Raw genomic sequence first — 57671 nt, 5'->3', positions numbered from 1 at the left:
GAAGACATGCTGCCAGGTTTCGAAAGGCGGGGTCAGCGGCGGACCGGCGATCGCCAAGGGATCGGCGGGAAACAGCAGCGGCGCAAGCAGCGCCATCGCGGCCATGCCGGCAAGGAGTGCGAAGCCGGCCACGGCCTCCGGCGAGCGCAGGAGCCGCGACAAGGTTTTCATGCGGACGCCTCGCTGGCGCCGACGCGCGGGTCGAGCAGCGCATAGAGGCAGTCGACGACGAGATTGATCAGGATGACCATCACGGCGCTGGTGAGGATGATGCCGAGCAGCAGCGGCGTGTCGCGGGCACTCACCGCTTCCTGCGCCAGCCGGCCGAGGCCGGGCACAGAAAACAGGCTTTCGATGACGACGCTTCCCCCCAGCATGGCGGCCGATTGCAGGCCGAGCATGGTGACCAGCGGCAGCAGGGCGTTGCGCGCGACATGCCGCACCGCGCTGCGCCGACGCGGCACGCCGCGGGCGCGCGCTGCGAGCACAAAATCCATGCGCCAGGCTTCGGCCATGCCGGCGCGCATGACCCTGAGATAAAGCGCCAGGTAGATGAAGCCGAGGCTGGCAACTGGCAGCACCAGATGACGGGCGACGTCCAGCCCGCGCTCAACACCCTGCTTGCCGGAAGCGATCGTCTCGATGCCGCTCACCGGCAGCCAGCGCAACTGCACGGCAAAGATCACCGTCAGCACCAGGCCGAGCCAGAAGCCGGGCACGGCGTAGAGCGCCAGCGAGCCGATGGAGAGAAAGCGGTCGCGAAAATTACCCGGTCGTGAGCCGGCAAAGAGTCCGAGCAGGGAGCCGACGGAGAACGACAGCGCGGTGGCACTGCCCATCAGCAGTAGCGTGTTGGGCAGCCGCTCCAGCACCACGTCGAGCACTGGCCGCGAGAAGGTCACGGACTGGCCGAGATCGAGATGGGCGAGCGACCAGAGATAGAACCCGAGACGCGCCGCCGCCGACCGGTCGAGCCCCCAGGCCTGCCTCAGTTCGTCGATCATCTGGGCATCGCCGCCGATGCCGGCGACATAGGCGTCCACCGCGTCGCCGGGTGCTGCTTCCAGCAGGAAGAACCCGCCGACGCTAACGATCGCCAGCACTGGGATTGCGCCGACGAGGCGCCGCAGGATGAGGGTGCGGATGCGGATCATGAGGGCATGCCTGAATTCCGGATTCGAATTCCGGCGATGCTTGATGCCCTACGTTGCCCCCCTCTGTCCTGCCGGACATCTCCCCCACGAGGGGGGAGATTGGCAGCTTCGGCGAAACCGCTTTCCCTGCGATGCTGGCGATTAGCGAAAGTGAAGATGACAGCCAATCTCCCCCCTTGTGGGGGAGATGTCCGGCAGAACAGAAGGGGGCAACGTAGAGCTCTCACCTCACGAACTGAACATCCGCGTCGATGTTGTGCAAGCCATTCCAGTGTCTCAGCTATCCACCCAAATATCCGCCCAGTTCGACACAACCCAGCGCGGATTATTGGCGATGTTCTTCACCGAGCTGCGCGCCACCGAGATGAATCCCCATTCGGCGACGTTGATCAGCGGCAAATCCTCCGCCACCTTTTTCTGGAACTCCCAATAGAGCTCGGTGCGCGCCGCCGGGTCGAGCGTTTCGGCGGCCTTTGCGATCAGCGCGTCTAGCGCCTCGTTCTTGTAGCCGCCCTGGTTGGAAAACGGCACGCCGTCCGGAATGCCGCTCTGCACCAGGATGGTGGTGGAGATGGCCGGGTCGCCGCGGAACACCGGCGGCGCTATCGCCAGGTCGAAATCATGGTCGGTGTAGACCGCCTTCTGGTGCGCGGCCGCGTCATTGTTGACCAGTTGCGCGTCGATGCCGACCGCGGCAAGTGCCTGCCGCAGGTAGTCGCCGAACTGCCGCGTCTCGTTGAAATAGGGAGCCGGCAAAAGTTTGAGCGAAAACCGGTTGCCGTCGGCGCCGCGCTTGTAGCCGGCCTCGTCGAGCAGGGCGTTGGCCTTGGCGACATCGAAGGCATATTGCGGGACGTCAGCCGTATAGAACTGCTTGTCGTTGACCGGCACCGGGCCGGTCGACGCCGCCGCGTAGCCGAGGAAAATCGTGTCGACCACGAACTTTCTGTCGATGGCGTGGGCGATCGCCTGCCGCACCTTCAGGTCGGCCAGTTCCTTGCGGCGGTGGTTGATCTCCACGACCAACTGATAGGTCAACGCCTCGTAGCCGCGCGTCACCACCTCGATGCCCGGCACTTTTGCGATGCGCGCAAGGTCGGTCAGCGGCACCGCCGAGAAGGCGGCGAGATGGATCTCTTCCGCCTCCAGCGCGCCGGCGGCCGCGGCGCGGTCGGGCAGCACCCGATAGACGATCTCGTCGAGATGGGGCAGATCCTTGCCCCAGTAGGAGGAATTCTTCTCCAGCCGGTAATATTCGCCGGCCTTGTGCTCGGCGAACTTGAACGGGCCGGTACCGACCGGGGCATTGTTAGCCGGATTCTTGTCGATCTCGCCGGTCTCGTAAATATGCTTCGGCAGCACGCTGGTCAGCGGCGGCAGCGCGTTGCGGATCAACTGGAACGGCGTCGGCTTCGAGAAGCGGAAGACGGCGGTATGGTCGTCCGGTGTGTCGACCGCCTCCAGATCCTTGAACACCACGCGGCCGAGATTTTGCAGCGGCTTCCACACCTGCAGCGCCGAGAAGGCGACGTCGGCGGAAGTGAACGGCTTGCCGTCATGCCACATCACCCCTTCGCGCAGCTTGAAGGTGATGGTCAGGCCGTCGTCGGACCCCTCCCAACTGGTCGCCAACCTTGGCTCCAGCCCGTCCTTGCCGTCGAAGAAGGCTTCGGCCAGCGGCTCCACCACCTTGCTGGAGACGAAGAACACGCCGTTGGAGGCGACCATCGCCGGGTTGAGATTGCGCGGTTCTGAATCCGCCGCGACGATCAGCCGGCCACCCTTCGCGGGTGTCTGCGCCCACAGCCTGGCGGGCAGGGCGGTCGATGCCATCAGGGCCGCCGAACCGGAAAGGACCGAACGTCTGGAAAGCGTCAAAATCGACATCGGTGATCCCTGCTGCTCGGCGGCCGATCGCCGCCTCCTCATTAGCGAGCATAGGGCCATCAGTCACAAGGGGCGAGGAAGGAAATGTCACTGGCACAAGCGCGGAAAGAAAATCGGGGGTCGCGCAAACGTCAGACGACGAAAAATCGTGGTCCGTCCGGCATTTTTGGGCCGTCCGTGAAGCGCAAACCGCTCTTTTTGCGCCGCCGTCCACGCAAACCATTGATCCTCAACAAAATTACGGACTTCACGCGCGTAGGATCCGTTCGCCGGCCGCATCGCGCAGGGCCGGGTCACCGAACGCGACGAAGGATGGATTGGCGAAATCGTCGCCGCCGGAAACGTTGTGATTTCCGTAGCTTAGCGGGATTCCGCCGATGGTCGTGGTGATACCGCCCGCTGCCCGCAATATGGCGTCGCCCGCCGCCGTGTCCCATTCCATGGTGCGGCCGAAGCGCGGATAGATGTCGGCTTCGCCGCAGGCGATCTGGCAGAATTTCAGGGACGAGCCGCGCGAGGTAAATTCTTCCACCTCGAAGCGCTTAAGCCATTGAAAAGTCTCGTCGGTGCAGTTCGACCGGCTGCCCGTGGCGGCGATCCGCGCTGGCGCGGGCCGGGTCCGGATCGGCTTCAGTTCCTCCGCCACGCCGTGGTTTACCTGGGCCCGCCACGCCATCCCTCCGGCGGCGACAAAAACCTGTCCCAACGCCGGCGCGAAGATCATGCCCGCCGCCGGAAAACCCTTTTCGATCAAGGCGATATTGACCGTGAACTCGCCGTTGCGGTTGATGAATTCGCGTGTTCCATCGAGCGGGTCGACCAGGAAAAACCGGTCCTCGATCGCGGGCATGCGGCCGGCCGACATTTCTTCCTCTGCGACCACCGGCATGTCGCCCGCTTCCGCCGCAAGAGCTTGAAGAATAACGGCTTCCGCCCGATGGTCGGCCTCCGTCACCGGCGAGCCGTCGCCCTTGTGCCGGTGCCCGAAGGTCACATCCGCATAGACCGCCATGATCTCCCGTCCGGCGGCGAGGCCGATTTCGATCAGGGTCTTTGGCGTTACGGGCACTGGCTTGCTTTACATGAAAATTGTTCAGGCCCGCCTAGCGTACCGATGCGGCAAAATCCAGACCGATCAAGGCATTAGACGAAATTCTCCGGCCGTGAAGATGTATAGACAAGCAGCCGTTTTATATGTTCCGCTGGCGGAGCAGGCAAAAATCCATCCGCTTTTCCGGGTATCGGCATGACCAATCTTTTCGACCTCAGCGGCCGCAAGGCCTTTGTGACCGGCGCCAGCCGCGGCATCGGCCAAGCCATCGCCGAGGCGCTGGCGGCGGCTGGCGCCGATGTCGCGATTTCGGCGCGAAGCCTGGATTCGCTAACGGAAACAAAGGGTAAGATCGAGGCACTTGGCCGCCGATGCGTGGTCCAGGCTCAGGATGTCAGCGACGTTTCTGCCTCCGCCGCGGCGATCGCCGAGGCAGCGAAAGCGCTTGGCGGGCTCGACATCCTGGTCAACAATGCCGGCTACGAAGAAGTCCGCCCGTCGCTCGAGGTCGATGAAGCCTTGTGGGACCGGATTGTCGAAACCAACCTGAAAGGCGCCTTCTTTGCCGCCCAGGCGGCCGCGAAAATCATGGCGGCCGGTGGCAATGGCGGCGCGATCGTCAACCTCTGCTCGCTGACCTCCTATGTCGGCATCCCGACCGCGGTAGCCTACGGCTCCTCGAAAACCGGGCTTTTGGGCATGACCCGGGCGCTCGCCACCGAATGGGCGCCGCTCGGCATCCGCGTCAACGCCATCGCTCCCGGCTATTTCCATACCGCGATGACCGACGTTTTTTACCGGGATGCGGGCTGGCAGCAGGCGATGCTCGAAAAGATCCCGCAAAAGCGCTTCGGGACCATGCAAGACATCGGCGGAACGGTGGTTTTCCTGGCGAGCGATGCGTCGTCCTACGTGACCGGACACTGCATTCCGATCGACGGCGGCTATCTGGCATCCATCTGATCGCCGCGGATCTATTGATCCAGCGTTCGAAGCGGAAAACCCTTGTTTCCCCGGCGGATTCCAGCTTGTATGGGGTTGTATATACGAGTTAACGGCTGCCCGCGCGGCAGATCCTCAAGGGGGTGGGTATGCAGCAGGCGATCCGGGCGACGGCGGCAGACAAAGCCGCGGAACCGGTCGCAGTCGCGGTGCGGAATGTCGGCATGGATTTCGACGGAGTCCATGCGGTGAAGGACGCGTCCTTCGATCTGCCGAAGGGCAAGTTTTTGACCATCCTCGGCCCATCCGGCTCCGGCAAGACAACGCTGCTGCGGATGATCGCCGGCTTCCAGACGCCGACCTCCGGCGAGATCTTCATCAATGGCGAGGCGGTCAGCGCTGTGCCGCCGCATCGGCGCTCGATCGGCATGGTGTTCCAGCGCCTAGCGCTGTTCCCGCACATGACAGCCGCCGAGAACGTCGCATTTCCCTTAAAAATGCGGCGGCGCGACGCCCGCACGATCCCCGAAAAGGTCGAGCGTTATCTCGAACTGGTAAAACTCGGCGGTTATGGCGGCCGGCGCATCCACGAACTCTCCGGCGGCCAGCAGCAGCGGGTGGCAATCGCCCGGGCGCTGGTGTTCGAGCCGGATCTTTTGCTGCTCGACGAACCGCTGGCCGCGCTCGACCGCAAGCTGCGCGAGGAAATGCAGCTCGAATTCCGCCGCATCCAGCGCGAACTCGGCGTCACGACCATCAACGTGACCCATGATCAGCGCGAGGCGCTCGTCGTGTCCGACGAGATCATCGTCATGGACAAGGGCGAAATCCAGCAGATCGCCCGCCCGGCCAAGACCTATCGCCAGCCGCACAACGCCTTTGTCGCCAATTTCATCGGGGTGACGAATTTCCTCACCGGATCGGTAAAGACCATGGCCAACGGCAAGGTGTCCTTTGTCCACGGTGAGATGGAGATCGATGGTACGGCCGGTGATGTCCAGGCTTCGCCAGAAGTCGGCGAGACGGTGTCGGGAGCAATCCGCGCCGAGCAGATCCGCATCGCCGGCGATTCGGCGCGCCTGAGCGAACTGGGCACTGTCCTGACAGGCACCGTCGCAGACGCGATCTTCGAAGGCGAGCGCGTCGTCTACGAGGTTTTGGTGCCTTCGCTTGGCGATGCCGTGATCAGGGTGTTCGACCACGATCCCGAAGGCCATTCCCAGCACGACATCGGTTCGCAGGTGTTTCTCGGCTGGAATGCCCGCGACGTGCTGGTGTTCCGTCAATAGTCAACCAGAGGAGAACGACAATGAAAGAACTGTCCATGCCTTATATCAACCGCCGCCTGCTCCTGCAGGGCGCGGTAGCGCTCGGAGGCGCTTCGGCGCTCGGCCTGCGCGGCGCCTTTGCACAGGAGCCGGCAAAGCCGGCGGAGATCATCGTGCGCGCCTGGGGCGGAAGCTGGGTCGACAGCCTGAAGGCAGGCGTGTCCGACCCGTTCACCAAGGCGACCGGCGTTGCGGTGCGCCACGACCTCACCGAGGACAACGAGATCCAGCCGAAAGTCTGGGCGGCCGTGGCGCAGAAGCGTGTGCCGCCGATCCACATCAACTGGGACACGACCACCAACGCGACGAAATCGGCGCTGCGCGGCGTGACGGAAGACCTTTCCGACCTGCCGAACCTGAAGAACGTCACCGACCTGGCAAAGCCGGTCGGGCTTGACGGTTTTCCGATCGTCAACACCTATGGTTATGTCTACGTGCTCGCCTATCGCCCGGCCGCTTTCCCGGATGGCGCGCCGAAATCGTGGAAGGACCTGCTCGATCCGAAATACAAGGGCCGGGTTGCCTTCTACAATGACGGCATCGGTTTCCACTTCCCGGCGCAGGTGGCCGGCGGGGGCAAGCTCGAGGACATTCCGGCCAACATGCAGCCGGCCTGGGATTTCATCGCCAAGATGAAGGAGCAGAAGCCGCTGCTTGGCGAGGATCCGGACTTCACCACCTGGTTCCAGAACGGCGAAATCGACGCCGCCTGCACCATCTCCACCAATGCCCGCGAAGCCAGGAAGAACGGCATCGACATCAAGTGGGTGGTGCCGGAGGAAGGCTGCAAGTTCGACACCGACGGCTTGTGGATCCCGAAGGGCCTGCCGGAGAACGAGCTCTACTGGGCAAAGCAATACATCAATTTCGCGCTGACCAAGGAGGCGCAGCAGGTCTGGCTCGACGGTCTCGGCCTGCCGGGCGTCGTGCCCGGCCTGACGCCGCCGGCCGATCTCATCGGCGACCCGTCCTATCCGACCACGGAAGAGGATTTCAAACACCTCATCCGCATCTCGTCCAAGGTGCAGGTGGAGAACGAGAGCGAGTGGTTCGGAAAGTTCAAGGCGATCATGCAGGGGTAATGTCAACTTGACCCTCCCCCTTGAGAGGAGGGTCGGCGAGCTAACGGGACGAAGTGGAGTTGAGCGGTTGGGGTCGCTTCAGGTTGGAGCACTTCGTCGGCGACCCCACCCCGCTTCAAAAACCTCGCGTTCCGCTCGGTTTTCTCCGCGACCCTCCCCTCAAGGGGGAGGGTTGGCCGGCCGCTCCGCCGGCACGTCCATGAACTAGGTATGCAACGGTGACATCACGCACAGCCTATCCCCTGACCTGGCGCATCATGGATGTGCTGGAAGGCGTTGCGGCGGCAATCTGGCCGCGCTCGATGGCGCGCGCCACGCCCTATCTGATGCTGGCGCCTGCGATCCTGCTGGTCGGCCTGCTCGTGCTCGGGCTGTTGCAGATGGCCGATTCCAGCCTGCGAACGCTCGACACCAACACCTTCCTGCTTTCGGAAAATTATTCGCTGGCGAACTACCGGCGCGCCGTTACCGAGCCGTTATTCGCGGTCGTCGCCTGGCGCAGCCTGTTGGCCGCCGTGATTGTGACTGCGGTCACGCTGATCTTTGCCTTTCCATACGCCTATCTGATGGTGCGGACGCGCTCGTCGGCGCTGCGCAAAATCCTGCTCATCGCGCTGTTCCTGCCTTTCTTCATCGGCCAGGTTGTGCGTGCCTATGGCTGGCTGATCATTCTGGGCAACCAGGGCATGGTGAACGAGGCGCTCGGCCTGGTCGGCATTCCGCCGATGCGGCTGATCTACAACTATCCCGCCGTGCTGTTCGGCCTGGTGCAGTACATGCTGCCCTTCGCGGTGCTGATGCTGGCGCCGGCGTTGACGGCGATCCCCGAGGAACTGGAAGCGGCCGCCGGCTCGCTCGGCGCCAATTGGGTGCGCAGCTTCCGCCATGTCGTGCTGCCGCTCTGCCGGCCGGGTTTTATTGGCGCCGGCGTCGTGGTGATGACGCTGTCGCTCACCGATTTCGCCGTGCCGGCCATCCTCGGCGGTGGCTCGCAGGACTTCATCGCCAATGCCATCTACGACCAGTTCTTCCGCACCTCCGACCAGGGGTTGGGAGCGACGCTGGCGCTGATGCTGGTGGCGCTGGGGTCGATCGTCGTCGGCCTCGTCTTCTCGCTGTTCGGCGCTGGCACGCTCGCCGTGTCGAGGAAGCGCAAATGAGGGAGCCGCTGTCCAAAAAACTGGTGTTGTGGGCGTTCGTGCTGGTGGCGATCGTCACACTGTCGGCGCCGACGATCGTGGTGCTCGGCGCCTCCTTCACCGCCGGCAATATCATCACTTTCCCGCCCGACGGGTTGTCGCTGAAATGGTATGCGGCGATCTCGCAGGCGAGCGACCTGCGCAACGCTTTCCTACGCACGCTATGGGTGGCGGCCGTCTGCACCGTGGTGGCCATTCCGGCGGGCACGCTGGCCGGCATTGCGCTCGCCAAGTATGCGGTGCGCTTCGAGCGGACGATCCAGACCTATCTGCTCCTGCCCTTCACCATCCCGCTGATCGGCTCCGGCATCGGCCTGATGCTTATCTTCGGTCAGGCTGGCATTCTCGGCCAGCTCTGGCCGGTCGGCGTCGCCGTCTGCGTCATCAATCTGCCCTTCATGATCTGGGCGGTGACGGCAAGTGCCGCCGGCCTCGATCCCGACCTAGAACTCGCGGCGGCGAATTGCGGCGCGCCGCCGCTGCAGGTGTTCTTTTTCGTCACGCTGCCGGCGGTGATGCCCGGCGTCATCACCGGTTCGCTGCTGATGTTCATCTTGGCGCTGAACGAGTTTTTGGTCAGCCTGTTGCTCACCGATGCCCGCATCGTGACCCTGCCGGTGCAGATCTACAATTCGATCCGCTCCATCATCACGCCCGACCTCGCCGCCATCTCGGTGGTGTTCATCGCCTGCTCCGGGCTCGCCATCGTCCTGCTTGACCGGCTGGTCGGGCTCGAGATTTTCCTCAAGTCGAAATGACCAGAAGCCGGCCGCAGGGCCGGGAAGGAACTGCCATGCCGAACGTCTCTTTTCATGAACTCGCCAAGCTCGGCCCCGACCAGCGCGAGGCGCTGCTCAAGCGTTCGGAGACCGATCTCTCCGGCTTCATCGAGAAGGTGAAGCCGATCATCGAGGCGGTGCGCGCGGAAGGCGACGCGGCACTGCTGCGCTTTGCCCGCGATCTCGACAAGGCCGACGTGAAACCCGGGGCGCTGAAGGTCACGGAAGCCGAGTTCGACCGCGCCTTCACGCTGGTCGAGGAGGAGGTTCAGGAGGCGATCCGCTTCGGCATCGACAACATCCGGCATTTCCACGAGGAGCAGAAACCCGAGGCGATGTGGCTGAAGGAGATGCGGCCTGGCGCCTATGCCGGCGACCGCTTTTCGCCCATCCGCTCCGTCGCGCTCTACGTGCCGCGCGGCAAGGGCGCCTTCCCGTCGGTGACGATGATGACCGCGGTTCCGGCCGTGGTGGCCGGCGTGCCCGAGCTTGCCATCGTCACGCCCCCGGCGCCGGACGGCTCGGTCGACGCGGCGACGCTCGTCGCGGCGCGCCTCGCCGGTGTCGAGACCGTCTACAAGGTGGGCGGGGCGCAGGCGGTCGCAGCGGTCGCCTATGGCACCGAGACGGTGAAGAAGGCCCTCAAGATCGTCGGTCCCGGCAGCCCGTGGGTAGTGGCGGCCAAGCGGCTGCTCGCCGGGACCATCGATCCCGGCCTGCCTGCCGGACCGTCCGAGGCGGTCATCTTCGCCGACGACAGCGTGCATGGCGGGTTGGCGGCGCTGGATCTTCTGATCGAGGCCGAGCATGGGCCGGATTCGTCGGCCTATCTCGTCACCCACAGCCGCCGGGTCGCCGAGGAGGCGGTGGCCGCGCTGCCGGAGCATTGGGAACGCATGACCGAGCAGCGCGTCGCCTTCTCCACCGCTGTGCTGAACGGTGCCTATGGCGGCATCGTGCTGACGCCGTCGGTCGAGGAAAGCTACCGTTTCGTCAATGACTATGCGCCGGAACATCTGGAGATACTCTCCACCGATCCTTTCACCCATCTTGGCCACATCACCGAGGCGGCGGAGATCCTGATGGGTCCGCATACGCCGGTGTCGATCGGCAATTTCGGCCTGGGGCCGAACGCCGTTTTGCCGACCAGCCGCTGGGCGCGTACCTGCGGGCCGTTGTCGGTGACCGATTTCGTCAAGCGCTCGTCGATCGGCTACGTCACGGCTGCCGCCTATCCGCAATTCGCAAAAGCGGCGCATACGCTGGCGCGCTACGAGGGCTTTTCCTCGCACGAGCACGCCGTGTCCTCGGTCCGCGAAAAATATCTCCCCAAGGGTGCGTGAGCAATGAAGGCGGCGAGGCTTTACGCGGCCGGCGATCTGCGCGTCGAGGACGTTGCGTCTCCGGCTGAGCCGGAACCCGGCTGGGTGCGCCTGAAGGTCGTCACGGCAGGCATCTGCGGCTCGGACCTGCACAATTTCCGCACCGGTCAGTGGATCTCGCGCAGCCCGAGCACGGCCGGCCACGAACTCGCCGGCGTGGTCACGGTTGTCGGCGAGGGCGTGGCGGAATTTTCACCGGGCGATCATGTCGTCGCCGATTCGCGCTTCTGGTGCGGTGCCTGCGCGAACTGCCGTGCGGGGCGCAAAAATGTCTGCGAGACGCTGGGTTTCGTCGGCGAGGTCTGTGACGGCGGTTTCGCCGAGGAGGCGGCCCTGCCAGCACGGCTGCTCGTCCGCCACGACCCCGCGCTCGATCCGCGAGTGGCGGCGATGGCTGAGCCTGTCGCGGTGGCGCTGCATGCCATTCGCCGGCTAAGCATGCCGAAAGACGAACCTGCACTGATCGCCGGCTGCGGCCCGATCGGCGGGTTTGCCGCGCTGCTTCTGTCGCACCTGCATGACGGACCGGTGCTGGTCGTGGACCGCAACGAGGCGCGGGCGAAACGCGTCGCCGACGTGACCGGGGCGAGCGCCGTCGGCTTGGACAAGGCGTCGGTCGCGGCCGTTCTTGGCGACCGCCCGCCGCGCCATGCGCTGGATGCGACCGGCAGCGTGCCGGCGATTCTTGCGCTCATCGACCTGCTCGCGGGCGGCGGCACGCTCGGGCTAGTCGGCATCGCCCACGGCCGTCTTGACCTCGACCCCAACCTGCTGGTCGAGCGCGAGATTTCGCTGGCCGGCTGCCATGCCTATGCCGATGAACTCCCCGAAGCCGTCGGTCTGCTGCCGACGCTCCAGCCGCAGCTTCTGCGGCTGATCGATGAGGAGATCGGCATCGACGACATCCCCGCCGCCTACCGGCGGCTGCTCGCGGGCCAAAGCACCGGACTGAAGACGATCGTCCGCATGGTCGGTGAAGGGTTTTCGCCATGACCGACCGCGACGAGTCTGACACGCACGAGCCGGCGGTCGGCCTACCGGATACAGCGAGCCCGCTTTACGAAAAGGTCAAGGATTTTGTCCTTGCCAATATCGGCAGCGGCAGATGGGCGAAGGACCGGCGCCTGCCGTCGGAAAACGAGCTGGTGAGCGCGCTCGGCGTGTCGCGCATGACGGTGCATCGGGCGCTGCGCGAGCTGACCTCGGAAGGCCATCTGCTGCGCATCCAGGGGGTCGGCACTTTCGTCGCGCCGCCGAAACCGCAGTCGACGCTGATCGAGATTGCTAACATCGCCAGCGAGATCCGCGCGCGGGGCAGCCGCCACCGCGCCGAAATGATGCTGCTCGAGCTGATCGCCGAGCCCGAGCCGGAACTGATCGCCGCCTTCGAATTCGACCGGCGGCGGCCGGTCGCGCATTCGATCGTCGTGCATTTCGAGAACGACGTGCCGGTGCAACTGGAGGAGCGTTTCGTCAATGCGGCGCTGGCGCCGGACTATCACCGGCAGGATTTTTCCGAGATCACCACCTATGACTACCTGCAGCGGGCGACGCCGCTGACCGAGGTCGAGCATGTGATCTCCGCCGTGCCGGCCGACGCCTTCAGCGCCCGCCACCTGGCGATCAGGCCGGGCGAGCCTTGCCTGCTGCTCCACCGGCGCACCTGGTCGGGGCCGGTGATCGCCACCGTCAACACCTTCACCTACGGAAGCTATTCGCTCGGCAGCCGTTACGCACCCGCCGCGACGGGATGAACGACAGGGGCTACTACTCGACGCCCTCCTCGATCTTTTCCATGTCGTCGTCGGAGAGGCCGAAATGGTGGCCGATCTCGTGGATCAGCACGTGGTTGACGATCGAGCCCAGCGTCTCCTCGTTCTCGGCCCAGTAGTCGAGGATGGCGCGGCGATAGAGGGTGACGCGGTTCGGCCCCTCGCCGGTCGCCGGGTTCCAGCGTTCGGCGATGCCGCGCCCCTCGAACAGGCCGAGCAGGTCGAAGGGCGTCTCCAGCGACAAATCGTCCATGATCTCGTCGGTCGGGAACTCGGCGATCTGGATGACCACCTCGCCGGTCAGCTTGCGGAAATCCTCCGGCAGGTGGGCATAGGCCTCCAGCGCCATCAGCTCGAATTCCTCGATCGACGGCGAAAGCTGGTCGTGCCAGGCGCGGGTCTGATAGATGCGGGCCATTCCTCATCCTTTTTCCCGGCGCATATAGCCTTTTGGACCGCTGGTTTCGAGGGCCTTGCGTGGACAAGCGGGAAATGTACACGCCAGAGGAATAAATTCTTGACCGGATGCGCTTGACTCTTCGGGTGGGCTCTGGAATCTATATGAACATAACAGGAACATTCTCCGATCGGATGACCGTCATGGCGTCTATGGCCGTGGCGCGGGATGTCGTGCGCGACCTGCGTCATAAAATCGCGAAGATAGAAGGCCGGCTGGCCGAGCGTTTCGATGAAACGCAAGAGGTGACCGGTATCGCGCCGCGCCGCGTCTCCGGCCCGGCCGTGCTGCGCACGGGCGTGGAGCGCCTCGACGCCGCACTGAGCGGCGGCCTCCCATCGGCCGGACTGATCGAGGTGCACGCCGGCGCGGTGCGCGAAGCCGGCGCGGCGGCGGGTTTCGTGCTGGCGCTGCTTCGCCTGCTGCCAGCGCCGGAGGCCGCCGCGCCGCTGCTGTGGATCGGCACGTCGGAAATCTTTCGCGAGGCGGGTAGGCCTTATGCGCCGGGGCTTGCGGCGCGTTTCGGCCTTCAACCAGAAAATCTGCTGATCGCCGAGGCGGACAAGCTACTCGATGCCCTGTGGATCGCCGAGGAAGCGGCGCGCCTCGACGCCTTCCTTGCCGTCCTGCTCGAAATTCGCGGCTCTTCGCCCGCCCTCGACCTGACGGCGACCCGCCGCCTGCATCGGCGCGCGCTGCTGGCGGGGCGCCCACTCTTCCTCGTCCGCGCGGCTAGCGAACCGGAACCGACAGCCGCGCCGGTCCGCCTGCTGGTGGCGCCGGCGCCGGCCGCGACGCGCTTAACCCTGGCGGGACCGCTCGCCGGCTCGATCGGTCCGCCGGCCTTTCAGATCACCGTCAGCAAGAGCCGTACCGCCATCCCCGCCGCATTCACACTGGAGTGGAACAATGATGCATTCCAGGAAAGACGCGACCAGCCCGCAAAGGATACTGGCGTTGTGGTTTCCCTATTTGCCGACGGACAGGCTGCGCCGCCAGCGCTTCGGGAGATCGTGGCGTTCCCGGAGCGTCAAGGCGACGCCGCTGGTGCTGAGCCGGCGCGACAGCAACACCCAGCGCGTCGCCGCGCTCGACGCGTTGGCTAGGGCATTGAAGCTCAAACCCGGCATGGGCGTCGGCGAGGCGTGTGCCATGCACCCCAACATCGAGGTGGTCGAGGCCGAGCCGGAGGCCGATCGGCGCCTGCTGGAAGGGCTCTCCGACTGGTGCGACCGCTACACGCCGCTGGTGGCGCTCGACGGAACGGACGGGCTTTTCCTCGACATCACCGGCTGTGCGCATCTGTTCGGCGGTGAGCGCGGCATGATGGACGACCTGCTCTCCCGTTTCTTCCATCAGGGTTTTGAAATCCGCGCCGGCCTCGCCTCGACGCCTGGTGCTGCCTGGGCGGCGGCGCGCTTCGGCGGAGATCTGATCGTCGCTCCGGGCGAAGAGGAGGAATTGCTGGCGCCGCTGCCGCTTGCGGCGCTGCGGTTGCCATCCGAAATCCGCGGCGGTCTTGAAAGCGTCGGGCTCCGGACCTCGGGCGCGATCATGTCCGCGCCCCGCGCCCCGCTTGTGCGTCGGTTCGGCAAGGAGGTCGTGCTGCGGCTCGACCAGGCGCTGGGCCGCGTGCAGGAGGCGATCTCGCCCCGCCTGCCCGTGCCGCCGCTTTCGACGGAACGGCCGCTTTCCGAGCCGATTGTCAGGCTGGACGATATCGAGGCGCTTGTCGCCTTGCTGTCACGCCAGCTGAAGATCGACCTGGAACGGCGTGGGGAAGGGGCCGAAAGACTCCAACTCAGTCTTTTTCGGGTCGATGGCGCGGTGAGCCGGATCACCGTCGGGGCCTCACGGCCGGTGCGTGAGCCGAAACTCATACAGAAACTCTTTCATGAAAGGCTAACTGCGCTCGAAATGGCGATCGACGCGGGTTACGGCTTCGATCTGGTGCGGCTCAGCGTGCTGGTTGTGGCGAGTCTTGACGCGGCGCAGCCTGATTTCGATGGCGGCTTATCGGATCCAGCCGCCGATATCGCCCTGTTTGCCGACCGTGTGCGGGCGCGTCTTGGGGATGGGGCTGTCCGGCAGCCATATCTGGTGGAAAGCCATATTCCTGAACGGGCGGTGGTTTCTGAGCCTTGCACAAGGTTCTCCAAGGGCTCCAAGCCAGTTGAAAAGATAGTTCCTGCGTCCCGGCAGCGTGTCGCGAAGGATCGCCCGATTCGTCTTTTCAGTCCTCCCGAATGGGTGGAGGTTACTTTCGAGGCAGCAGTGGGACAGCCATCCATGCGTTTTGAATGGCGTCGTGCCTCCTATCGCGTCGTCCGCTCGGAAGGACCGGAGCGGATCGCTCCGGAATGGTGGCGTGACCAAACGGATGCCGCCGCGCGCGACTATTTCAGGGTCGAGGACGAAGAAGGCCGCCGTTATTGGATTTATAGACAGAATTCAGAGGATATGCCCGACACATCTCCACGCTGGTTCATGCAGGGCGTCTTTCCATGAACGCGATCGCCTCGCCGGCCTACGCTGAGTTCGCGGTTCAGTCGAACTTCTCTTTCTTGCATGGTGCCTCGAAGCCAGAAGAACTGGTTGTCACGGCCGAACGGCTTGGACTCGCGGCGATCGGCCTTGCCGACCGCAATACGGTGGCCGGTGTTGTACGGGCATGGCAGCAATCGAAAGCTGGCAGGATCGCCTATCATCCCGGCAGCCGACTCGTCTTTTCCGACGGTACGCCTGATATCCTCGCCTATCCACGAAACAGAAGGGGATGGGGACATCTTTGCCGTCTGCTGACGGAAGCCAATCTGCGGCCGGAAAGCGAGAAAGGCGCTTCGGTCCTCTATCGGGGCGACATCCTGGAGTGGGGGCAGGATTTGTCGCTGGCGGTCCTTCCAGATGACGAAAACGATCCCGAAGTCGCACTTTCGTTCCTCAAACTACTGCGTGACCGCTTCGAAGGAGCCATCTGGCTTGGCGCTTCACCGGCCTATTGTGGGGACGACGAATTCAGGCTGGCTCAAGCGGGAGCCATGGCTGCGGCCGCAGCTATCCCGTTGATGGCGGTGAACAATGTCCTCTATCACAAGGCGAACCGCCGGCCCTTGCAGGATGTCCTCACCGCGATCCGGCTCAACGTGCCGGTTTCCGAGGCCGGACTTGAACTGCAGGCGAATGCCGAACGACATCTGAAGTTGCCTTTCGAGATGGCGCGGCTTTTCCGCCGATATCCGCAAGCATTGACGGAGACGCTGCGATTTGGCGAAACGCTCGAATTTTCCCTCAAGGATCTTGAGTACAACTATCCCGACGAAGCAACCGCATCCGGCCTTGCACCGCAAGCCGAGCTCGAAAGGTTGACCTGGGAGGGAGCGAATGACCGTTATCCAAAAGGTGTCCCCGAACACGTCAAGGATTTCATCCGCCATGAACTGAATATCGTGGAAAAGCTGAATTATGCGCGTTATTTTCTGACCGTATACGACATCGTCAAATTTGCACGTTCCGTGAATATCCTCTGTCAAGGGCGTGGCTCCGCGGCCAACTCCGTCATTTGCTACTGTATCGGTATTACGGATGTCGGACCCGACATCATCGACTGTCTTTTCGAGCGTTTCATTTCGGAAAAGCGCGGTGAGCCGCCTGATATCGACGTCGATTTTGAGCATGATCGTCGCGACGAGGTCATTGCTTATATCTACGAAAAATACAGTTCCAAACGGACCGCTCTCGCTGCTTCCGTCGTCACCTATCGTGGACGATCCGCGCTGCGTGAGGTTGCCAAGGCAATGGGTCTGTCGGATGACGTGCGCGGCGCGCTATCGGGATCGATCTGGGGCTGGTCTTCCGCGACGCTAGGCGGACGGGAAGCGAAGGCGGGTGGTCTCGATCAGGCCGATCCGGTGACGCGCCACGTTATCGCCCGGGCCAACGAGATTTTGGGTTTTCCCCGTCACCTCTCTCAGCATGTCGGCGGTTTCGTTATCACGCGCGATCGTCTTGATGAGATCGTGCCGATCATGAAGACGGCGATGCCCGAACGGAAGATGGTCGAGTGGGATAAGGATGATCTCGACGCCGTAAAAATCCTGAAGGTGGATATCCTCGCGCTTGGAATGCTGTCCTGTCTGCGCCGGGCCTTTTCTCTGCTTGAAAGCCAATACCAAGTCAGCGACGATCATGGCCGCCCGCTTCGGCTCGCTACGCTGCCAGCGGAAGATTCGCACGTCTACGACATGATCTGCCGGGCCGACACGCTCGGCGTCTTCCAGATCGAATCGCGCGCGCAGATGTCGATGCTGCCCAGACTGAGGCCGCGCGAATTTTATGATCTGGTCATCGAGGTTGCGATCGTCCGACCCGGCCCGATCCAGGGCGACATGGTCCATCCCTATCTGCGGCGCAGACAAGGCAAGGAGAAGCCGGAGTATCCGAAGCCGGAATTGCGCAAGATTCTGGAAAAGACGCTGGGTGTACCCCTGTTCCAGGAACAGGCGATGAAAATTGCCATCGAGGCGGGAGGGTTCGAGCCTGACGAGGCCGATCAGTTGCGTCGCGCCATGGCGACGTTCAAGCGCACGGGAACCATCGGGAACTATCGCGACAGGATGATCGAAGGCATGGTGTCTCGCGGATATGAACGCGACTTTGCCGAACGCTGCTTCAAGCAGATCGAAGGTTTTGGCGAATACGGCTTTCCGGAAAGCCACGCGGCCTCTTTCGCGCTCTTGGTCTACGCTTCATCCTGGTTCAAGACCTTTTATCCGGATGTCTTTTGTGCCGCGATCCTCAACTCCCAACCGATGGGTTTTTATGCGCCGGCACAGCTCGTTCGGGATGCGCGCGAGCATGGGGTCGAAATATGCCCGGTGGACGTGAACTTTTCCGCTTGGGACTGCCTGCTTGAAGATGCGGTTTTCGATCGGTCAAAAGTCATTGAGCGCCATGAAGAGATGCGGGGGGTGATCCGAAGCCGTTGCGCCGTTCGTCTCGGCTTCCGGCAGATCAGGGGGCTGGCGGAGGAGGATATGGACCTTCTCGTCAAAAGGCGCGGTGATGGGTACGAGTCCGTGCGGGATCTCTGGCTGCGTTCCGGCCTGCCGGCGACCGTGATCGAGCGCCTTGCAGCCGCAGATGCGTTCCGTTCGCTCGGCATCGACCGGCGCGAGGCCTTGTGGGCGGTGCGTGCCTTGGATGCTGGCAGCGCGGCGGAGCGGTTGCCGCTTTTCGAGCGTCCGGTTCTGCCTCTTCGCGAGACCGAACCGCCGACGGCGCTGCCGGTCATGCCTCTTGGCGAGCATGTCATTCACGATTACAGAACTTTGTCGCTTTCCCTGAAGGCGCATCCGGTGTCGTTTCTGCGCGATCGGCTGGACGCGGAACATGTCCTGCACAATGCTGCGCTCAAGCACATCGCATCAGGAACGCATGTCTGCGTCGCTGGTCTCGTTCTGGTGCGACAGCGTCCCGGATCCGCAAAAGGCGTCATCTTCATGACCGTCGAGGATGAGACGGGCATAGCCAACATCATCGTCTGGAGGAAAATTTTTCAACGGTTCCGGCCCATCGTGCTCGGCGCCCGCTTCGTAAGAGTGAAGGGCAGGCTGCAATCCGAATCAGACGTGATTCACGTCGTTGCCGACAGCTTGGAAGATTTAACTCCGTGGCTGGGCACCCTTTCCGAAGAGGCGGCTCAATTTAAAGAAACGGCAAGAATGGATGATGTCGTGCGCCGGATCGGAGAAGGCAAGGTGAGTTCCCATCCGCGTGGGACCCGTCTGATAGGTCCGCAGGACCAAGCCTATGAAGATATGGAAATCCTTTCCCGCAAGGCGGGCTCCGTGATGCCCAAGGGGCGCAATTTTCAATAAAGCGCGCCGGGTGCCGGAGGTCACGACGTATCGGTTCAGACGCAGAAGGTTTTATGTGGAAGCCGTTCCGGGCCTGTCCTGAGGCACACCCTCGCCGGTCAGCGGCCGCGCTTCCGAAGGCAGCATGACCGGAATACCGTCGCGAATCGGGTAAGCCAGCTTCGCCACCCGTGAGACGAGTTCGCAGTTATCCCGGTCGAAGGTCAGCGGACCCTTGGTCAGCGGACAGACCAGCAGCTCAAGGAGTTTGACATCGACCGTCTTGCGGTCGGCTTCGTCACGCATGGGCGCGCACCGGAGTTCTCATTGCAGGCTGGAGCCGAACTCGTCGTTGTCGCGCGCCAGCGTCATCTCGGTGATGGCGATCAGCGTGTCGGCGCGAGTCTTCAGGTCCGGTGCCTCCAGCAGCGCCTGTTTCTCGGCCGCCCCGTATGGCGCCATCATCGACAGGGCGTTGACCAGCATCGTGTTGTCGGCGCGGCTGACGCTTTCCCAGTCCGCCTCCAGGTCGTTCGCCTGAAGATAGGCGCGAAACGCCTTCAGCAAGGCCGGTCGGTTGACCTCGCCAGCCCCGCGATCCTCCTCGAGATCGCCTACGAATGGCGCGATCCGGCACTGCCGGAAGGGCGTCCTGACCGTCAGCTCCTGCAGGATACGATAGCGGCAAATGCCTTGCAGCGAGATCAGATAGCGGCCGTCGCCTGTCTCAGACAGCGAGATGATGCGCCCCATGCAGCCCACTTCACACAGTTCCGGCTCGTCGTCGTGCCGTTTCGAGCCGTCGAGAGCCGGCTGCATCATGCCGACGACACGGTCGCCGCGCATCGCGTCGTCGACCAGTTGCAGGTAGCGCGGTTCGAAGATGTTGAGCGGCATCCGTCCGCCCGGCAGCAGCAGCGCCTCGGGCAGAGGAAAAACCGGAATGATCGAGGGAAGATCCGAGGCAAGCCGGTAATGGGCGTTTCCCGCCTGCATCCATTCCTCCGTTGCGGGTGCTGCTCCGGTATCTGGAGCAGCGGCCCCATTGTGCAAGCCCGACCGTCCTCCCGGTCAGGAAAACAGGATCGACGAGAGCTTGCGGCGGGTGGCCAGCGTCACCTCGTCCATCATACCCCAAGCCTCGAACAACTGGAGCAGTTGCGCGCGGGCGCCGTCATCCTTCCACGTGCGATCGGCCTTGACGATCGCCAAGAGATTGTCGGCGGCCTCTGTACGCTGGCCGAGCGCATTCTGGATCATGGCGAGGTCGAAACGCGCCTGATGGTCCTTCGGATCGGCGGCCAGGCGGCGCTCAAGCTCGGCCTGGTCGCCCAATTCGGCGACCTTGTCGGCAAGCGCGATCCTGGCCCGCACGGCGGCGATGGCCGGCGCGTCCTTCTTGTCCTCCGGCACGCTCGCCAGCAGTTCATCGGCGGCGGCGCGGTCGCCGGCCTCCAGCAGCACGTCGGCCAGCCCGCCGATGGCATCGGCATTGTCGGGCTGCTCGGCGAGCACAGCGTCGAACAGGCCGGCCGCTGCCTGCAGGTCGCCGGCCTCGCGCGCCTGTTTGGCGGCCGCAAGCGCCTCGGCGAGTTGCGGACCCGCACCCTTGCCGGCGACGCGGTCGATGAACTCGCGGATCTGGCTTTCCGGAACGGCGCCCATGAAACCGTCGACCGGCTGTCCGTTCTTGAAGGCTATGACCGCCGGGATCGACTGGATGCCAAGTTGCCCGGCAATCGAGGGATGGTCGTCGATATTCATCTTGACCAGCTTGACCTTGCCGCCGGAGGCCCGGACCACCTTCTCCAGCGCTGGCGCCAACTGTTTGCAGGGGCCGCACCATGGCGCCCAGAAATCGACGAGCACCGGCTGTTTTCGCGATTCCTGGATGACGTCGGCAGCAAAACCTGCCGTGGTGGTATCCTTGTAGGCAGGCGCCGCATCGGATGCCGCCGCGCCGTTGCCGCCTTGCGACGCACCGAACTCGACGCTGGTCGCATACGAACCTGTCGAGCCCGCGTAGGGATTGTCCTGTTTGCTCATGTCCAGCCCTTCATCCGCCGCTAAGTCACCGATCCGGCAGCAACGCGAAGCGGCTTCCCTCGATGCTCTCTTTGTCGCCGCTTGGCCCGCGCCGCCTTTGCGTCCGTTCCATGCCCGGTCCGCCCAGCATGTGGCTATCCTTCCGTCACTTTCAAGATGGCTGGCTCGTGTCCGGTGGCGCGGACGAAGCGCAGCAGGTCGGCACTGGCGATCGAGGTCGTCGCCTCGTTGGTCAGCGGGTGACCGTTGACGGTCGTGTTCCGCATCAGGCTTTCGTCGAGGACCAGCCGGACCTTGTGCTGTGTGTCGTTGATCAGTCCGAACACCGTTACCGCGCCCGGCGCGACGCCGAGGAGTTCCATCAGCGCTTCGGGCTTGCCGAAGGAGACGCGGCCGGCCGCGCCGATCAGATGATGGATCTGTTTCAGATCGACCGTAGCCTCCTCGTCGACCGTCACCAGGAAAAAATTGTCCTTCTTGTCCTTGAGGAACAGGTTCTTGGTGTGCCCACCGGCGATCTCGCCGCGCAGCGCCTGCGAATCCGCGACCGTGTACAGCGGCGGATGCTTTTTCGTGGCGACCGAGATCCCCAGCGAATCCAGGAAGGCAAAAAGCTCGTCAGGGGTCTTGGGCATTGGCGGCTGTCGTTTCCGGAATGTGCTGCGTCTTATGGCCAAAGCGAGGCGGGGACACAAGGCTGCAGCGATGCCCGACCGGACCAGATATTGCTCCAGCCCGGATTGCAGCAACGGGCGCACGTCGACGAGCGGCCGGCCGCGTAAAATGCGAACCTTTCGCCTTCGCGTTTTTTCCCGTTGCAATCGCGCGCCTCTTCGGCCATATAGGCGCGGCTTGCGGCGCCTGCGCCGCGCGAGCGGGTGTAGCTCAGGGGTAGAGCACAACCTTGCCAAGGTTGGGGTCGAGGGTTCGAATCCCTTCGCCCGCTCCAAATTTCCAGGAAATATCAAAGGCTTGGCACGGCGACCTTCGGGTCGCCGCCTTTGCTTTTTGTGGTAGATGCCACCGAAATGCCACGAACTCGACCGGCGCCACTCTTTGCGTGGCCCGATAGGTGACCTGATAGAGAGCTTCTGCGGGTCGTGCATCGCGGCCGCGGAGCATGGTGAATTGGCGACATCCCGCCAGCCGAAACCGAGGCACGCTGCTGCGCGATGCTGGAGGAGCCCGCTATGGCATCGGGCGGGAAAGCCTTTTGCAGGCTCGCTTCTTCCGGCCGCAGGGCGGTCGAATTCGTCGCGGGTCAGATTTCCGGTTTCGCGGCCTCGAACATTGAAGTCGTCTCTCCGAGATGATACGTTCCAAAGTGAGAAAAAAATCGACTATCAGCCGGAGCGGGATAGCCGGCTCCCGCCACGGAACATAGCCCGCCCCATACCCTGTCGGATCAAGGCTACGGGAACCAGCATCACTGCTGCCTTCGTTTCGTGGCGCAGGCTCTATAGACGGCTCCGGCGAAAGCCGGCGTGGTGAGGCATCCGCACCTTTTCTGAATTCTGCACCCAAGGAGATTGGTAATCGTGTCGTACCCCGAGCATGTCTTGCTGCATATCAACGGGCAATGGAAGCCCGCCGCTTCCGGCAAGACGATGGCAATTGTCAACCCGGCGACCGAATCCGTTCTGGGCCGGCTCGCGCAAGCCGAAACCGCTGATCTCGACGAGGCGCTGGCGGCGGCCGAGCAGGGCTTCGCCGTCTGGAGCAAGACGTCGCCCTTCGAGCGCTACAAATTGATGCGCAAGGCGGCCGAACTCGTTCGCGAGCGCGCCGACGCCATCGCCCGCGCGATGACGGCCGAGCAGGGCAAGCCGCTTGCGGAAGCAAAGATGGAAACGCTGGCCGCCGCCGACCTGATCGACTGGTTCGCGGAGGAAGGCCGCCGCACCTATGGCCGCACGATTCCCGCCCGTCTCGGGGGCGTCAGCCAGATCGCGGTGAAGGAGCCGGTCGGTCCGGTCGCGGCCTTCACGCCCTGGAACTTCCCGCTCAACCAGGTTGTCCGCAAGCTGTCGGCGGCTCTCGCCACCGGCTGTTCCATCATCATCAAGGGCCCTGAGGAAACGCCGGCGTCTCCCGCTGAACTCGTCCGGGCCTTTGCCGACGCCGGGATCCCGGCCGGCGTCGTCAATCTTGTCTACGGCGTGCCCGCCGAGATTTCGGCCTATCTGATCCCGCATCCCGTCATCAAGAAGATCTCGTTCACAGGCTCCACCGCAGTGGGCAAGCAACTCGCGGCTCTCGCCGGCCAGCACATGAAGCGGGCGACCATGGAACTCGGCGGCCATGCCCCGGTGATCGTGCTCAAGGATGCCGATGTCCAGCGCGCCGCCAAAATGATGGTCAGTTCGAAGTTCCGCAACGCCGGCCAGGTCTGCGTTGCGCCGACGCGTTTCCTCGTCGACGAGAACGTCTATGGCGACTTCGTCGACAGTTTTGCGGCGTTGACCAAGGCGGTCAAGGTCGGCGACGGCCTCGCCGAAGGCACGATGATGGGGCCGCTGATCAGCGAGCGTCGCGTCGAAGCCGTGGGCGCGCTGGTGCAGGAGGCCGTGCAATCCGGCGCCGAACTCGTCACCGGGGGAAAGCGGATCGGCAATTCCGGATATTTTTATGAACCGACCGTTCTGTCCAACGTTCCGAAAGCCGCGCGCATCATGAACGAGGAGCCGTTTGGTCCGGTGGCGCTGATGGTGCCGGTCAGCGGTTTGGACGAAGCCCTGGAAGAGGCCAACAGGCTGAACTATGGCCTGGCCGCCTACGGCTTCACCCGGTCGGCCGAAAGCGCCGCGAGGATGTCGAACGGCGTCCGTTCGGGCATGGTGTCGATCAATCATCTGGGCCTGGCGCTGCCGGAAGTCCCGTTCGGCGGCATCAACGATTCGGGCTACGGTACGGAGGGCGGTGCGGACGCCCTGGAGCCCTACCTCAACACCAAGTTCGTCACACACCTGCAGGTCGAATAGGCATTCGGCGAAGCTGGTCGGGCGGGAGCCGGCAGCGTCGGCCTCCCGCATGCGCCGGGCAGGCCGGCGGACGGGGAGGGGATCACATGAGCGTCAGATTTGCCGTCATCGCCGACGACTTCACCGGAGGGCTGTTCGTTGCAAGCCAGCTCGAGCGGCGCGGCATACCTGTCGTGTATGTCTCGGATGCGGACGTTCTGCCCGACATCGGCGACCAGGAGGTCGTGGTCGTGGCGACCAGGCTGCGCTTCCTGGCGAGCTCGGACGCGGTGGCGAAGCTGGGCGCTCTGACGACCGCGCTCGATGCCATCGGGACGCGCCGGATCTTCTACAAATATTGCTCCACCTTCGACTCGACGGACGCGGGTAATATCGGCCCCTGCGCCGATTTCCTGATGCAGCGATATGGCTTGGATCGGCTGGTGTTCAGCCCTGGCTATCCGGATTTCCGCACCTACGTGCATGAAGGCTACATGTTCTACAAGGACCGCCTGATCTCCGAGTCGATCAAGCGCTTCGATCCGATCACGCCGATGAACGATCCCGACATGGCGCGGGTGCTGCAACGGCAGACGAGGCAAACCGTCGGCCTCCTGCCGCATCGGGTGCTGCATGGCGGAGTGGAAGCGGCGCGCGGCTATGTCCGCGAGCAGCAGGACAAGGGCGTCCGCTACTTTCTGATGGATTGCGTCGACAATGACGACGTGGCCTGCGGCGCCGCGATCTTCCGTCACGACCGTGTCGCCACCGGCGCGGATGCCCTGGCCGTCGAACTGGCGATGCAGTGGCGGGAGGCGGAGTCGAGCTTCGTGCCCCATGCCCGCACCGAAGCGATTCGCGGCGCCGGCGGCGAGGCCGTGCTGGTCGGCAGTTGCAGCGAGATCACGATCAATCAGCGCAATCACTTCGCCCAGGCGAATCCGATGCTGGACGTGGATATCCGCGAAGCCGACGAGGTCCGGCTGGCCGCCCAGGCGCTCGATTGGGCCAACCTGCACCTTGCCGGTGGCAAGGCGGTGGGGCTGTCCGTGGCGGGCGACCTCGAACAGGTTGCGCAGGCGCAGGCGCTGTTCGGCGTGATGGGCGCGGCCCGCAAGGCCGAGGCGATACTCGCCGCCGTCGCCAAGGGGCTGGCGGAGCGCGGCGTGCGCAAGTTCGTGGTCTCAGGCGGCGAGACCTCCGGCGCGGTCGTGGAAGCGCTCGGCATCCAGCGCATGCAGGTGCTGCCGTTCGACGAGCTCGGCGCGGGGTCCTGCATCTCGCTGGACGACAGGCGCATATCGCTCTTCCTGAAGCCCGGGAAGATCGGCGCGGCGGACGTGTTTTCGGCGGCGCTGGCAAAAATGAGGACGCCGTAGCCGTCCGGTATGCTCAGCGTATTCCCGACGGGTTCTCGGATTTGATCTTGCGCGCGCGTTCGCGCAGCACCGTGAGCAGACCGGCGCCGGCAATGACGACAATGCCCAGTATCGCGAGCAGGTCGGGATACTCGTCGAACAGGAGGATGCCGAACAGCATCGCCCAGCCCAGTTGCGAGTAGGCGACCGGAGCGATCTGATTGGCATTGCCGTTGCGCGCCGCGGTGACGAAGGCAAGCTGGCCGAGGCCCACGCACAGACCCGACAGGGCCATGAAGAGGAGGTCGCGAGGGGAAGGGGGGTTGAAACCCCAGATCGCGGTCCCGATCGCGTTGAGCAGGATGAGATAGGCGAACAGCGTCCCCAGGATGCTCGTTTTCTTGGCGGTGGATCCGAGCTTGCGCATGATGATGATCGACGTGCCGGTCGCAAATCCCGCGATCGCGGCGCCGACATGCCCCGGATGCAATTCCTGGAAACCCGGCTTGACCGCCAGCAACACGCCACAGAAACCGAGAATGACCGCCAGCCATCGCCACGGTCCGACATATTCGTGCAGAACCAGCACCGACATGATGGTGACGAAGAACGGCGCGAGGAAAAGCAGCGAATAGGCATCGACGAGGGGAATGGTGGTGAAGGCGTAGATGGCGCAGACGCTCGTCGTCACCCCGCATACGGCCCGGAAATGAACCAGCCACGGCCGCTTCATCTTCCAGAAGTCGAGCCAGCGCTCGTTTTCGTGGCGGCTTGCCAGCACCACCAGCGCCGCGAAAAGATTCTCGAACAGGCCTATCTCGAAGACGTTCAGCGGACCTTCAATTGCTTTCGTGAAGGCATCCGACATCGAAAAGCAGGCATAGGCCGTGAAGGCGCAAGCGTAGACATTTGTAAGGAGGGACGGCCGGGTTTGCATGCGTGCTGCCTGCGATCGGATAGCCGCCTTTGATGCGGCCGCTCCGGAGCATGAGGGGTAGGGATGGGCAGCACCCGAGGGTCCCTCCCGTGGCGCCCCCGGATCGAAATCGGACCCGGGAAGCGCTTTGCGGCATGTCCCGGGGCCCGCGCACCGGTCCGGAAAACGCGGCGCAGCCTTGGCCGGGTGGCTAGATGCTCTTCTCCCGGATAGCCCTTTCGGTGTCCCGCAGCGCCTTTTCCAGCTTGCCGCCGATCTCCTCGATGTGCTTTTCGTCGATGATGAGGGGCGGGCAGAAACCGATGGTGTCGCGCATGGCGCGAACCACCAGACCGTGCTCATAGGCTCTGGCGGCAAGCTGCGCGCCGATCTGCCGCGCCGGCGCGAAAGGCGCGCCGGTGGACGGATCCTCGACCAGCTCGACGCCGTACATCAACCCGACCCCGCGGACGTTGCCGACGATGGGCGAGCCGTCCGTCGCCTGCTTCAGCCGCTTGCCGAGGAGCGGCCCCATCTTGCGCACGCGACCGACGATGTCCTCCTCCTCGTAGATGGCGACGGTTTCCGAGGCCACCGCCGCGCCCACCGGGTGCGCCGCATTGGTAAAGCCATGGCCGAAGGCTGTGCCGCCTTCATTGTAGCGCTCGACCGCCTCGACGATTTTCGGCGAGACGACCACCGCAGCGAGCGGGAAGTAGGACGAGGTGATGCCTTTGGCGAGCGACATCATGTCCGGGACCATGCCGACCGTCTCGCGGCCGAACCAGTTGCCCGTACGGCCGAAACCGCACACGACCTCGTCGTCGAGGCAAAGGATGTCGTACTTCGCCAGCACCTTCTGGATGGCGGGGAAATAGCCCTGCGGCGGCGGCAGGATGCCGCCGGCAGCCATCACCGGTTCCGCGATGAAGGCGGCGATGCTGTCGGGCCCCTCACGAACGATCATGTTCTCCAGTTCGTTCGCCAACCGGGCCACGAAATCGGCTTCGCTCTCGCCCTTCTGGCGGACACGATAGTTGTTCGGATGCAGCGTATGGAGGAAGCCCGGCAGCGGCAGACCGAACTCCCGGTGCATCATCTCGAGCCCGCACATCGAACTGGCCACGATGGTCGATCCGTGGAAGGAGCGGTCGCGCGCGATGATCTTGCGTTTTGTCGGCTTGCCGCGCCCGGCATGATAGAGCCAGGCGAGCTTCACCATCGTCTCATTGGCTTCCGAACCTGAGGTGACGAAGAACGTCTTGCCGTCCTTCATGCCCGTCAATTCGACAAGTTTCTTGCTAAGCGCCGCGGCCTGCGGGTTCGTTCGCCCATAGAAGCTGTGATAGTAGCCCAATTGTTCGTACTGGGCCGCGGCGGCCCGTCCGAGCCGCGCGTTGTTGAATCCCAGTGACGCGCACCACAGCCCGGCCATCGCGTCGATGTAGCGCTTGCCGCTTTCGTCGATGACGTGGGGGCCGTCGCCCTTGACGACGACGTAGGCGCCATCGCGGGCCAGCGTCTGCGGATTGGTCTGGGAATGCAGGTGGTACGCGAGATCCGTCGCGTTGGTATCGGTCATATTGGACGGCATGGTGAAACCCATCGGCTGGTCGGAAAAGCGATCGCCAAACTCTATTGATAGAAAAATCGATTTTCAACGACAATCTTCGTTGTCCGAACCGTCCGGGTCCGCCAGCACGTCGATAGCCGACAGCGACTGCCGGTCGGCGATCTTCGGCTCGAGATGTCCCGGCAGATAGATGCGCAGATAGGCTATGGAGGCTTCCGTCGAGGCGGCGACCAATTCGGGCGTGATGTAGCCGAAGCGGCCATAGGAGAACGCCCATATGCCGTCCTGCTGGGCCAGCGCCACGGCGATCTTCGTCTGAAAGTCGCGTATGTAAGGGAGATGGAAATAGGCCTGCAGCAGCCTGACACGCGACCGGGCGACGGCCTCGTTGCCGGCCCAGTCCGTGGCGCGGACATCGACGCTCACACCTGCCCCCAGGAACAGGCGGAGCGCCGCCGGGTGCGCATTCAGGAATGCGGCGCCGTTCCGCTGCTTGGTGGCGACCACCTCCTGCCATGAGGTCGGCGGCGGGTCCATCGGCTCAATTGCGAGGCGGTAGAAGTGCTCGTTGAAACGCCTGGCAAGCGCGACGAACGCGGCGTTCCTGTTGGGGAAGAAATGGTAGACCGAAGCAAGCGGAATGCCCGCATGGTCGGCGATCTGCGCGAGGCTGACATCCTCGTTGCTCTTTTCGGCGAGCAGGTGCTCGGTCGCGTCCAGAAGGTCATGGACGCGCCTGATGCCCCGGTTCCTCATTTGCCGCCCGCCCTGCATCCGGGCCTGCCTCCATGCTTGCCGCTGGCACGGTACGGTGAGGAGGCAGTTCTTTGCAAATGATAATTTGTTCGACTTTTTCGGGTTAGGGGTACCGAATCTTCAGCCCGGTCAGGGCCCGGTTTGCCCGCCTTGGGCTGCGGCATGACTGCTTGCGGCGACCGATCCTGTCGGTTCGGGCTTCAGGCCGCCGCCGCTGCTTCCCTGATCATGTTGCGCGCGATCAGGATCTGCTGGATCTGCGTGGTTCCTTCGTAGATGCGGAACAGACGCACGTCGCGATAGGCGCGTTCTATCCCGTATTCCTCCATATATCCTGCACCGCCGTGGATTTGGACCGCACGATCCGCCACGCGTCCGACCATTTCGCTGGCGAACATCTTGCAGCAGGCCGCTTCGGTGGAGACATTCTCCTCGCGGTCCTTCGCCCGCGCGGTCTCCAGCACCATGCAACGCGCGGCATAGGATTCGGCCCGGCTATCCGCCAGCATCGCCTGTATCAGTTGGAACTCCGCGATGGGCTGGCCGAATTGCCTGCGCTGCATGGCGTAGGCCAGGCTGTCGGCGATCAGCCGTTCCGCCACGCCCACGCAGAAGGCGGAAATGTGAAGCCGGCCCCGATCCAGGACCTTCATCGCCGTCTTAAAGCCTTGACCTTCCTTGTCACCGAGAACCGCGGACGCCGGCACGCGGCAGTTCTCAAAGATCACGTCGCAGGTGTGCGAACCGGCCTGTCCCATCTTCTTGTCGATCTTGCCGAGCGACAGGCCCGGCAGGCCGGCCTCCACCAGGAATGCGGTCACGCTCCCCTTTGGCTTGCCCTCGGTCTCGGTGCGGGCAAACACGGTGAACAGACCGGCGTAGGGTGCGTTGGTGATGAAGCGCTTGGTGCCGTTCAGCACATAGCCGTCCCCGTCGCGGCGGGCGGTGGTGCGGATGGAGCTGGCGTCCGAGCCGGCTTCGGGTTCGGTCAGCGCAAACGAACTGATGATCTCGCCGGTCGCCAGGCGCGGCAGATAGGCGGCCTTCTGCGCTTCCGTTCCGTCCATGACAAGGCCCTGCGAGCCGATGCCGTTGTTGGTGCCAATCACGGAGCGGAAAGCCGGGGAGGTCAGCCCAAGTTCGAAGGCCACACGGACCTCCTCCTCCATGTTGAGGCCGAGCCCGCCGAATTCCACGGGGATCGAGAGGCCGAACAGTCCCAGATCCCGCATCTCCCGCCGGATTTCGTCGGGGATCCGGTCGTTGCGCGCGACGTCGCCTTCCATGGGGACAAGCCGTTCCTTCACGAAGCGGCGGACGGTGCGAAGAAGCTGGTCGAAAGTATCTGCGTCGAGTGCCATGGGCCTGTGCCTGCTGCAACGGTCTTTGTGGCTGCCATGCCGGTCCGCAACGTGGCTGTGGACGGCGATGGAGATCTTCATGCCGCCAACACGGCGGCGGCCTCACCTCTCGGCATAGCCGAGGGCCAACATCTCGTTGAGGATGGAAAGGGTCAGCTCCGGCTGCTCCACATAGGGCAGGTGGCCGCATCGCTGGAGTGCGTGCAGACCGACATGGCCGGGCAGGGCGCGGGCATGGGCGAAGGGGATGATCCGATCCTCTGTCCCGAAAACGACGCGGACCGGTATCCGCAGCCGCTCCAGGTCGGAGCGGATCGAGAAGGTCTGCGTGCCGTCGCAGAAATAATGCCCGGCGAACTGGTTCAGCGTCCGTGAAAGCTCTTCGTTCCCGCGCTGCTCTTCCACAGCACGGACGAAGGCCTGCGAAACGACGCTCGGGTCGCAGACGAGTTCGTGCAGCCAGGGCAGCAGGCTCGATGCCTGCCTTGCGGCGACGAACCCCTTGAGGAACTCCGAACGGATCTCGGGACCAAGGCCGGCAGGCGCCAACAGAAGCAGCGATCGCACCGGCACGAAGCCGCGGACGGCCAGTCTCGCGGCGACCGCGGCGCCGAAGGAGTGTGCAACGACCGTGGTCGAATCCACGCCTTCCAGCGCCAATTGCGCTTCGACCATTTCGCAGATGGCGTCCAGGTCGCCGGGCACAACCAGCGGAGATCGCCCATGGCCGGGAAGGTCGAGGCCAAGCAGGCGACCCCTCGGGCGGCCGGCGGCCAGCAGGCTGCGCCAGGCATTGTGGTCGGAGGCGAAGCCGTGAAGGGCGGTGACCGTCCGCGTGCCTTCCCGCTGCAGCCAAACTGCGTGCAGATGCGCGGTGCCGGTTCTGGCGGCAGGCGCCTTCAGTGCCTGGAGCGGCAGGTCGAGGAGATCACGCTTCTGGATGCGCCCGCGCGGTCCGGAACCACGAATGGAGGAGAGGTCGATCTCGCGTTGCGCCGCGATGCGGCGCGCCAGCGGTGTCGCGATCACGCGGGTGGGCGACTCGGCAGGGCCGACGGCCGCCACAACCCGCGCCGCGGCGGCGGGCCGGGAGGGCACAGCTTTCGCCTCAAGCGGCCTGGCGTTGTCGACGGGCGCCTCGCCGGGCTGGAGGATCTGGCCGACGACCTCGCCCACCTGGACCTCGTGGCCGGCCTCGCGTCGATGCACGACGATGCCCGATGCCGTGGCTTCCACTTCCACCGCGGCCTTGTCGTTGTCGATCTCGAACAGCGGCTCACCCTGTTTGACCGGCGCGCCGTCGTCCTTGAGCCATCGGCCTATGGTGCCCAGGTCTGTTTCCAGACTGACTTTCGGAAAGATGACCGCAATAGGCATTGGACAACTACCCTGCGCCGGCGATCCCTTACGGGGCTGCCTGCGTGATCTGATGTTGAGTGGACGGCGGGATGGCGCCGGTCAGGCGACCCTGCAGCTCCATGAGGAGGCTTTTCAGCTTGGGTGCAAAACTGGACAGGCATTGGTCGACAGGCGCGAGATCCTTGATGCCGCCGCAGGTGAACGCCACCAGTTGTGAACCGTCGGTCGGCATGAACGGCACGCCAACGGCATTGATGTAGCTGTACCAGTCGCCAAACGAGGTGACGAAGCCGTGGCGGGCATAGCTTTCCAAGCCGCGCTCGATCGCGCGCAGGATCTCGTCGCTGGTGGTGGGGTTCGCGTCCACCAGCCTGCGGATGACCATGTCGCGCGCCGTCTCGGTCATGGCGGCGAGATAGGCAAGGCCCATCGAGGTCTGCCAGATGGGCAGCCGCGAACCCACGTTCAGCCGCAGCGTGACCGGCGTTTCGGGTCGTTGGTTTGCGACATAGACCATCTCGAGGCCGTCCCGCATGCCCATGGCCACCGCAACGCCGGTCTCGACGGCCAGGGCCTGCATCAGCGGCTTGGCCATATAGACCACGGCGCTGGTGCTCAGCCCGGAATAGCCGAGCGAGACGGTAGCCGGACCGATGCTGTAGCGCCCCAGCGCCGGATCGTAATTGAGATAGCCGAGGCCGAGCAGCGTATATGTCAGGCGCGACACCGTGGCTTTGGGCAGGCCGGTGCGCTCGATCAGTTCCTGATTGCCGAGAGACGCGTCGGTTGGCGTGAAGGCGCGCAGGATCTGCAGCCCGCGCAGCAGGGCTTGCGAGTGCTTGCCCCCATCCTGGTCAGACGACACGTCGACCGGGCTATTGCGCTTACGCATGTTCCTCCTCCCGGACACGGGGTTGCCGACACTCAAGGCGTTCGAGCCTTGCTCAAACTTTGGTCCGTCGCGTCGAATCTCGACGCCGCGCCAATTTGGAACTTAATTTCATTTCTATTGACGCGGGTTGCCGGCCTTGTCAATAATGTGCAGAGGCATTGCCCCGGCACAGGGGCGACAACCGACGAGACAGCGATGCTGAACTATGTCATCCGCCGCAGCATCGCGATGCCCTTCATCCTGCTGGGCATCGTCACCATGGCGTTTCTGCTGACAACGGTCACCAAGGGCGATCCCCTCACGGCCATCGTCAGCGAGCGGCAGATGAACAATCCGGAGATCGTGGCCGCTGCGAAGGAGCGCTGGGGGTTAGACCGCAGTCTGCCGGAGCGATACCTGATCTACGTCGGAAACCTGCTGAAGGGCGACATGGGGACGTCGTTCGTCACGCGCCGCCCGGTCTCGACCGACCTGATGGCGCGCCTGCCGGCAACGTTCGAGCTGGTCATTTCCGCCATGGTCGTCGGAAGCGTCGTCGGCATCGCGTTCGGGCTTCTCGCCGCCTATTATCGGGATTCGGCCATCGACCAGGGCGCACGCCTCTTCTCGCTGTTCGGCTCATCGGTGCCGATCTTCTGGCTGGGTCTGGCGCTGCTTTACCTGCTCTCGGTGCAATACCAGATCCTGCCGGGACCGGGACGCATCGATCCGCGCATGGCGCCGCCGCCGGTCGTGACGGGCTTCATGACGATCGACTCTCTCCTGGCTGGCAACATGGTGGCATTCCGGGACACGCTGGCGCATCTGATCCTGCCTGCGGCCGTTCTCGGCTGGACAGTGGCGGGGACCATCTCCCGCCTGGTCCGTGCCTACATGCTGGAAGTCATGGAGCGCGAATTCATACTTACTGCGCGCGCAAAAGGCGCGGGTGAGCTGCGCGTCGTTCTGCGCCATGCGTTCCGCAACATCCTCGTGCCGGTGCTGACCGTCATCAGCTACTCCTTTGCCTACCTCATCACCGGTGCGGTTCTTACGGAGACAGTTTTCGCCTGGCCCGGCGTCGGCAGCTATGCCGTCACCGCGGCACGGTCGCTGGATTTTCCGGCGATCATCGGCGTGACCATCGTCGGCGGCGTCATGTTCCTGGTCACCAACCTGCTCACCGACATCGCCTATGTGATGGCGAATCCGCGCGTGCGGCTGAGCTGAGGGAGCCGCAATGGCCATCGCTCAAAGAGTCTCTGCGCGGTTCAGCCTGCCTTCATGGGCCACGCCAAGCTTCATCATTGGCGGCATCGTGCTGCTTTTCTGGCTGGTCGCGACACTGTTTCCGTCTCTGATCGCATCCTACGATCCGCTTAGTCTCGCCGGGCGGCGTCTGCAGCCGCCCAGTTCTGACTTTCTGCTGGGCACCGATGCACTGGGCCGCGATGTCCTGTCGAGGACGATCTACGGCGCGCAGCATTCCCTGCCGATCGCTTTCATGGTGGTGGTCAGCGCGGTGTTGATCGGTTCGGCGGCGGGCGCCATCGCCGGCTATAGAGGTGGCCTGATCGGCGCTGCGATCATGCGGCTGGTCGACATCACGCTTTCCTTCCCGCCGATCCTGCTGGCGATGGCTGTCGCGGCTTCGCTCGGTCCCGGCTTGGGCAACGCGGCGATCGCCATGGTGGTGGTCTGGTGGCCGGTCTATGCGCGGCTGATGCGCGCGCAGGTCCTCGAGGTGCGCGAACGCGAACATGTCGAGGCCGCCGTCGCCGCCGGCGCTAGCAACTTCCGCATCCTCACCAAGCATATTCTCCCGCTCTGCTGGACCCCGGTGCTGATCAGCGCGACGATGGATCTGGGGCAGGTCATCCTGCTTGCCGCCTCGCTGAGCTTCATCGGCCTGGGCGCTACGCCGCCCACCCCCGAATGGGGCGCGATGATCTCCGACGGCGCCACGCATTTTTATAGCTGGTGGATCGCGTTAGGGCCTGGCCTGGCCATCCTGACGGCGGTTCTGGGGTTCAATTTCATCGGCGACGGCCTGCGCGACTACTTTGATCCGAGGTCCTCGAAATGATCGCCGACGTCACCAGCGAGGCCGAAACGATCGGCGAGCCGCTGCTTCGCATTCGCGATCTCCGGGTTGGTTTCCCGGCGGCCGGGGGTAGCGTTCTGGAAGCGGTACGCGGCCTCGATCTCGACCTTTCGCGCGGCGAGGTTCTCGGTATCGTCGGCGAATCCGGTTCGGGCAAGTCGCTGGCCATGCTGGCGTCGCTCGGCCTGCAGGCGCGCAGCGCGGTGGTCAGCGGATCGGTCGTCTTCAAGCAGAAGGAACTGGTCGGCTGTCCGCGCAAGGAGATGCGGCGGCTGCGCGGCTCGCAGATCGGCATGATCTTCCAGGACCCGCTGTCGTCGCTGAATCCGGTCATGACCGTTGGCGACCAGATTCGCGAGGCGCTGTTCCTGCACAATCGCGGGCTGAGCACCGCCAAGGCCACCGAGCGGGCGATCGAGCTGCTGAAGCTCGTCGCCATCCCGCAAGCGGATCGGCGGCTCAAGCAGTATCCGCATGAATTCTCCGGCGGTATGCGCCAGCGGGTGATGATCGCGATGGCGATCGCCAACAATCCGGAACTGCTCGTCGCCGACGAGCCGACCACGGCACTCGATGTCACCGTGCAGGCGCAGATCATGCGCATGCTGCGCGAACTCAAGGAAAAGCTCGGCCTCGCCCTCGTCCTGATCACGCACGACCTTGGCGTCGTCGCCGGCCACGCGGATCGTGTGGCTGTCATCTATGCCGGGCGGGTGATCGAGGAGGCGACAGTGGGCGAGCTCTTCGCCAATCCACGGCACCCCTATACACGCGGCCTCATCGCCTCGATTCCCGATCTGAGGGGCTCGCAGGGCAAGCTCTACTCGATCCCCGGGTCGGCTCCTGCGTTGGGGCAGTTGCCGCCCGGCTGCGCGTTCCATCCGCGGTGCGGCTACGCCAAGGACATCTGTCGCCTGGTGGAGCCGCAGGACGTAAGGGTCGGTGCGCATCGCTCCGCCTGCCATTTCGCCGCCGAACTGCCGGCATGGACCGGCGTCGCCCGGACCGAAGCGCTGGAACCAACCCACAATGGCTGAAACGATGGATAGCCGGTCCGACGCGCCGCGCGAGAACGTAGCCCTTTCGGTCAGAGGCCTGCGGAAAGTGTTCCCCGTGATGGGGGGCGCCGTCATTCGCCGGCAAGTCGGGCAGCTCAAGGCCGTCGACGACGTGTCGTTCGATCTCATGCGGGGCGAGACGCTCGGCCTTGTCGGCGAGTCGGGCTGCGGCAAGTCGACCTTGGGCCGTTGCCTGCTGCGGCTGGTCGAGCCGACCGCGGGCAGCGTGGAGGTCAACGGCGTGAACGTGGCCGCGCTCGGCGCGGCCGAGATGCGCCAGATGCGCCGCCACCTGCAACTGGTGTTCCAGGACCCTTATGGCTCGCTGCATCCGCGCATGCGCATCAAGGACAGCATCGCCGAGTCTTTGCGCATAACCGAGATGACGCGCGCGCAGCGCCGTGAGCGGGTGCTGGAGATGCTTGAGCTCGTCAGCCTGCCTGCCGCATATGGCGAGCGCTACCCGCACCAGCTCTCGGGCGGGCAGCGGCAGCGCGTCGTCATCGCCCGCGCATTGGCGCTGAAGCCGGAGGTCGTCGTGCTCGACGAGCCCGTTTCGGCGCTCGACGTTTCCGTGCAGGCAGGGGTGCTCAACCTGCTGCGGGAAATCCAGGAGAAGATGCAGACCGCCTATGTCTTCGTTGCCCACGATTTGTCGGTCGTGCGGCACATATCGCATCAGGTCGCGGTGATGTATCTCGGGCGCTTCGTCGAAGTCGCGCCGGCCGGTCAGCTCTACGCCAGGCCGCTCCACCCCTATACCCAGGCGCTGATGTCGGCGGTTCCCGTCGCCGACCCGGATCTGGAGCGCAATCGCAAGCAGATCCTGCTGCAGGGCGACGTGCCCAGCCCCATCGACCCGCCCTCGGGATGCCCGTTCCGCACGCGTTGTTTCAAGGTGCAGGAGAAATGTGCCGAGATAAAGCCGCCGCTCGTCGAGATCGAGCCGGGGCACCATGCCGCCTGCCATTTTCCGGGACCGGTAGACAGCGCGCTCGCCCGCTAGCCGTAGCCCGGTACCCATTCATACAAGGATTTGAAGACCGATGTCGAATACCGCTGAGGGAGGCAATGCCGGCGCACCGGCGTCCGCCGGGCTGCCGCTTGCCGGGATCAAGGTGCTCGACCTCTCGCGCGTGCTGGCCGGGCCTTGGGCCACCATGAGCCTGGCGGATCTGGGCGCAGAGGTCTGGAAAATCGAAAATGTCGATGGCGGCGACGATACCCGCGCCTGGTCTGTCCCAAGCTACAAGGGCGTCAGCACCTATTACCTCTGCGCCAATCGCGGCAAGTCGAGCATCGCAGTGAACCTCAAGGACCCGAGGGGGCTGGAAATCATCCATCGCCTGGCGGCGAAGGCCGACATCGTCGTCGAGAATTTCCGTCCCGGCACCGTGAAACGCCTGAAGATCGATTACGAGACGCTGAAAACCCTCAATCCCCGGATCATCTACTGCTCGATCTCGGGTTACGGCCAGACCGGCCCGGAATGGGACCGGCCGGGTTATGACTTTGTCGTCCAGGCCGAGAGCGGGCTGATGTCGATCACGGGCCCGGTAGACGGGGAGCCGCAGCGCATCGGCGTCGCCATGACCGACATCATCGCCGGCATGGTGTCGGTGCAGTCCCTGCTGGCGGCCCTCTACCAGCGGCAACAGACCGGCCAGGGACAGTATGTCGACATCTCGCTGCTTGAATGCGCGTTGAACACGCTGATCAATGTGGGGAGCGGCTATCTGAACGCCGGCGTCATTCCGCGACGCTATGGCAACGCCCATCCGACCGTCGTCCCCTATCAGATCTGCGAATGCTCGGACGGCAGTTTTGCGCTGGCGGTGGGCAATGACAAGCAGTTCGCGATCCTGTGCGAAAAGATCCTGGACCTTCCCGATCTGCCAAAAAATCCTCTCTATGCGACGTCGGCAGCCCGTGCGGTCAACCGCGACGTACTGCTTGCCATTCTGGGCAAGGTGTTCAGCGGAAAGACGCGCGGCCACTGGATGCAGGCGTGCCTGCGCCACGGCGTTCCGGCCGGCGAGGTCAAGTCGGTGCCGGAAGCGTTTGAAAGTCCGACAGTCAAGGAGCGGGGCGTCGTGCAGACGCTCCAAAGCGATCACCTCGGACCGGTTTCGCTCGTGCGCCCGGCTCAAGGTCTCAGCGCGCAGCGCGATGTCCGCTACAAGGCGCCGCCCATGCTCGGCGAGGACACAACCGCGGTGCTCGGCGAGGTGCTGGGATACGGCTCCGACGAGGTTGAACAGCTCGTTCGAGGCGGCGTCGTCCAGCAGTATCCGCCCTCCCAGCAAGGGGACCCCCCACTGGACGACATAACATAAGCAAATGTTATTCGACCCAAATCATTTTGTGCGTATACGGCGAGAGCTTCCAGCGCGTAGATTGCCAGCCATCCGACAAAAATGGAGGCTTTCGCGAGGAGCGATACTGTCAGCGCCGTTTTCGTCATGAAGGCGCATGGCATAACGAATTCGTTCGCAGCGGCCGTCCGGGCAGGACCCGGCGCGCCTTGGCCTCAGACGCCGCAAGTTTGGGTTGAGGAGCTGGGCGAATGAGCCGTCAACTGCATTTCGTGGGCTATTGCACCATCGGGCCATCCTGGCACAACAACGGGAGCTGGCGCCATGACGAAAGCGACGGCGCCGATTTCCTGAACCCGGCCCGCTATGAGAACATTGCGCGGATACTGGAAGACGGCAAGTTCGACGGCCTGTTCTTTGTCGACGTCCAGACCCTCTACGACACGTTCGGCGGCGTGATCGATCCATGCGTGAAGTATGGCGGCCACATGTGCATGCTGGACCCCATGCAGATGCTGACCGCGATGGCGCGGGTGACCAGCCACATAGGCCTGTCGGCGACCATGTCGACGTCGTTGTACCATCCGTTCCACATCGCCAGGGCATTTGCCTCGCTCGATCACATCAGCGGCGGACGTGCCGCGTGGAACGTCGTGACCTCGGCCACGGACCGCGAGGCGCAGAACTACGGCATGGAGCGTCTGCTCGACAAGTCGCAGCGCTACGACCATGCCGACGAAGTCGTCGAGGCCTGCCAGGCCCTCTGGAATAGCTGGGAGGAGGGCGCGCTCGTCCTGGATCGCAAGGCGGGCATTTTTGGCGATCCGTCCAAAGTCCACTATGCGAACTACAAGGGTGAGTTCGTGAAGACGCGGGGCCCGCTGATGACACCGCGCTCGCCGCAGGGCAGCCCGGTGCTCATGCAGGCGGGCTCTTCCGAGCGCGGCCGGCAGTTTGCCGCGCGCTGGGCAGAGATCGTCTTCACGCTGCAGCACAACAAGGCCGACATGAAGGTGTTCTACCGCGATGTGAAGGACCGGGTTGCCAATGCCGGACGCAACCCCGCGCATTGCGCGATCCTGCCGGCGACCGACATCGTCATCGGCGAGACGGAGTCGATCGCCCGCGAACGGGCCGACTACATCAACGCGCTGGCCAATGCCGAGCTCGGCCTGTCCGAAATGTCCAATCACATCGGCATCGACCTGTCCGGTTTCGACCCGGACCAGCGGCTGAGCGAGATGGAGATCACGCAGGGCGCGCGTGGTGTCTTTGACATCATCCTGAGTGGCGGCAAGGGCAAGACGCTGCGCGACGCCGGCTACCAGTATGCGACGACGCAGATGTCGCCGCAGCTCGTCGGCACGCCGATGATGATCGCCGATCATATCCACGAATTGTTCGAGGCCGAAGCCTGCGACGGCTTTGTCGTATGTCCCTCGATCACGCCGGGATCGTTCTACCAGTTCGTCAAGTCGGTGGTGCCGGAGCTGCAGCGCCGGGGCATCTACCGCAAGGAATACGCCGGCGGAACGTTCCGGGAAAATTTGCGCTCATGAGGTCGGCCGGGGCCGCCGGAGACGATGACGCCGGCCGGCGATGCAGCCGGCATTTGGAATGGAGATCGAGATGCAAGAACCCTCAACAGCGGGACCGGGCCCGAACCACAACGGTTTTGCGCCGTCGTCGGAGACGGTTGCGATGCTTGCGGAGCGGGCGCGCTTCATCCGCCTGGAGACGGTTCGGCTGATCGAGATCGCGAAGACCGGGCACTACACGTCGGTGTTCTCGGCGGCAGAGATATTCGCCGCCCTCTACTACGACGTGATGAAGTTGCGTCGCGGCGAGCCCGCCTGGCCGTCGCGCGACCGCTTCACCATCGGCAAGGGTCATGCCGCCGTCGGCCTGTTCCCGATCTATGCCGATCTCGGCTTCTTCCCGAAGGATTGGCTCGACGATTATACGCGCCTCGGCAGCCCGCTCGGCGATCATCCCGACATGCGCAAGGTGCCGGGCGTCGACTTCTCTTCCGGCTCGATCGGCCATGCCCTTTCCAACGGTCTGGGTATGGTGCTCGCCCAGCGCTGGACCGGCGAGGACTACCGAGTGTTCTGCATGATGGGCGACGGCGAGATGCAGGAGGGACAGGTGTGGGAGGCGGCCATCTGCGCGGCCCAGCACAAGGCCCGCAACCTGATCGCCATCGTCGACCGAAACGGCTACCAGCTCGACGGCAAGGTCGACGATGTCATGGCGATCGAGCCGCTGGACGAGAAATGGCGCGCCTTCGGCTGGGAGGTGCATGTGGTCGACGGCCACGACGTCGCCGCGACGACCGAGCTGCTGCGCCGGGTGCGGGCCGACGACGAGCGGCAGAAGCCCTGCATGATCATCGCCAGGACGGTCAAGGGCAGGGGGGTCTCATACATGGAGACCGAGCCCGGCTGGCATCTCGGCTATCTCGATCCGTCCGACGCCGAACGAGCGATCGCTGAAATCAACGCGCTGGAGAGCTGAAATGAACGGTCCGCTTTCCCCCAATTCTTGGCAGTATCGCGGCCTGAATGCCGTCAATCCCGGCCTCGACCATCTGTCGAACGGCCTCATCGACCTGGTCAAGGCCGGCCACAACGTGGTCGCCGGATCCGCCGACCTGCAATATTCCAACGGCTTGAACCGCTTCGCCGCGGCCTACCCGGACCGCTACATCGCCTTCGGCATCTCCGAGCAGAACATGGTCAGCACCGCGGCCGGCATTGCCACCTGTGGCGTTGTCCCCTTCGTGGCGACCTTCGCCTCCTTCCTGGGGCTGCTCGCCTGCGAGCAGATCAGGATGGACGTCGCCTATGGCGCCCAGCCGGTGCGCCTCATAGGGCACCATACCGGTATCTCTCTGGGTTTCTACGGCACCTCGCACCACGCCACCGAGGACATCGCCACGATGCGCTCGATCGCCGATCTCGCGGTCGTCTCTCCTGCCGACGGATTGCAGCTTGAGGCAATCATCAGGGCGTCCGCGGGCTTTGACCGGCCGATCTATTTCCGCATCGGCCGCGGCCGCGATCCGGTGGTCTATGCCGAGCGGCCGTCCTTCGCCTTCGGCAAGGCGCACGAGCACATGGCGGGCGAGGAACTGACGATCATCGCCTGCGGCATGGCCGTTCACGGAGCGCTGGAGGCGGCACGGGCAATGAATGCGACAGGGCGGTCCGTCGGCGTCATCGACATGGCATCGATCAAACCGATCGACCGCGAGGCGATCCTGACGGCGGGCGCACGCACGAAGAAGATGATGACGGTAGAGGAGCATAATGTGCTCGGCGGCCTGGGAGCGGCCGTGGCCGAGGTGCTGACAGAGGAGGGGCTGGGCGTGAAGCTGAAGCGCCACGGCATCCAGGACGAGTACGCCCTCATCGCCCCGCCGACGCATCTCTACGCGCACTACAAGCTCGATGCAGCCGGCATCCAGAACGTCGCCGAAGGGTTCCTGGCGGCGTAAGCCGCCGCAATAGTGGTATCGCGCTGACCGTCGGCCCCGGCTTTCAGCCGGGCGTGACGGTATGGAACGCCCGCCTGAAGTGTACGAGCGGCTCGCCGCCGAAGTGTTCGATATGACGGACGTTGCCGATGATGATCTCGTGATCGCCGGCGGGGACGAGGCTGTCCACGTCGCAGTCGATGCACGAAACCGCCCCCTCCAGCATCGGCAATCCGGTTCTGCTAAACTGGTATTTCACCGAAGCGAACTTGTCGGACGCCTTGCTGGCGAACAGCATGCAGGTGTCGCGCTGTCCTTCGCCGAGGAAGTTGATGCAGAAGCGTCGCGCCGCCTTCAGCACGGGAAGGGTGTTCGATCCCTTGTCGACCGAGATCAGGTACTGCATCGGATTGAGCGAAAGGGCGATGACGGCATTCATGGTCAAACCATGCAAGCTGCCGTCCTCGGCGACGGTGGTGATGATTGCGACGCCGGACGGCCAGTGGCTGGAGACGGTCTTGAAAAGATCGGGTCCGGCTGCCAAGGGGAAATCGGGTTCGATGCGAGCGGCGGAAACATGCATGGCAGAATCCTGGAGATGGCACTTCGATACCGCCAGCTAGCCGCATGTCGAGGGCGGCGTAAACGCGCAAAATCCTTTCACAGCCATAAGCATTCCTTGTGCGACACGCGTTGCGGCTGGATGAAAGCGCAGGTTCGACGGTGCGTCGGCCCATTCCGGCCGGATTGCTGCCGGATACCGGCGACTCGCGGGGCGCCTGGGCTGGAGATCAGCTCTCGGAGGCCAATCGGCTGCTTGCCGAAGGATACCTCCTGGCATTAAGAATCATTATGGCGTCGCTTCGCAAGAGTATCCCTTCTCTCCCCTCTCTCATTGCTTTCGAGGCGGCGGCGCGCCTACAGAGCTTTACCCGCGCGGCAGAAGAGCTGCGCCTGACGCAGGCGGCGATCAGCCGCCAGATAAGAGAGCTGGAGATTTTTCTCCAGGTGCCGCTTTTCGAGCGCGGATACCGTTCGATCGAACTCACGCCCGCGGGACTGTTGCTCAATTCCTCCCTTCCGGCGCATCTCAATGCCATCGCCTCCCTTTCGGACAGGGTTCGGGAATTCAGTAACCCGCAGGCCGTGGTCGTCGGCATGACGCACGCCTTCGGGACGTACTGGCTCGCGCCGCGCCTCGCCGAGTTCAGCACGGCAAACCCGGATGTCGATCTGCGCCTGGCGGTCAATGACGAGCTCGTCGATATCACGAAGCAGCGCATCGATATGACCATCCGCTATGGAGACGGAGCCTGGCCCGCCGTTTCCTCCCGGTTTCTGATGGGCAGCGAGGTCATGCCGGTATGCCATCCGGCATATTGGCAGGGCCGCGAGCGTCCTTCCCACCCATCCCAACTGCTCGGCGAGAAGCTGATCGGCCTCGAGGGGCCGCCGGTCTTCGGCAACCGCTGGAGCGAGTGGTTCGCCTTTTTCGGTGTCGACGCCGAGGAGGGAAAGTTCCAGATCACCGTCAACAACTTCTCGGTTCTGGTTCAGGCGCTGCTCAGCGGCCATGGCATTGCGCTCGGAGGCAATCCGCTGCTGGATGACATCTTTGCAAGCGGCATGCTCGTCCCGGCAATCGAGGTTGCGCCCTTCAGGGTGCGCGGCGGCTACTACATCGTCGAGCCGCTGGGGCAGACGCGCAAGCGCAACGCCGAACGTTTCAGCGAGTGGCTCTACGAGCGGGTCCGTCGCGACGCTGCCCTCAACGGCAATGAGCGGCTGCTTGTGGAGGCACCGCGGAAAGATCCGTGAATGGAGGGTTTTCGGTTGCACGGACCGCCTCACGCGGGCCATGCAGGCCGGATCGCCGGCTTGACCTTTAGAGGGGACTCGATTTGTTTCGATTGCGGCTGCCATTGCGAGATGATCATGAGCGATGACATGGATGAGGCACCGGGCAACGAGCGGCCGTCAAAGCGCATCGTCGCCAGACAGCCGCAGCGGAGGCCCGGACAGGTGCGCTTCCGCAAGCTGCTGGAGGCGCTGGATCAGCTCCTTGAAACCAATCAGGTGCAGGACATAGGCCTCTACCAGATCGCCGCCCAGGCGAAGGTGCCCAATGCGTCCGTCTACCACTTCTTCCCGAGTGCGGAGGCGGCGCTTCTGGCGCTTGCGGACGTGCACCACAAGGCCCTTCTGGATCTCTCTAGCCTGCCCTTGCCCCAGCCTCCGACACGCTGGCAGGATCTTTTCCGTCAGAAGATGACGGCCGCCGCGCATTACCACAACGCCCACCCCGCCGCGTTGCGGCTCTTTCTCGGCGCCAACATCAGCGTCGAGATCAAGAGCGCCGACGTATCACAATACCACCGTCTCGTGGATGCCCGGTCGCGCATGCTGAACCACTATTTCAGCATGCCCGTCATTCCGGACTGGGAGCGCCGTCTCGCCACCTATTTCGCCGTAGTCGACGGCGTCTTCTCGATCTCCTACATCGAACACGGCTTCATCCGCGACGACTACATCGCGGACGCGCACCTGGCGGGTATCGCTTACCTTCGCTGCTATCTCCCGGAAATCATAGCCGCGCGCGATTTGGCCGGTTGAGCGGGCCATCAGCGGCGCAGACCGAAGCGTCGCTTGTCTGCCAGGGTCATGACTTGCCCGCCGGCATGCAAAAAAGGGCGCCCGGCCGGATCGGCGGGGCGCCCTTGTCGTTAGGGGTCGCTTCGGTCGACGCTCAGTTCTGCAGGTTCTCGCGGAAGGTGGCGTATTTGTATTCCTTGCGGAAGATCCCGCGGCGCTGAAGCTCCGGAACGACCGTCTTGACAAACTGCACATAGGTGCCGGGGCTCATCGACGGGCAGATCATGAAGCCATCGCAGCATTCGGCTTCGAAGTAATCCTGAAGGTAGTCGGCAATCATGGTAGGCGTGCCGACGAGCTGCGGCGTCATCTGGCTGGTCGCCCAGGCTTTGCCGGCTTGGCCGAGGGTCAGGCCGTCCTTCTCCACGCCTTGCAGCATCACGTCCAGGATGCCGCGACATCCCTGCGTCAGCTCAAGTTCCGCGAGCGGCTTGTCGAGCGGTTCGTTGGACATGTCGACACCCAGCGCGTTGGAAATTTCGGCAAGGCCAAGCGTCGGGCTGGCATAGGAATTGATCGCCTCGGCGCGCTCCTTGGCGATGGACTCGGTGTCGCCCAGGACGACGTCGACGGCGGGGACGATGGCGCATTCGTTCGGCCGGCGTCCGCTTGCCACGACACGGTCCTTGATGTCGCGATAGAAGGCCTGCATGTGCTCCTTGGAGTTCTGCAGGGTGAAGATAACTTCCGCCCAACGCCCAGCGAACTCACGTCCGCGCGGCGACGATCCGGCCTGCATGATGACGGGACTGCCTTGGGGCGAACGTGGCGTGGTCAGCGGGCCACTGGTGCGGACATATTTCCCTTCGTAATTGACATAATGGACCTTGTCGGCATCAGCGAAGATGTTGTTCTCGCGGTCCCCGACCACAGCATCCGGCTCCCAACTGTGCCAGAGTTTCGTGCAGGCCTCCACCACCTCGTCCGCCATGTCGTAGCGCAGGTTCTTCTCCAACAGCGCGTCCATGCCGAAGTTCTTGGCTTCGCGATCCATGGCGGAGGTGACGACATTCCAACCGGCGCGGCCCTTGGTGATATGGTCAAGCGAGGCAAAGCTGCGGGCGATGTGGAAGGGGTGGTAAAGGCTCGTCGACATGGTTGCCGCCAGGCCGATGTTCGATGTGACGCGCGCCATCGTGGCCAGGAGCTGCATCGGATCCATCATGCATTGCTGGCCGCCTTCCTTCAGATTGGTGCGGTAGCCGCCCGCATAGGAATCGAACAGCATCAGGAAATCGACGAAGAACAGGCCGTCGAACTTGCCGTGTTCGAGAACGCGCGCGATCTCCTCGTAGCGGGCCGGGTCCAGCATATCGAGACCATCGCTCTCCGGGTGGCGCCAGATGCCGTAATGGTGCCAGGTAGGGCCGGCGAGCACATACCCGACCAGATGCATTTGCCGTTTTGACATGGGGAAGGGTCCTGTTGAGGAGAAGGAACACGCTCGTTGGCGATAGGATTACAAATAAACTTATCCGTTATCAACCGGCTTTTGCGTGTCGCCAGCGCATGATGCGCCCGCTTTCCCGAACGCCCAGATGCGTGCCGGATTCACTGGGTGGAAGCAGGCAGTAGAGGTCGACGATTTCGTTGGATTGATCGCTAGGGAACGCTTGATTTAATCGATATTTGTCATACTAGTGCGTTAGCATTTTGAGAGGACGCGGATGGACGTTCGACGCGTTACCGGGCAAACCAAGATCATGTTGCTCATGGCGGATCCCGTCGGGCACGTGGTCGGCACGGAGAACATCACCGCCTACATGCGGGCCCGTGGCCATGATTTCCTGTGCGTGCCTGCCCATGTCGGCGCGGACGATCTGCCGGCGATGATCGACGCGCTGCGCAAGCTGAAGAACTGCGTCGGTTCCGGAATAACCATTCCTCACAAGATTCCCGTCGGCGCTCTGCTCGACCGTTTGACGCCACGGGCGCGCATGATCGGCAGTGTCAACTATATCCGGCGCGATCCGGACGGGACGCTGACGGGTGAGAATGTGGACGGCAGCGGCTTCGTGCACGGCGCCGGGGAAGCGGGTGTCGATCTCGCCGGCCTTCGCGTGCTCATGATTGGCGCCGGCGGCGCCGGCCGCAGCCTGGCCTTCGCCCTTGCCGAAGCCGGCGTTGGCGAACTCGTCATCGCCAACCGCGACGCCGACAAGGCGCGCAGCCTCGCCGCGGCGGTCGCGGCGGCCCACCCCGCTGCATCGTTGCGCGTAGGGGAGGCCGACGCCACCGGTTTCGACATGGTTTTAAATGCCACGTCGCTCGGAATGCGCGGCAAGGATGGCGGCGATCCGGTCGATCTGGAAACGCTTTCGACCGGAATGATCGTTGCCGACGTCGTTATGGTGCCGGAAAAGACCAGGCTGCTCGAGGCCGCGGAAAGGAAGGGATGCCGCCTGCTCTACGGCCGTCAGATGATGGATGGCCAACTGGCGCTGCTGCGCGAGTTTCTTGGGCTTTGATGGCGTAGCATAGCACGGTGGCGGCCAAGGCGCTTGTTGTCTAGAGAAGTGGGGACGAGGCGGGCGATGCGCCTGACGTTCGAGGGCCTGTCGCAGGGCCGGCGCTGTGCAATCCTGTCCGGCGAGTTTGGGAGCTGACGAGAGTGGCTGTGGAACGACAACGCCCATTGCTGTTCGGCGCGATTGCCGATGACCTGACGGGCGGCGCAGAACTGGCGGCGATGATGGTCGCACGCGGCATGCCGTGTGGCTTTTCCACGAGCGTCGAGAGCGATATCGATCCCCGTTCGCTCGCCCATGTCATTGCGCTGAAGGTGCGGGTGGCGCCGGCGGCGGAGGCAGTGGAGCAGGTGCTGGCTGCCGCCGGGAAACTCATGCAGGCCGGCTGCGAACTGATCTTCTTCAAATATTGCGCTACCTTCGATTCCACACCGGACGGCAACATCGGCCCTTGTGCCGAGGCGCTGGCCGACCTGCTCGGCGCGCGCTTCGTGTTGTTTTGTCCGGCTCTCTGCGAGACGGAGCGGACGGTCTTCCAGGGCCATATGTTCGGGGGGGCGCAAATTCTTGCCGAATCGCCGAAGCGCTTCGATCCGCTCACACCCATGACGGATTCGAACCTGGTCCGTGTTCTGGCCGCGCAGAGCAAGCGCGCCGTCGGCCTTGTCCCGCATCCGGTGGTCGACTGTGGCGCGCAGGCGATCCGCGAGCGGTGCGACACGCTCGCGGCCGAGGGTATCCACTTCGCCATAACCGACACGATCTACGAACGCGATCTGGCCGCGATAGCCGAGGCGGCGTCGGATATGCCGCTGCTGACCGGGAATGCGTCAGTCGCAGCCCATCTCCCGACGGCCTGGCGGCGTGCCGGCCGTCTTGCCGAGGCGGCGGTGGCCGAACTACCGGGCGTGGACGGGCCGGCGGCGGTGCTCGCCGGCAGCGTCGCGCCACGCACGGCGGACCAACTGGCACATTTCGGCCGCCACAATGAAATCGTGACGATCGATCTGTCGGATGTGCTGGCGGGCGGCGATGTGCTCGGCCCGACGCTTGCCGCAGCCAGGCGGGCAATCGATCAGGACAGGCCGATTGCAATCGCCACCATGGCTCCACAGGACGAGGTCGAGCGTCTGCAGCAGCGGCACGGACGCCGCGTCGTGGCGCGGGCCGCCGAAGACTTCCTCACCGCGGCGGCGCAGCAGTTGATCTTCGACTGCGGCGTCCGGCGCCTGATCATCGCGGGCGGCGAGACGGCTGGAGCCATCGTCCCGAAGTTGCCGATCTCACGGTTCATGCTGGGCCCGTATCAGGGACTTGGCACGGGCCGCATGGTCGCGGAAATGCCGTTCCGAGTGGCGATGATGCTCAAATCCGGAAAACTCGGCGGACTGGATATCTTTTCCACAGTGCTTGAAGAGATGCGTCGGCCTGTCAGCAGGCCGCCTTATCTCGATCAGTGGCCACCTCGGGCGGGAGTACTATGACCCTTCACCAACAGATGCGGCAGTCGCTGGTCGACGCCACAAGACATATCGCCGCCAAGGGGCTCAACAGCGGCACGTCGGGCAATATCAGCGTCAGGCTGGAAAGCGGCATGCTGATAACGCCGACGGGAATTGCGCCGGGCCTGCTCGATGCGTCGATGATGGTGGAGGTCGGGCCGGATGGCGGCTGGAGCGGAACCACACGCCCTTCGAGCGAGTGGAACATGCATATGGCCATTTACGAGGCCTTTCCGCAGGCCAAGGCTGTGGTTCATGCGCACCCGGACCACTGCGTGGCCCTGTCGTGCCTGCGCGAGGCGCTGCCGCCCTTTCACTACATGATCGCCTCTTTCGGCGGCGACGACGTTCCGTGCTCCGACTATGCGCCGTTTGGCACCGCCAAGCTGGCGGAGGCCGCGGTGCGTGCGCTTGCGTCGCGCAACACCTGCCTGCTGGCCAACCACGGCATGATTTCCCATGGGCCCGATCTCGCCACCGCCGTGGCGCGGACCGAGAAGCTGGAGACGTTGGCGAGACAGTACCTGCTCGCCAGGAGCGTCGGCCGTCCGGTGATGCTGAGTGACGACGAGCTCGGCGTGGTCAAAAGCCGTTACAAGACCTACGGCCAGCAGGATCTGAAATAACGCCGTTCGGCGGAGCGGATCGCGCCGCTTGAGAGCGGCGCTCCGACTTGTCCTTCCGCTCTGCCTCGCAACAGTGCGAGCCGGCGCTGCCGACCGCACCTGGCCCGGCGGCCGCAAAACTATTCCTTCAGCAGAGACATGTCGTCGGCCGACCAGCCGATGTCCACCGTGCTTCCAGCCTCGTAGAACTCCATGTCGGCTTGAGGCAGGACGCGGATCTTGAGCGACAGGCCCGTGCCGTCCAGCTCGACGCGATAGCGGATGCTGCCGGGCGTATAAAGGCTCTCGCGCACGGTGCCTGCAAACGCATTGTCCAGTGCCTTCGCTTTCGGACCGACCGTGACGCGTTCCGGCCGGATACACGCAAAGCTGCCTGGGCCGGCTTCCGCGTCGGTGCGGATGCGGATCGGGGTGCCGCCCTCCAGCACCGCCTGCCGCGCCTCGCCGGCCCGGCCTGCCGAAACCGACTTGAGCGGGAAGATCGACGCCTCGCCGAGGAACTCGGCCACGAAACGGCTGTTCGGATGTTCGTAGAGAGCGCGCGGGCTGCCGATCTGCGTCATCGCGCCGTCACGCATGATGGCGATGCGGTCAGCAAGGAACGCTGCCTCCTGCTGGTCGTGGGTTACGTAGATGACCGTCACCCCCATCTCCTGCTGGAAGCGCTTGATCTCTTCCTGCATTTCGTCGCGCAAATTCTTGTCGAGGGCGCCGAGCGGCTCGTCCATCAGCAGGATGGAAGGCTTGTAGATCGAGGCGCGGGCGAGTGCGACGCGCTGCTGCTGGCCACCGGACAGTTCGGAGGGCAGGCGTGCGGCGAAGGCCTCGAGACGCACCATGCCGAGGCTTTCTGCGACGCGCCGGGCGATCTCATCCTTCGGCACGCCCCGAATTTTCAAGGGATAGGCGACGTTCTGGGCGACGGTCAGGTGGGGAAACAGCGCATAGTTCTGGAAGACCATGCCGATGTTGCGCCGATAGATTGGTTCGGGGACGACATCCCGCCCGTCTATGACGATCTGACCTGCGGTCGGGTCGATGTAGCCGGCAATCATGCCGAGCAGTGTCGACTTGCCCGATCCGCTCGGTCCGATGATGGCGAAGAAGTCGCCGGATTCGATCTCGACGCTCGTCGGCACGACCGCGTCGAGGCCATTGTAGCGTTTGCTCAGCGCCCGGATGGACACCGCCGCGCCGCCTACGGACGAGTTCTGAGCCGATGTGTCGGATCGACGTGGCATCTGCAACATCCTATTTATCCTTGCCGAGGCGTGGCAACAGTATCGCCGCGACGATGAGCAGGCTCGTCACCGCGAGGACGACGCTGGCCGCGGCAGCAATTTCTGGCGTCACTTGGAAGTTGAGTTGTTCCCAAAGCAGCAGCGGCAATGTCCGCGTCGTGGGGCTGCTCAGGAAAAGCGCAAGCACCAGTTCGTCGAGCGAGGCGGCGAACGCGAAGATGAAGCCGGCGACGACGGCGGCCCTGATCATCGGGAAAGTGATCAGCCGGAACGTCTGGAAGGCGTTTGCGCCCAGCGACATCGAGGCGATCTCCATCCGGCTGGAATATGAACTCAGCGCGCCGCAGACTGTGATGAACGGGAAGGGCAGGCCGACCACGGCGTGCGCCAGGATGACGGCGCCCAGCGTGCCCTGGAGACCCAGCCACACGCTGATCGGGAAAAGCCCGATGGCCAGCACGATCTGCGGCAACACTGCGGGGGCGACCGACAGAACGCTGACCACCGCGGCGCCCGGCACTGCCGCGCGAATGACGGCGAGCGCCGTGCATACGCCGGCTATCGTCGCCAGCGTCGCGGACGCCGCACCGATTGCGAGGCTGTTCCAGATCGCCGACTGGTAGTCGGTATTGCCGAGAAACTGCTCATACCAGCGGATCGAGAAATCGGACGGCGGGAACGACAGGTACGACTTGCTCTGGAAAGACACCAGCACGACGGTCAGGATCGGCACGAGGAAACCGATCAGCACGGCTCCGACGAGGCAGGTGAGGAACCGGCTCCAGGTGGACCAGAGGGTCTTTTCCAAAGTCTTCATGCGAGCGCTCCCGCCCGGGCGCTTCCTCTTCGCCGCGACATCACCTGGCTGAGGCGCAGCAGCGCGAAGACGACGATGGTGAGCAGGAGCACCACGATCGCCAGCGCGGAGGCGAGCGGCCAATTGAGCAGCCGGTTGGCCTGTTCGCTGATCAGGATCGAGACGACCGTGCGGTTGCCGCCCAGCAGGGAAGGCGTCACGAAGAAGCCCAGCGACGTGACGAAGACGATGGTCGCGCCGACGGCGATGCTGGGCATCGACAGCGGCAGAGTGACGGCCAGGAACTGGCGCCATGGATTGGCGCCGAGGACCGCCGCGGCCCTGGGCAGGTTTACGTCGATCGCGCGCAGGCCATTGAGGATCGGCACAACCATGAACGGAACCATGATGTAGGTCATCGCGATCATCAGGCCGACGCCGTTGTCGATGAAGCGGATGGGCTCGTCGATCAGGCCGGAGCCGACCATCGCCGAATTCACGGGTCCGTTCCGGCCGAGCAGGATCATCCATGCGAATGAGCGGATGACGGTGCTCGCCCAGAACGGCAGGAAGATAAGGAAAATGCCGATCGTCGCCCAGCGGCCTTTCAGCCGCGCCAGGACATAGGCTATGGGATAGCCGATCAGCAGGGAGAAGAACGTGACCATCAGGGCGACGTAGAAGGTATTGTAGAGAACGGTCCGGATGCCCGGATCGGTCACGACCTTCACATATTCGCCGAATGCGCCCTGCTTGCCGCTGAAGCTTTCCGCGCCGATCACGAACAGCGGCGCCAGGAAGAAAGGCGTCAGCAGCAGCGCCGTGGGAGCGAAGAGCAGGAACTTGCGCAATTTCATGGACAGTATGCCGTTTCCTTCCACGAGCACCGGAGTGCTCCGTCGCTCCAATCCATAACGGTCCACAGGGTCTCGGGCTTGAGCATATCAGGTGCGATGCGCATGCCACCAAAATGGGAGGGCGGCGCGTTGAATTCGCGCGCCGTCCTCCCAAGGCTTGGACCTTACTGGGAAACAACCCAGGTGTTGAAGCGCTCGTAGACTTCCGCGCCCTTCTCCAGCCAGTAGTCGCCGTTGATGGCAACGGCGGTCTTGCTGTTCTCGGGCGCGCTCGGCATGCGGGCGCGCTCCTCCGCCGTCAGCAGATCGAAGGCCTTGGTCGCGGTCGGGCCGTAGGGGATCCGCCGCGAGAACTCGGCCTGGACCTCGGGGTCCATGCAGTGCGCGACGAACTGCATGGCTGCGTCGCGGTTGCGGCCGCCCTTCGGCAGGCTCCAGATGCCGGGCATGTGCAGTGCGTGTTCGAACGTGTAGTCGATCGGGCCGCCCTGCTGCTTGATCGGGTCGACCCGGCCGTTCCAGCACATGCCATAATCGGCTTCGTTGCTGGCCAGAAGCTGGGCGCTCTGGGCGCCTGAACTCCACCAGGTGATCGAGGAGCGGATGCCGTCGAGCATGGCGAAGGCGCGGTCGAGATCCAGCGGATAGAGCTTGTCGGCCGGCTGACCGGCGCCGAGGGCGGCCACTTCCATGGTCTGCGCCGCGTTCTTCCAAAGGGTGCGCCGGCCTTTCACCGACGGGTCGAAAAACTCCTGCCAGGTCTTCGGGTGGCCGTTCTTCTCGGCTGCTTCCGTGTTCCAGCTCAGCACGGAGCCGGCAATGTAGCAGGCCGTCCAGTATTTGCTCGCCGAACCCTCGATCAGGCCGTCCTTGGGCACGACGCTGTAGTCGATCTCTTCCAGCAGGCCTTCGACGGCCAGCGGCGCGGCCTCGGCCGCATCGGTGTCGGCCACGTCGATGTCGACGGCGCCGGCTTCAACCATCGCCTTCAGTCGGGCGCCTTCGATGTAGGGCGCGCTGATGATCTTGATGCCGGTCTTCTTCTCGAACGTGTCGAAGCAGGCAGCCTTGAAGGCGTCTCCCAGCGCGCCGCCGCCATTGGCGACGGAAAGCGACGTCGTTTGTGCGCGGCCGATCGCCGGCATGCCGAGGAGCGATACAGCCGCCGAACCTGCGCCGAGTTTCAGAACGCTGCGTCGACTCAAGCCATTTCTTACGTTTTTCATGGATTCCCCTTCTGGATTGCAATCCGCGCCGCCGGACAGGCGGCGCGCACTCACCTGGTTGAACCGTGACGGTCGGCCCGGCCGGGTATCGTTCGCGACCCGTCCCGGCCTCCTTCCGTCTCTGTCGCAAGGCATTGCGCTCGCTGTGACCTGTTCCCGGTCGTCGCGTGCGCGATACCCTCCTTTGTGTAGCCGAAAAGACGGGCTCAATCCATCCTGAATCTCGTTGATAGCAGATATTTTTACTGCTATCAGTCGCACCCGATAGCGAGAGGATCTACCCATGCCTTGGTCAAACCGTAAGAACTCAGAACTTCTCGAGCGGGCCCGCCGCGTCATTCCCGGGGGCATGTATGGTCATGAATCGACTGCACTTTTGCCGAGCGACTTCCCGCAGTTCTTCAGTCGCGCCAGCGGCGCGCGCATCTGGGATGTCGATGGTAATGAATATATCGACTATATGAGTGCCTATGGACCGAACCTGTTCGGCTACGGAAATGCCGACGTGGAGGCCGCCGCCCGTCGCCAGGCCGAGCTTGGCGACACGCTCACCGGACCCTCGTCCGTCATGGTCGATCTGGCCGAGGCGATGGTGTCGATGATCAGCCACGCCGACTGGGTGATGTTCTGCAAGAATGGCAGCGACGCCACGTCGATGGCCATGACGACGGCGCGCGCCTATTCGAAGCGCCGCAAGATTCTGGTGGCCAGCGGCGCGTATCACGGCTCGCAGCCCTGGTGCACACCGAACCGCACCGGCATCGTCGATGAAGATCGCAGTCACGTCATCACCTACCGGTATGACGATATCGAAAGCCTGGAGGCTGCGGTCCGTGCGGCGGATGGCGATCTCGCGGGAATTTTCGCGACGCCGTTCAAGCATGAGGTGTTCGCCGACCAGCTCCTTCCTTCCGAGGCGTTCGCCAAGGCCGTGCGCAGGATCTGCGACGCGGCTGATGTGCCGCTAATCGTCGACGATGTGCGCGCCGGCTTCCGGCTGGCCCGGGATAGTTCGTGGTCGACGCTGGGCGTCAAGCCGGACATCAGTTGCTGGGGCAAGGCGATCGCCAACGGCCATCCGATCTCGGCCATGGTGGGCGCGCAGCGTTTCAACGCGGCGGCGCGTTCGATCTTCTGCACCGGTTCCTTCTGGTTCTCTGCCGTTCCCATGGCGGCTGCCGTCGAGACGCTGCGGCTGATCCGCGAAACGGATTATCTGGAGCAGACCGTCGCGCTCGGAACCAGGCTGCGCGAAGGGCTTGACGAGCTGGCCGCCGCACACGGCTTCTCGCTCCGGCAGACCGGGCCTGCCCAGATGCCCCAAATCCTCTTCCACGACGATCCGGACATGCGTCTCGGCTACGCCTGGAGCGCGAACGCGTTGAAGCACGGCGTCTATTTCCACCCCTACCACAACATGTTCATGAACGCCGCCATGACGGTCGCCGACGTCGATCTGACGTTGAAGGCGAGCGAGCGCGCCTTCTCCGAACTGAAAGCGCATCGCACGCGCATTCCCGCCAACGAAAATCCGCTCGTGCTGGCGCGCCTCAAACGCGCGCAGTAGCGCAGGCGGCAAGGGCGGGAGCCGTCGGGGCCGTGCTGCGAGTCACCGGAAATTCCGACCGAGCCCAGCATTGACGTGCCGGCGCCGCCGGCGCGACCATTCTTTATCCTGTCGCGGCTGCGGAGCATCGCCGTTTTGCATCCGCATCCGCCTCGAGAAGGCGCCGAGGGTTCAATGGACAATCGCACGATCTTTACCGAAGCGCGCACGCACAACAAATGGACGGACCGGCCCGTCAGCGAAGACACGCTGAAGCGCCTGTACGATCTCGCCAAAATGGGCCCGACGTCGGCGAACTGCTCACCGGGACGGTTTGTCTTCGTGCGCACTCCGGAGGGCAAGGAAAAATTGCGGCCGGCGCTGAGTCGCGGCAATTCGGACAAGACGATGGCTGCGCCCGTGACGGTCATCGTTGCCTATGACGAGGCGTTCTACGATCGCATGCCGCAATTGTTTCCGCACACCGATGCGCGGCCGTGGTTCACGTCCAGCCCGCAAATGGCCTACGAGACAGCCTTCCGCAACAGCAGCCTGCAAGGCGGCTATCTCATCATTGCCGCGCGCATGCTCGGGCTCGACACGGGTCCGATGTCCGGTTTCAATCCCAAGGTTCTGGATGAAGCGTTCTTTTCCGGAACGAAATGGAAGAGCAACTTCCTGGTCAATCTGGGTTATGGCGATCCGGCAGGCCTGTTCCCGCGGCTGCCGCGACTGGAATTCGACGAAGCGTGCACCCTCGCTTGAGTCCTGACCCGAACTCCCGTCGGGGCGAATTGCTTCAAGGCGGAGAGGCGCAAGCCGTCCACCTGGGATTCTGCTTCGCAGTCTAGGAACGTCGTCCGACGCCGCTCTCGATGATCGGCGGTTGCGTGCTTGGCCGGGGTCGCCCGAAGCGGCGGCCCCGGGGGCATCGCATGCGTCAATAATTGATGGCGAAGCTCAGCATCGGATCGTAGTGGGCTTCCCAGTACGCCTTCCAGATCGCCCTGCTCAGCGGGCCGACTTCGCCGTTGCCGATCGGCACGCCGTCCAGCTTGGTGATGGGCATGACGCCGCCTGCCGTGGTAACGAAGAGCAGTTCGTCGCAGTCATAGGCGGCGCTGACGGGGACGTCCTCGACATGGCATTCGATGCCTTGCGCCTTGGCGACCTCGATCACGGTCTTGCGGGTGACGCCTTCGAGCACGCCGCGCTTGGGCGTGCGCAACACGCCGTTCTTGATGATGCAGACGTTGAAGCCCGATCCTTCGGTCAGGTTGCCGTCGCCGTCGGTCAGGATCGGATAGTTCGCGCCCCGGTCGCGCGCCTCGAAAATACCTCGCACGAAGTCGCCCCATTGCAGGTTCTTCACGGTCGGGTCAATGGCGCCGGGAGGGACGCGGCGGACGTCCCGGGCGATGATCGCCGAGCCGCCGGTCTTCTGCATTTCCTCGCCCATCACCCACAGGAAGGGCTGCACGATGAGGTAGAGATTGTTCTCGATTTCCTCAGGGCTGTACTGGCGGATGAATTTGAGGCCGCGGGTGACGATCATGCAGACATAGGCGTCGCGGATGCCGCTTTTCGCCGCCATCTCGACGAGTTTCTGGCGAATGCCATGACGGTCCAGCGGACTGCGCAGCCGAAGCAGCTTCAGGCTTCGCTCGAACCGGTCGAGATGGTCGTCGAGGCGGAAGAAGCGGCCGTCCCAGATGGAAGGGACGTCATATGTCAGGTCGGAATGCAGGAAACCCTGGTCGAGGATCGGGATCTTCGCTTCATGCAGCGGGTAAAGATCGCCGTCGATATAGGCGACCCCCTGCGCCAGGGGATTGGTGCTCGCTTCCAGCTCGCCAACACGTCTGCGGTAGTCGTTGAATATGAAATCGGTGTAGGGCACTCGGCTCTCCCTGGCTAATAGCCGATTTTTATCGGTTTCCGCACCGTGAATTCAAGTGCCTGATTTGTCAAGGATAATCGGGGATTTTTGCCAACAAGATATGGGGTGGTGGCATTGCATATTTTCGCTTTTGCCGCCGGTCATCCCCTGCCGCCGCCGCATTGCTCGCCGCGACGGGCCAAGCCGGTCACAAGGGCCCAAATCGGTCATGGCCGCATGGAAACGAGGCCCCTTGCGGGGCCTCGGATCATCTTCATTTTCGATCGACGTCAGTCGTCGATCGAGATCTCGTACAGCGGCACGTTGGAGCTCGGCGAGTTGCGAACGCCGCGAACCTTGCTGCCATAGGCAAGGATGGTGTTCGGGCTCATCATCGGGATCAGGACGTTCTGCGCCCGGATCTTCTCGCCGATGTCGTAGTAGATCTTCTCAGCCTGTTCGGGGCTCGACTTCAGTGCGTCGGCCAGCAGCGCGGGCACCTCCGGAAGCAGGAAGGATGGGTCGCGCTCGGCGCCGCCACGCTTCGCCCAGGGCGAATCCGGGGCCAGACCGAAATAGCTCACATATTGCGAGGTGCCGTAATAGTCGGGGGCGAAGAACACGAAGGAGATCGGAATGTGATCCTTCGTCGCCAGCTCGCGCCAGTTGGGGAACTCGACCGGCTTGAGGTCGAGCGTGATGTTCACCTTGGCCAGATCCTGCTGGATCTTCTGCATCGCCAGGTTGATGTCGACGCCGTAGACGTTGAGGTTCGGATAGGTAGCGTCAAGCGTGAAACCGTCGCCCCGTCCGGCCTTGGCCAGGATCTCCTTTGCCTTTTCCGGATTGTATTCCGGAATGGGGTGATTGGCGCCACCGGGGAAAGCCAGCGGGAACGGCACCGAGATCAACTGGCCGTTGCCCTCGCCCAGCGTGAACTCGATGAGCTCCTGGCGATTGACGGCGATCGAAATGGCCTCGCGGATGTCGTTGGTCATCGGGAACGGATTGGCGACGGCGCCAGGGCTGATCGTCAGGTAGACGAAGTTGTTCGACGGCGCGGACTCGACCTTCACGTTCTCACCGGTGAGCGTCTTGGCGGTTTCCGGGTCGATGTTCAGCGCCACGTCGGCCTGCCCGCTCTGCAGCAGTTGGGCCTGCGCGACGGCGTCGCCAACCTGGCGGATGACGACTTCGTCGACCTTTGCCGGCTCGCGCCAGTAGTTCTCATTGCGCTTCAGCCTGAGCTCCGCGCCGGGCTGGTAGGAATCGAGCACGAATGCGCCGCCGCCGGCCGAGTGCGCCATGAACCACGGTTCGGCCTGATCGGACTGCGCCGCACTCTCGTCGGCGATCGCCTTGGCCTCAGCCTGGGCGACATCGCTGTTGACGATGCCGAAATAGCTGGCGGCAAGAAGGTTGAACAGTTCGGAATTCGGCTGGGTGGTCTTCACGACCACCGTGCCGGCGTCCGGGGCTTCCACGGAGGCGATCGTTTCGGTCAGGCCGGAGGGGCTGCCCTTGATGTTCTTCAGGCGCTCCCAGGACCATTTGACGTCCTTGGCTTCGACCTTCGAACCGTCGGCGAAGGTCGCCTTCGGGTTCAGCTTGAAGGTGAAGCTGGTCTGGTCCGCGTTGGCTTCCCAGCTTTCGGCAACCAGCGGCACCAGCTTGTTGTTGGCGTCGAGCGTCAGCAGCGCGTCGTAGACCGCGGCGTTGAAGATCATGCAGGTGTCGCACCAGCTACGGGCCATATCCAGCGAGTTGACGTCCATGTCGCGGGCGATCACCAGCGTCTTGGCATCGGCTGGAATCGCGGTGGCGCCCAGACCCAT

At 63.9% G+C, this 57671-nt stretch carries 51 protein-coding genes and 1 tRNA gene (2 of these 52 only partly in view); 29 read left to right on the top strand and 23 right to left on the bottom strand.

Features of this window, described 5'->3' with window-relative positions; genetic code table 11:
• From RB623_RS08835 to cysQ, 4 genes are all read right to left on the bottom strand, one after another.
• Positions 1-171, bottom strand: partial view of an ABC transporter permease gene (locus RB623_RS08835; RefSeq protein WP_308056410.1) — the 5' end (the start) only. Its footprint begins 660 nt before the window's first position; only the first 171 of its 831 coding nucleotides appear in the window; it begins with the start codon at positions 169-171; the stop codon falls past the left edge of the window.
• A complete protein-coding gene (locus RB623_RS08830; protein WP_308056409.1) occupies positions 168-1154 on the bottom strand; it encodes an ABC transporter permease in 987 nt (328 codons plus the stop codon). The genes RB623_RS08835 and RB623_RS08830 overlap by 4 nt, the downstream gene beginning before the upstream one ends.
• 276 nt (positions 1155-1430) lie before the next feature.
• Positions 1431-3041 (bottom strand): ABC transporter substrate-binding protein, encoded by a 1611-nt coding sequence (locus RB623_RS08825; RefSeq protein WP_308056408.1) that lies wholly within the window; start codon positions 3039-3041, stop codon positions 1431-1433.
• Between the two features lie 247 nt (positions 3042-3288).
• The gene (gene cysQ / locus RB623_RS08820; RefSeq protein WP_308056407.1) at positions 3289-4110 is read right to left on the bottom strand and encodes a 3'(2'),5'-bisphosphate nucleotidase CysQ; all 822 of its coding nucleotides are present in this window, start codon (positions 4108-4110) and stop codon (positions 3289-3291) included.
• A gap of 177 nt (positions 4111-4287) precedes the next feature.
• Here cysQ and RB623_RS08815 point away from each other — a divergent pair, with 177 nt between their 5' ends.
• From RB623_RS08815 to hutC, 8 genes are all read left to right on the top strand, one after another.
• The gene (locus RB623_RS08815; protein ID WP_308056406.1) at positions 4288-5055 is read left to right on the top strand and encodes a glucose 1-dehydrogenase; all 768 of its coding nucleotides are present in this window, start codon (positions 4288-4290) and stop codon (positions 5053-5055) included.
• Positions 5056-5183: 128 nt separating this feature from the next.
• On the top strand, positions 5184-6323 hold the full coding sequence (locus tag RB623_RS08810; protein WP_308056405.1) for an ABC transporter ATP-binding protein: 1140 nt from the start codon (positions 5184-5186) through the stop codon (positions 6321-6323).
• A gap of 20 nt (positions 6324-6343) precedes the next feature.
• Positions 6344-7444, top strand: a complete 1101-nt coding sequence (locus RB623_RS08805; protein WP_308056404.1) for a PotD/PotF family extracellular solute-binding protein — start codon at positions 6344-6346, stop codon at positions 7442-7444.
• Positions 7445-7701: 257 nt separating this feature from the next.
• Complete coding sequence (locus RB623_RS08800) at positions 7702-8604, top strand: ABC transporter permease (protein WP_308056540.1); 903 nt, start codon at positions 7702-7704, stop codon at positions 8602-8604.
• Positions 8601-9401: an ABC transporter permease gene (locus RB623_RS08795; RefSeq protein WP_308056403.1), complete on the top strand. Its 801-nt coding sequence runs from the start codon at positions 8601-8603 to the stop codon at positions 9399-9401. The genes RB623_RS08800 and RB623_RS08795 overlap by 4 nt, the downstream gene beginning before the upstream one ends.
• Before the next feature lie 35 nt (positions 9402-9436).
• Positions 9437-10765, top strand: coding sequence for a histidinol dehydrogenase (gene hisD, locus RB623_RS08790; RefSeq protein ID WP_308056402.1), 1329 nt, complete (start codon positions 9437-9439; stop codon positions 10763-10765).
• Between the two features lie 3 nt (positions 10766-10768).
• Positions 10769-11797: a zinc-binding dehydrogenase gene (locus RB623_RS08785; protein WP_308056401.1), complete on the top strand. Its 1029-nt coding sequence runs from the start codon at positions 10769-10771 to the stop codon at positions 11795-11797.
• On the top strand, positions 11794-12558 hold the full coding sequence (gene hutC / locus RB623_RS08780; protein WP_308056400.1) for a histidine utilization repressor: 765 nt from the start codon (positions 11794-11796) through the stop codon (positions 12556-12558). Before RB623_RS08785 ends, hutC begins: the two co-directional genes overlap by 4 nt.
• A gap of 13 nt (positions 12559-12571) precedes the next feature.
• Here hutC and RB623_RS08775 read toward each other — a convergent pair whose 3' ends face one another.
• On the bottom strand, positions 12572-12994 hold the full coding sequence (locus tag RB623_RS08775; protein ID WP_308056399.1) for a metallopeptidase family protein: 423 nt from the start codon (positions 12992-12994) through the stop codon (positions 12572-12574).
• 212 nt (positions 12995-13206) lie between these two features.
• On the opposite strand from RB623_RS08775, the gene RB623_RS08770 reads away from it, so the two are divergent.
• From RB623_RS08770 to RB623_RS08760, 3 genes are read left to right on the top strand one after another with little or no spacing between them, the layout of a single operon-like run.
• Complete coding sequence (locus RB623_RS08770) at positions 13207-14139, top strand: hypothetical protein (protein WP_308056398.1); 933 nt, start codon at positions 13207-13209, stop codon at positions 14137-14139.
• Complete coding sequence (locus RB623_RS08765) at positions 14081-15541, top strand: DNA polymerase Y family protein (RefSeq protein WP_308056397.1); 1461 nt, start codon at positions 14081-14083, stop codon at positions 15539-15541. Before RB623_RS08770 ends, RB623_RS08765 begins: the two co-directional genes overlap by 59 nt.
• The gene (locus RB623_RS08760) at positions 15538-18909 is read left to right on the top strand and encodes an error-prone DNA polymerase (RefSeq protein ID WP_308056396.1); all 3372 of its coding nucleotides are present in this window, start codon (positions 15538-15540) and stop codon (positions 18907-18909) included. The genes RB623_RS08765 and RB623_RS08760 overlap by 4 nt, the downstream gene beginning before the upstream one ends.
• A 51-nt stretch (positions 18910-18960) precedes the next feature.
• Here the strand turns inward: RB623_RS08760 and RB623_RS08755 are convergent, their stop codons facing one another.
• From RB623_RS08755 to RB623_RS08740, 4 genes are all read right to left on the bottom strand, one after another.
• Entirely contained in the window at positions 18961-19194 is a 234-nt protein-coding gene (locus tag RB623_RS08755) for a Trm112 family protein (protein WP_308056395.1), read from the bottom strand.
• Positions 19195-19212: 18 nt separating this feature from the next.
• On the bottom strand, positions 19213-19884 hold the full coding sequence (locus tag RB623_RS08750) for an LON peptidase substrate-binding domain-containing protein (protein ID WP_308056394.1): 672 nt from the start codon (positions 19882-19884) through the stop codon (positions 19213-19215).
• A gap of 75 nt (positions 19885-19959) precedes the next feature.
• The gene (trxA, locus tag RB623_RS08745; RefSeq protein ID WP_308056393.1) at positions 19960-20934 is read right to left on the bottom strand and encodes a thioredoxin; all 975 of its coding nucleotides are present in this window, start codon (positions 20932-20934) and stop codon (positions 19960-19962) included.
• Positions 20935-21068: 134 nt separating this feature from the next.
• Positions 21069-21569 carry a prolyl-tRNA synthetase associated domain-containing protein gene (locus RB623_RS08740; protein WP_308056392.1) on the bottom strand — a complete coding sequence of 167 codons (501 nt, stop codon included), beginning with the start codon at positions 21567-21569 and terminating at the stop codon, positions 21069-21071.
• A gap of 239 nt (positions 21570-21808) precedes the next feature.
• On the opposite strand from RB623_RS08740, the gene RB623_RS08735 reads away from it, so the two are divergent.
• From RB623_RS08735 to RB623_RS08725, 3 genes are all read left to right on the top strand, one after another.
• Positions 21809-21883: transfer RNA gene (locus RB623_RS08735), tRNA-Gly, on the top strand.
• 586 nt (positions 21884-22469) lie between these two features.
• Positions 22470-23915, top strand: a complete 1446-nt coding sequence (locus tag RB623_RS08730; protein WP_374121659.1) for an NAD-dependent succinate-semialdehyde dehydrogenase — start codon at positions 22470-22472, stop codon at positions 23913-23915.
• Positions 23916-24001: 86 nt separating this feature from the next.
• Positions 24002-25273, top strand: a complete 1272-nt coding sequence (locus RB623_RS08725; RefSeq protein ID WP_308056390.1) for a four-carbon acid sugar kinase family protein — start codon at positions 24002-24004, stop codon at positions 25271-25273.
• 13 nt (positions 25274-25286) lie between these two features.
• Here the strand turns inward: RB623_RS08725 and RB623_RS08720 are convergent, their stop codons facing one another.
• The 6 genes from RB623_RS08720 to RB623_RS08695 all read right to left on the bottom strand — a co-directional run bounded on the left by RB623_RS08720 (position 25287) and on the right by RB623_RS08695 (position 32109).
• On the bottom strand, positions 25287-26189 hold the full coding sequence (locus RB623_RS08720) for a DMT family transporter (RefSeq protein ID WP_308056389.1): 903 nt from the start codon (positions 26187-26189) through the stop codon (positions 25287-25289).
• 190 nt (positions 26190-26379) lie between these two features.
• On the bottom strand, positions 26380-27774 hold the full coding sequence (locus RB623_RS08715; RefSeq protein WP_308056388.1) for an aminotransferase: 1395 nt from the start codon (positions 27772-27774) through the stop codon (positions 26380-26382).
• Positions 27775-27825: 51 nt separating this feature from the next.
• Positions 27826-28497 (bottom strand): TetR/AcrR family transcriptional regulator, encoded by a 672-nt coding sequence (locus tag RB623_RS08710; RefSeq protein ID WP_308056387.1) that lies wholly within the window; start codon positions 28495-28497, stop codon positions 27826-27828.
• Positions 28498-28697: 200 nt separating this feature from the next.
• Complete coding sequence (locus RB623_RS08705; RefSeq protein ID WP_308056386.1) at positions 28698-29858, bottom strand: acyl-CoA dehydrogenase family protein; 1161 nt, start codon at positions 29856-29858, stop codon at positions 28698-28700.
• Between the two features lie 102 nt (positions 29859-29960).
• Positions 29961-31235: an acetoin dehydrogenase dihydrolipoyllysine-residue acetyltransferase subunit gene (locus tag RB623_RS08700; RefSeq protein ID WP_308056385.1), complete on the bottom strand. Its 1275-nt coding sequence runs from the start codon at positions 31233-31235 to the stop codon at positions 29961-29963.
• A gap of 28 nt (positions 31236-31263) precedes the next feature.
• Positions 31264-32109 (bottom strand): IclR family transcriptional regulator, encoded by an 846-nt coding sequence (locus RB623_RS08695; RefSeq protein WP_308056384.1) that lies wholly within the window; start codon positions 32107-32109, stop codon positions 31264-31266.
• 195 nt (positions 32110-32304) lie between these two features.
• Here RB623_RS08695 and RB623_RS08690 point away from each other — a divergent pair, with 195 nt between their 5' ends.
• From RB623_RS08690 to RB623_RS08655, 8 genes are all read left to right on the top strand, one after another.
• Positions 32305-33318 carry an ABC transporter permease gene (locus RB623_RS08690; protein WP_308056383.1) on the top strand — a complete coding sequence of 338 codons (1014 nt, stop codon included), beginning with the start codon at positions 32305-32307 and terminating at the stop codon, positions 33316-33318.
• Between the two features lie 10 nt (positions 33319-33328).
• Positions 33329-34174 (top strand): ABC transporter permease, encoded by an 846-nt coding sequence (locus RB623_RS08685; protein WP_308056382.1) that lies wholly within the window; start codon positions 33329-33331, stop codon positions 34172-34174.
• Positions 34171-35229, top strand: a complete 1059-nt coding sequence (locus RB623_RS08680; RefSeq protein WP_308056381.1) for an ABC transporter ATP-binding protein — start codon at positions 34171-34173, stop codon at positions 35227-35229. The genes RB623_RS08685 and RB623_RS08680 overlap by 4 nt, the downstream gene beginning before the upstream one ends.
• Entirely contained in the window at positions 35222-36256 is a 1035-nt protein-coding gene (locus RB623_RS08675) for an oligopeptide/dipeptide ABC transporter ATP-binding protein (protein WP_308056380.1), read from the top strand. Before RB623_RS08680 ends, RB623_RS08675 begins: the two co-directional genes overlap by 8 nt.
• Positions 36257-36296: 40 nt before the next feature.
• Positions 36297-37586 carry a CaiB/BaiF CoA-transferase family protein gene (locus RB623_RS08670; RefSeq protein ID WP_308056379.1) on the top strand — a complete coding sequence of 430 codons (1290 nt, stop codon included), beginning with the start codon at positions 36297-36299 and terminating at the stop codon, positions 37584-37586.
• Between the two features lie 230 nt (positions 37587-37816).
• Entirely contained in the window at positions 37817-39124 is a 1308-nt protein-coding gene (locus RB623_RS08665; protein ID WP_308056378.1) for an LLM class flavin-dependent oxidoreductase, read from the top strand.
• A gap of 142 nt (positions 39125-39266) precedes the next feature.
• Positions 39267-40082 carry a transketolase gene (locus tag RB623_RS08660; RefSeq protein ID WP_308056539.1) on the top strand — a complete coding sequence of 272 codons (816 nt, stop codon included), beginning with the start codon at positions 39267-39269 and terminating at the stop codon, positions 40080-40082.
• Between the two features lies 1 nt (position 40083).
• Positions 40084-41064, top strand: coding sequence for a transketolase C-terminal domain-containing protein (locus RB623_RS08655; protein WP_308056377.1), 981 nt, complete (start codon positions 40084-40086; stop codon positions 41062-41064).
• A gap of 43 nt (positions 41065-41107) precedes the next feature.
• Here the strand turns inward: RB623_RS08655 and RB623_RS08650 are convergent, their stop codons facing one another.
• The gene (locus RB623_RS08650; protein WP_308056376.1) at positions 41108-41626 is read right to left on the bottom strand and encodes a flavin reductase family protein; all 519 of its coding nucleotides are present in this window, start codon (positions 41624-41626) and stop codon (positions 41108-41110) included.
• Positions 41627-41736: 110 nt separating this feature from the next.
• Here RB623_RS08650 and RB623_RS08645 point away from each other — a divergent pair, with 110 nt between their 5' ends.
• Both RB623_RS08645 and RB623_RS08640 read left to right on the top strand, forming a co-directional pair.
• Positions 41737-42861, top strand: a complete 1125-nt coding sequence (locus RB623_RS08645; protein WP_308056375.1) for a LysR substrate-binding domain-containing protein — start codon at positions 41737-41739, stop codon at positions 42859-42861.
• A 117-nt stretch (positions 42862-42978) separates the two neighbouring features.
• Complete coding sequence (locus tag RB623_RS08640; RefSeq protein WP_308056374.1) at positions 42979-43656, top strand: TetR/AcrR family transcriptional regulator; 678 nt, start codon at positions 42979-42981, stop codon at positions 43654-43656.
• 133 nt (positions 43657-43789) lie between these two features.
• Here RB623_RS08640 and RB623_RS08635 read toward each other — a convergent pair whose 3' ends face one another.
• On the bottom strand, positions 43790-45106 hold the full coding sequence (locus RB623_RS08635) for an LLM class flavin-dependent oxidoreductase (protein WP_308056373.1): 1317 nt from the start codon (positions 45104-45106) through the stop codon (positions 43790-43792).
• A 256-nt stretch (positions 45107-45362) separates the two neighbouring features.
• On the opposite strand from RB623_RS08635, the gene RB623_RS08630 reads away from it, so the two are divergent.
• The 3 genes from RB623_RS08630 (at position 45363) to RB623_RS08620 (ending at position 48291) form a co-directional block, all read left to right on the top strand.
• The gene (locus RB623_RS08630; protein WP_308056372.1) at positions 45363-46163 is read left to right on the top strand and encodes a shikimate dehydrogenase; all 801 of its coding nucleotides are present in this window, start codon (positions 45363-45365) and stop codon (positions 46161-46163) included.
• 149 nt (positions 46164-46312) lie between these two features.
• Positions 46313-47647: a 3-oxo-tetronate kinase gene (gene otnK, locus RB623_RS08625; RefSeq protein WP_308056371.1), complete on the top strand. Its 1335-nt coding sequence runs from the start codon at positions 46313-46315 to the stop codon at positions 47645-47647.
• Complete coding sequence (locus tag RB623_RS08620) at positions 47644-48291, top strand: class II aldolase/adducin family protein (RefSeq protein ID WP_308056370.1); 648 nt, start codon at positions 47644-47646, stop codon at positions 48289-48291. Before otnK ends, RB623_RS08620 begins: the two co-directional genes overlap by 4 nt.
• Before the next feature lie 119 nt (positions 48292-48410).
• Here RB623_RS08620 and RB623_RS08615 read toward each other — a convergent pair whose 3' ends face one another.
• The 4 genes from RB623_RS08615 to RB623_RS08600 all read right to left on the bottom strand — a co-directional run bounded on the left by RB623_RS08615 (position 48411) and on the right by RB623_RS08600 (position 52411).
• Positions 48411-49532: an ABC transporter ATP-binding protein gene (locus tag RB623_RS08615; protein ID WP_308056369.1), complete on the bottom strand. Its 1122-nt coding sequence runs from the start codon at positions 49530-49532 to the stop codon at positions 48411-48413.
• A 10-nt stretch (positions 49533-49542) separates the two neighbouring features.
• Entirely contained in the window at positions 49543-50349 is an 807-nt protein-coding gene (locus RB623_RS08610; protein ID WP_308056368.1) for an ABC transporter permease, read from the bottom strand.
• Positions 50346-51185, bottom strand: coding sequence for an ABC transporter permease (locus RB623_RS08605; protein WP_308056367.1), 840 nt, complete (start codon positions 51183-51185; stop codon positions 50346-50348). The genes RB623_RS08610 and RB623_RS08605 overlap by 4 nt, the downstream gene beginning before the upstream one ends.
• Positions 51186-51349: 164 nt before the next feature.
• Positions 51350-52411 carry an ABC transporter substrate-binding protein gene (locus RB623_RS08600; RefSeq protein WP_308056366.1) on the bottom strand — a complete coding sequence of 354 codons (1062 nt, stop codon included), beginning with the start codon at positions 52409-52411 and terminating at the stop codon, positions 51350-51352.
• Between the two features lie 283 nt (positions 52412-52694).
• Between RB623_RS08600 and RB623_RS08595 the strand changes: the two genes are divergently transcribed.
• Together RB623_RS08595 and RB623_RS08590 are read left to right on the top strand one after the other, a co-directional pair.
• A complete protein-coding gene (locus tag RB623_RS08595) occupies positions 52695-53978 on the top strand; it encodes an aminotransferase class III-fold pyridoxal phosphate-dependent enzyme (protein WP_308056365.1) in 1284 nt (427 codons plus the stop codon).
• Between the two features lie 174 nt (positions 53979-54152).
• A complete protein-coding gene (locus RB623_RS08590; RefSeq protein ID WP_308056364.1) occupies positions 54153-54722 on the top strand; it encodes a malonic semialdehyde reductase in 570 nt (189 codons plus the stop codon).
• 175 nt (positions 54723-54897) lie between these two features.
• Here RB623_RS08590 and RB623_RS08585 read toward each other — a convergent pair whose 3' ends face one another.
• Together RB623_RS08585 and RB623_RS08580 are read right to left on the bottom strand one after the other, a co-directional pair.
• Positions 54898-55857, bottom strand: coding sequence for an aminotransferase class IV (locus RB623_RS08585; RefSeq protein ID WP_308056363.1), 960 nt, complete (start codon positions 55855-55857; stop codon positions 54898-54900).
• Positions 55858-56126: 269 nt separating this feature from the next.
• Positions 56127-57671, bottom strand: partial view of an ABC transporter substrate-binding protein gene (locus RB623_RS08580; RefSeq protein WP_374121656.1) — the 3' portion only. It continues 63 nt past the right edge of the window; 1545 of the gene's 1608 nt are visible here — the last part of the coding sequence; its start codon lies off the right edge, out of view — the gene reads right to left on this strand; its stop codon occupies positions 56127-56129.

It is taken from the genome of Mesorhizobium sp. LHD-90, from assembly GCF_030929505.1.
Taxonomy (GTDB): Bacteria; Pseudomonadota; Alphaproteobacteria; order Rhizobiales; family Rhizobiaceae; genus Kumtagia.
The sequence above is the reverse complement of the archived record's forward strand: the minus strand, read 5'-3'. Positions and strand labels throughout refer to the sequence as shown.

Excerpts from the sequence above, each read along its gene's own strand:
- RB623_RS08830 (WP_308056409.1), bottom strand. The coding sequence starts at position 1,154 with ATGATCCGCATCCGCACCCTCATCCTGCGGCGCCTCGTCGGCGCAATC.
- RB623_RS08825 (WP_308056408.1), bottom strand. The coding sequence starts at position 3,041 with ATGTCGATTTTGACGCTTTCCAGACGTTCGGTCCTTTCCGGTTCGGCG.
- RB623_RS08815 (WP_308056406.1), top strand. The coding sequence starts at position 4,288 with ATGACCAATCTTTTCGACCTCAGCGGCCGCAAGGCCTTTGTGACCGGC.
- RB623_RS08810 (WP_308056405.1), top strand. The coding sequence starts at position 5,184 with ATGCAGCAGGCGATCCGGGCGACGGCGGCAGACAAAGCCGCGGAACCG.
- RB623_RS08805 (WP_308056404.1), top strand. The coding sequence starts at position 6,344 with ATGAAAGAACTGTCCATGCCTTATATCAACCGCCGCCTGCTCCTGCAG.
- RB623_RS08800 (WP_308056540.1), top strand. The coding sequence starts at position 7,702 with ATGGATGTGCTGGAAGGCGTTGCGGCGGCAATCTGGCCGCGCTCGATG.
- RB623_RS08795 (WP_308056403.1), top strand. The coding sequence starts at position 8,601 with ATGAGGGAGCCGCTGTCCAAAAAACTGGTGTTGTGGGCGTTCGTGCTG.
- hisD (WP_308056402.1), top strand. The coding sequence starts at position 9,437 with ATGCCGAACGTCTCTTTTCATGAACTCGCCAAGCTCGGCCCCGACCAG.
- RB623_RS08785 (WP_308056401.1), top strand. The coding sequence starts at position 10,769 with ATGAAGGCGGCGAGGCTTTACGCGGCCGGCGATCTGCGCGTCGAGGAC.
- hutC (WP_308056400.1), top strand. The coding sequence starts at position 11,794 with ATGACCGACCGCGACGAGTCTGACACGCACGAGCCGGCGGTCGGCCTA.
- RB623_RS08775 (WP_308056399.1), bottom strand. The coding sequence starts at position 12,994 with ATGGCCCGCATCTATCAGACCCGCGCCTGGCACGACCAGCTTTCGCCG.
- RB623_RS08760 (WP_308056396.1), top strand. The coding sequence starts at position 15,538 with ATGAACGCGATCGCCTCGCCGGCCTACGCTGAGTTCGCGGTTCAGTCG.
- RB623_RS08755 (WP_308056395.1), bottom strand. The coding sequence starts at position 19,194 with ATGCGTGACGAAGCCGACCGCAAGACGGTCGATGTCAAACTCCTTGAG.
- RB623_RS08750 (WP_308056394.1), bottom strand. The coding sequence starts at position 19,884 with ATGCAGGCGGGAAACGCCCATTACCGGCTTGCCTCGGATCTTCCCTCG.
- trxA (WP_308056393.1), bottom strand. The coding sequence starts at position 20,934 with ATGAGCAAACAGGACAATCCCTACGCGGGCTCGACAGGTTCGTATGCG.
- RB623_RS08740 (WP_308056392.1), bottom strand. The coding sequence starts at position 21,569 with ATGCCCAAGACCCCTGACGAGCTTTTTGCCTTCCTGGATTCGCTGGGG.
- RB623_RS08725 (WP_308056390.1), top strand. The coding sequence starts at position 24,002 with ATGAGCGTCAGATTTGCCGTCATCGCCGACGACTTCACCGGAGGGCTG.
- RB623_RS08720 (WP_308056389.1), bottom strand. The coding sequence starts at position 26,189 with ATGCAAACCCGGCCGTCCCTCCTTACAAATGTCTACGCTTGCGCCTTC.
- RB623_RS08715 (WP_308056388.1), bottom strand. The coding sequence starts at position 27,774 with ATGGGTTTCACCATGCCGTCCAATATGACCGATACCAACGCGACGGAT.
- RB623_RS08710 (WP_308056387.1), bottom strand. The coding sequence starts at position 28,497 with ATGAGGAACCGGGGCATCAGGCGCGTCCATGACCTTCTGGACGCGACC.
- RB623_RS08705 (WP_308056386.1), bottom strand. The coding sequence starts at position 29,858 with ATGGCACTCGACGCAGATACTTTCGACCAGCTTCTTCGCACCGTCCGC.
- RB623_RS08700 (WP_308056385.1), bottom strand. The coding sequence starts at position 31,235 with ATGCCTATTGCGGTCATCTTTCCGAAAGTCAGTCTGGAAACAGACCTG.
- RB623_RS08695 (WP_308056384.1), bottom strand. The coding sequence starts at position 32,109 with ATGCGTAAGCGCAATAGCCCGGTCGACGTGTCGTCTGACCAGGATGGG.
- RB623_RS08690 (WP_308056383.1), top strand. The coding sequence starts at position 32,305 with ATGCTGAACTATGTCATCCGCCGCAGCATCGCGATGCCCTTCATCCTG.
- RB623_RS08685 (WP_308056382.1), top strand. The coding sequence starts at position 33,329 with ATGGCCATCGCTCAAAGAGTCTCTGCGCGGTTCAGCCTGCCTTCATGG.
- RB623_RS08680 (WP_308056381.1), top strand. The coding sequence starts at position 34,171 with ATGATCGCCGACGTCACCAGCGAGGCCGAAACGATCGGCGAGCCGCTG.
- RB623_RS08675 (WP_308056380.1), top strand. The coding sequence starts at position 35,222 with ATGGCTGAAACGATGGATAGCCGGTCCGACGCGCCGCGCGAGAACGTA.
- RB623_RS08670 (WP_308056379.1), top strand. The coding sequence starts at position 36,297 with ATGTCGAATACCGCTGAGGGAGGCAATGCCGGCGCACCGGCGTCCGCC.
- RB623_RS08665 (WP_308056378.1), top strand. The coding sequence starts at position 37,817 with ATGAGCCGTCAACTGCATTTCGTGGGCTATTGCACCATCGGGCCATCC.
- RB623_RS08660 (WP_308056539.1), top strand. The coding sequence starts at position 39,267 with ATGCTTGCGGAGCGGGCGCGCTTCATCCGCCTGGAGACGGTTCGGCTG.
- RB623_RS08655 (WP_308056377.1), top strand. The coding sequence starts at position 40,084 with ATGAACGGTCCGCTTTCCCCCAATTCTTGGCAGTATCGCGGCCTGAAT.
- RB623_RS08650 (WP_308056376.1), bottom strand. The coding sequence starts at position 41,626 with ATGCATGTTTCCGCCGCTCGCATCGAACCCGATTTCCCCTTGGCAGCC.
- RB623_RS08640 (WP_308056374.1), top strand. The coding sequence starts at position 42,979 with ATGAGCGATGACATGGATGAGGCACCGGGCAACGAGCGGCCGTCAAAG.
- RB623_RS08635 (WP_308056373.1), bottom strand. The coding sequence starts at position 45,106 with ATGTCAAAACGGCAAATGCATCTGGTCGGGTATGTGCTCGCCGGCCCT.
- RB623_RS08630 (WP_308056372.1), top strand. The coding sequence starts at position 45,363 with ATGGACGTTCGACGCGTTACCGGGCAAACCAAGATCATGTTGCTCATG.
- RB623_RS08620 (WP_308056370.1), top strand. The coding sequence starts at position 47,644 with ATGACCCTTCACCAACAGATGCGGCAGTCGCTGGTCGACGCCACAAGA.
- RB623_RS08615 (WP_308056369.1), bottom strand. The coding sequence starts at position 49,532 with ATGCCACGTCGATCCGACACATCGGCTCAGAACTCGTCCGTAGGCGGC.
- RB623_RS08610 (WP_308056368.1), bottom strand. The coding sequence starts at position 50,349 with ATGAAGACTTTGGAAAAGACCCTCTGGTCCACCTGGAGCCGGTTCCTC.
- RB623_RS08605 (WP_308056367.1), bottom strand. The coding sequence starts at position 51,185 with ATGAAATTGCGCAAGTTCCTGCTCTTCGCTCCCACGGCGCTGCTGCTG.
- RB623_RS08600 (WP_308056366.1), bottom strand. The coding sequence starts at position 52,411 with ATGAAAAACGTAAGAAATGGCTTGAGTCGACGCAGCGTTCTGAAACTC.
- RB623_RS08595 (WP_308056365.1), top strand. The coding sequence starts at position 52,695 with ATGCCTTGGTCAAACCGTAAGAACTCAGAACTTCTCGAGCGGGCCCGC.
- RB623_RS08590 (WP_308056364.1), top strand. The coding sequence starts at position 54,153 with ATGGACAATCGCACGATCTTTACCGAAGCGCGCACGCACAACAAATGG.